Genomic DNA, 56,025 nt, shown 5'->3' with positions numbered 1-56,025 from the left:
TTATAAGATCCCTCAAAGATGATGAGGTTAATAGGTTCGAGGTGGAAGTACAGTAATGTATGGAGCTGACGAATACTAATCGATCGAAGACTTAATCAATTTTATGTTAAAAGCGTAAGCGAGCGTTATGGCTTGATTCATTTTTGATAAACTGACTGACAGCGCAGCTGGAATGGAAGTTTAGAAAATGATGAAAGACAGCGAAGCTGAAGCTGGATATAGATTTTTTATTCGGGATTGCCGGGTAATATCTAAATTTTCTTCTTACTTATCTAGTTTTGAAAGTATAATATTATTATCTTTCATTTGTCTGGTGACGATGGCAGAGAGGTCACACCTGTTCCCATACCGAACACAGAAGTTAAGCTCTCTAGCGCCGATGGTAGTTGGTCTTACGATCCGCGAGAGTAGGACGTTGCCGGGCAATTCATAAGAGATCCTTCGGGGTCTCTTTTTTGTTTATATATTTAATCACATGTTTATATGAGTGGGCTGTATTAGCTTTTTACGGCCCACTCAAAGTAGAAAAATGTGTATTTCTAAGACTGAGTGGGCTGTAACACAACAATGCAGCCCACTCATCAAACAAAAGAAGTGTTATTATCCATCAATCAATTACATTAATACAAACATTTCATGATACAATAATATATATTTGAAAATAGGTGAAGAAAAATGGAATTACTAATTAATTCAATAGAAGAAACGCAAAAACTTGCTACAACAATTGCCCAATTTTCAAAGCCACAAACAGTTATTTTGTTAAAAGGTGATCTTGGAGTGGGTAAAACAACATTTAGTCAATATTTTGGACAGGCGTTAGGTGTAGCATCTGTTATCAGTTCTCCTACGTTTAATATCATTAAATCATATGAAGCGCGCATTCCATTTCATCATATGGATTGTTACCGTTTAGAAGGTGCAGAAGATGATTTAGGATTTGATGATTATTTTTATGGAGAAGGAGTTACATTAGTAGAATGGCCACAAATGATTGCTGACTTTCTGCCTGATGATTATCTGCAAATTGAAATAGAGCGTATTGATGATACGAGACGTTTATTTAAACTTTCGTCACATGGTAATCGTTCAACAAATTTAAAGGAGCAAATTGAGTATGAGACTACTACATATCGATACGAGTAATCAACCGTTATCTGTTGCTATTACTGAAGGTAATGAAGTGTTAGCAGAATTTAATAGTGGCATGAGAATCAACCATTCAATTACAATGATGTCTCAGATTGAATCTCTTTTAGAATATACAAAACTTGAAATGAAAGATATTGAAGGTATTGTAGTTGCCAAAGGACCAGGTTCATATACAGGGTTACGTATAGGTGTTACAGCTGCAAAGACACTTGCTTATACTTTAAGTATTCCCTTATATGCTGTATCTAGTTTAGCTGCCATTGCTGCAACTGTGAGAATGCATGAATTTTTATTGATACCTGTTATTGATGCCCGACGTAACCACGTATATGCGGGCATTTATCGATACAAGGGTGTTAAATTAGAACTTGTTGAAGATGATGCGTATATATCAATTGATGAATTAAATCAAAAATTAAAAGAACAACATTTACCGTATCTATTTATTGGAATGGATGCTGAGAAACTGGCAGAACAGTTAAAAGGTCCATCTTACTATTGTATTCCTCGCAGTGCTGAAATGAGAAGACTCATTAACAAATCTTATTTAGTCAATGCACATACGTTTGAACCTACGTATTTGAGAATATCTGAGGCTGAGCGTAATTGGCAGAACAATCAGGCTTAACAATTAGAAAGATGTTGCTTGAAGATGTTCCGGCAATATATGAGATAGAACAAAAAGCGTTTCCATCAGGTTCATGGAATTTAGATGCTTTTTATCATGAACTCGAAAAAAATGAGTTTGCACATTATTTTACGATGTTGCAGGATAATAAAGTAATAGGATATCTCGGTATGTGGATAGTTATTGATCAGGCACAAATTACTACGGTTGCAATTGATGAAGCGATGCGTGGCAAAGGATATGGTAAGTTATTATTAGAGTATGTTATGAATTATGCACGTCTTACTTGTGAAATGATGAGTCTGGAAGTGAGAGAAGAGAACTTAACGGCTCGTCGTTTGTATGAATCATTCGGTTTTACATATGGTGGAGTTAGACGTGACTATTATGGTCCGAATCAGGATGCGAAAGTTATGTGGGTGAAATTAAAATGAGCGATGTAACAATATTAGCAATTGAAACAAGTTGTGATGAAACTGCAGTGAGTATTGTAAGAAATGGATATGAGGTGCTGAGCAACGTCGTTAACAGTCAAATAGAATCTCATAAACGATTTGGTGGCGTTGTACCAGAAGTAGCAAGCAGACATCATGTAGAAAATATTACAATCGTTATTGAAGAAGCAATTAATGAAGCGAATCTTACTTGGAAAGAGATAGATGCAGTTGCAGTAACAGAAGGACCAGGTCTAATCGGTGCATTGCTTGTAGGCATTAACGCAGCAAAAGCATTAGCGCTAGCGCATAACAAACCGTTAATACCTGTACATCATATTGCAGGACATGTTTATGCGAATCATATTGAAGAGCGATTAACTTTTCCATTATTAGCTTTAGTGGTTTCAGGAGGTCATACTGAACTGGTTGTTATGAAAGACCATATGGATTTTGAAATTATCGGACAGACACGTGATGATGCTGTCGGTGAAGCGTACGATAAAGTAGCTAGAACTATTAATCTACCTTATCCGGGAGGACCTCATGTTGATAGATTAGCCGCCATTGGTGAGGATAATTTAAAATTACCACGCCCAATTTTAGAAGGCTATGATTTTAGTTTCAGCGGTTTAAAAAGTGCCGTAATTAATACATTGCATAATAAGAATCAAAAAGGTGAAAGCTATAAAGCAGAAGATGTGGCAGCAAGCTTTCAGGCGAGTGTCATTGATGTGTTATCAGAGAAAACATTTGATGCATTAGCTGAATATAATATTAAACAATTACTGATTTGTGGTGGTGTAGCGGCAAATAAAGGATTACGTGAACGTATGACGCAGCTATGTGCAGAAAAGAATATTAAATTGATGATACCTCGCTTTGAATTATGTACAGATAACGCAGCGATGATTGGTGCAGCAGCATATTATCAGTATATTAAATCTGAGTTTGCTGGAATGAATTTAAATGGAAGATCAAATATTGAATTAAAATAAAGGACAAAGTGAAAACTTTGTCCTCTTTTTAATGCATTATAGCGACGCAACCATTTAATAGTACAGTTAAAATGATTGAAAGAATAACCGATAGAATAATACTTCCTAAACAACTACGTGGAAAACGATACATATATATACCCCTTAAAATATGATGGTGTCTGATTGAATAAAATTTTTAAAATATATATACCACTTACATATAAAATTAAGCATTTATTTTTATCAATTTGTCTGTATTTTATCCACGCGAACACATGTACTTGTACACAAAGTATGCAACTTTATGGGTAAACCATAGTAGTATCAAGATGTCTTAGCTTTAAATTGAATTACTTCCGACACTTCTTCCGACACTTCGTTTTTCATTATATCTGAGAATGCATTTGCAACTTTTCTTTTACCTGGATTAACATGGTGACCATAAGTTTCTTCAATCATTCTAGGGGTATTGCCTAAACGTTCAGCAATATAATGATATGTTTCTCCAGCATTTAATAATAGAGTAGCATGTGTGTGTCTAAAAGCATGAGGATGTATCTTGATTTTTAACTCTTTACCAACAGTATTCAACATATTAGTGATTACAGTTTTACTGATTGGTTGTAATGTATTGATCCCCAAAAAGACATAACCATTAATACCTATCTTTATATCTTTTTCAAAGGCTTTGTCATATACGTAAAGATAATATTCTTTTAATAATTCGGTAATCATAGGATCTACATATATAGTACGGATTGAATTTTTAGTTTTGGTTTTCTTTTCAGTATCTATATTTTTTCTTGTTCGCAATATTGAAATTGTATGTTCATTAAAGTTTATATCAGTCCATTTTAATCCTAACAACTCACTTATACGCATTCCAGAGTATGCTAATGTCTTGATAATAAGTTCGTAAGTAATATTTAACTCTTCAGATTTATCTAATATTCTTTTTAATGTTTTCTGATCATAAAAGATAACTTGTTTATCATCTGAAGGTATGAATATATTATGTGACAATCTATTTTTATTTAATAAATCATTTCTTACTGCATAATTTAAAATTGCAGATAAGGTTTCATACACATTCTGTACAGTCTTAGGTGATAACTCTTTCAATTTAACATTTATCACGCTATTTTGAACTAATGTTGCAGTAATATCATTTAATTTTATATGTCCGAGTATAGGCAGTAAATGATTGTCTAACGTTCCTCTATTTCTCTTCCTGGTGTTTTCAGACCAGTAAGACAACTTGTTTTGATAATATAATTCAGCTGCTTTTGAAAATGATATTTTATCAGAATCTAATTTAGAAAAATCAGATGATTCTAATTCAAATTTTCGTAACAACATTTCTTTATATGCTGATTTTTCACTATTAAATCCACTACGTTGTAATTCTTTACGTTTTCCGTTACGATAATACTTGAAGCGGAAACAATATAATAATTGACCTGATGACGTTGTATAACTGTACACGTCATCATATTTTTTTGATTTTATATATTTTACTGACATATTAACCTCCTTAATAAGCGGGAGACTTGGAAGTCGGTCAGTTTTTGATATCACCACCTTTCATGGAACGTATGTTCCTATATGAGATAAAATAAAAAGGCATATAGCCTTTTTAATGCACACACACTTAATTTCCGTATTGTCTTTCTTTCTCTAATATTTTGTTATATATTTCTTGTGCATCGGGTTCAGTGTATTGTCCGTTCTCAATTAAGTTTTTCATTTGGATTTCTCCTGATGATAATCCACCAGGAACATTTTCACGCCATGCATCAACATCTTCTGTATTTTCAGTTTCAGGTGACCAATTAGGGTCTATGTCATCTGTAGCATTACTTGAATTATATAAGTGATCATATTTTGATGTTGCAGGATTGTTAGGATTAGGATTGCTAGTATAAACTGATTTTTCTTGACCACTTTCTACTCTTAATGAACTTTCATATGCAGCTGATGCAGGACCTTCCATTACATTCCCTTGTGGAATAACACCGTTATCAACTGCGCTTTTATATGCTGTAACTTTATCCATTTCAGAATAATTACCATAAACTACCGATTCTAATGTACTACGATCAGTAATGTTGTTAATGTTTATCGCTTGTTTCTGTTCGGTTGTTGCAGGTTCATTTGATTGTTCTATTTTTTCTTCTGTAGTAGTTTCTTCGGTTGTAGGATTTTCAGTTGTACTTTTTTCTTTTTGTTTTTTTATTTTTTCCTTTGCTTCTTTTGCTTTATCATCTTTTTTTACAACTTTATTTTCTGTTTTCTTTTCTTGCTTGACCTCCTCATTACCACACGCCGATAATAATAATGCTGATGCAACTAATGTGCTACTAATAATTTTAAAATTCATTTTAACTACTCCATTTCATATTTATTTTGTTTTTTAATTGGTCTATTCTTTTAAGTGCAAATTCTTTTGAAACATTAAAGTTTTCTTGTATGTATTTATAATCAATGCATGGATCAGTAATCATAAATTCAGGTACTGCTAATTCATACATTAAATTATTCGCTTGTCCTTCACAGTATTTCCTATAAGATTCATTAATATGAGTATGACCGTGTCTTAATACATGAGCAAATTCATGAAAAAAAGTCTCATTCATTGTATATAAATCGTTGGCACGTAACATAATAATATCTATATCTTCCGACTTAACATGTACATCAACATCCCAATTTTTGAATAAAGAAATATTAAATGCAGCAGCAACATTGTCTATGTCAAGATCGCTAGGAGATATTATCCCACGTTCAAAGTATATGTCTTTTATCTCCATATTAACTCTCCTTACTTACCTTGATTACGTTTAAATAATTCGAATTGAACTGCTTCTTCAATTCTTTTTTGAAAATCTATTTTTTCTTCATCGCTCAATTTATCAAAACCTTCAAAGTCTGAGAAATTGATGATGATACCTTGCGATTCTAAATTTTTAACGATATCTAAAGAGTTGTTTTTGTTTGTAACGGTATTCCAAGGCTCAGTTATTTTACTTTTTGGCACACCAAAATAATCTGCAATCTCTTGTATTCTTTTGATACGTGGATACTTAGTTTCATTTATCCAATTAGAAACAGTAGGTTGAGATACATTGATAGCTTCAGCTAACTCTTGTTGATCTATATTCTTTTGATTCATTAATTTTTGTAAGTTAGCAGATAAAATCTTTCTAGCGCTTTCTGATTCCATTACAATTCTCCTTTAATTACTATTTGTAACTTAAAATTACCATAAGTTATATTAAAATTCAATACTTTGTATAACTTTAATTCACTTTTTATAACTTAATGTGTTGACATAGATTTGAAAGTTATGTAAAGTTATAAATGAAAGTGAGGTGTGTAGATTGGGGAACGAACTACAGCAATTACCTATAAAAAATTGGAGACAGATTAAAGGAATGACTCAAAAGGATGTTGCTGACAAGCTAGGTATAGCGGCTAAGACGGTTATTCATTGGGAAAAAGAAACCACTGAATTAAGTAATGTAACTGTTTATGCACTAGCTAAGCTATATGATATTGAGGTAGATGATATAAAAGTCTAATTTTTTTTACTCTCAATATAACTTAATATAACTTTTGGAGGTATATATGCCTAGAGGAGATTAGACTATTGATGCTAAAGAAATCCAGAATCGTCTTTGTGTAAGTAAAGATTTCTTTTATGAACACATCGCGAATGATCCTCGAATGATTGCCATCGAGATTTCTAAAAGCAAAAGAAAATCTTGGTGGCTATCTAAAGAGGCTGAAAAAGTTTGTATAGAAATAATGAAAGAATACGGTTTATAAGCGGGAGACATGGAAGTCGTATATTTTAGGAGGTTTTAAGATTGTTGTATATAAAAACAGAATTATTAATAGTTATCACATTTTTTGTTGCTAGTTTTTTTGAAGCTTCAATGTTTGCAGCTTTTGGATATGGATTAGTAGTTGGATTACCTTACTTTCTTTATAAAGGTATGAAAAATGATTATTACAAGGAGGTGAAACAATGATCATAGAAAAAGTGTTGAAGATTATTAAACCTGAAAAGCAGATTCAAAGAGATGTGTTTGATTGGTATGAAGAAGGTATTTGGAAAGCTTCAATAATCAAATGTAAAGACAATAAGAATTTAATCTATGTAGATTCATACTTCGATGATGAGACAGAAAAATTTTATATCGAATATTACATTAAATAAAAAAACACACTATCTGCAAATAGTGTGAGGTACGGAGAATATTAATAAATCCATTACAGTTATTATAACATCTCCGTACCATATTTAAAACAAAAATATGGAGGGTTTATATATGAATAACTTAATAAAAATTGACGAGAACAAAGAATTAGGATTAGTAGTTTCAAGTAGAACAGTTGCAGAGGAATTAGGAAAACAACATAAGCATGTTTTAGAAAGCATCTATAAATTAATTTCGGATAGTACAGCCGACATTTCGACCCTATTCATTTTGTCAGAATATCAAGCAGTGAATGGAAAAATGAACAAAGAATACCTGCTTACCAAAGATGGTTTCACTTTATACATGTTTAACATTCAAGGACACAATGATTTCAAAATGGCTTACATTAACAGATTCAACGAAATGGAACAAGTTATTAAAGAAAACAAAATTCAATTACCATCGGATCCAATGGAAATATTAGAGCTAATGTTTAAAGCAAATAAAAAGACTGATGAAAAAGTAGAGAAGATTGAAGCGGAAGTTATTGATTTAAAAGAAAATCAAAAATTAGATGCTGGTGAATATAATCTTGTAGGAAAACGAGTAACGCAGAAAGTAAATGAAACAATAAAGAATTACAACCTTGTAAATAATCGAAAAGTAAAAAAGGAACTATATAAAGAATTAAATACATCTATCAATCGCATCACAAATATAAGTACAAGAACGCAATTGAAACAAAAGCACTTTGACGATGTTATGGACTTCATTAATAGTTGGACACCATCAAATGCAACACTTTATTTAGTAAGGCAAATTGACATTGAAGAAATGGATGGTGATCTATATGCCAATCGTTAAAAATACAGACTTACAACTAATTGAAAAGCATGGTTTTAAGGAAAATCATGCTTATAACATTCAATGGTACAAGGTTAAAGGTCCATATTTTACGTTTATTTGGATGAATAAAGTTGATTGGGAAGTATGTATATCAGACTTTGTAAATGCTCGTACAGGACTTGTAACGAACATATACGATAACAGATATAAAACATTACAAGAATTATTTGATGATATAAGCAATGAAAATAGAAAACATATGTGGAGTGAAGAATGATGGCAAATTTCAGAATGATTCAAACTAGTACCTGGGAAGACGAAAAGTTTCAAGAGGATTTTTCTCCAGAAGATAGATTGATGTGGTTATGTTTATTAACTAATCCAAAAACAACACAAACAGGCATCTACAAAATAACAATGAAACAACTTGAATACTATTCAGGATTCAGCAAAGAAACATCAAAGATCATATTAGACCGATTCATTAATAAACACAATCTAGTTAAGTACAACGATGAAACAAGAGAACTATGTATCTTGAATTGGGGAAAATTCAACCTTAATAGAGGCGGAAAACCAATGGAAGATTGCATACGTAAAGAATTATCTGAAGTACAAGATAAATCATTTATTACTGACATCAAAGAACATATAAGAAATGCAGCAATTAAAAGCATTTACGATACGTTTGACGATACGTCAGACGATACGTTAAACGTTACGCAAGACGACACGACAACGATAAGTGGACAAGAAAAAGAAAAAGAAGAAGAAGAAGAAAAATATAAAGAAGAAGAAGAAGACGTAAGAAGATCTGCGGCGGCGACCGCTTCAAATAATAATCAAATTAATCCTTATGATTTTTACCAAGAAAACTCATTTGGTGTTTTAGCACCTTATGTATCTCAAGAGATGACACACTTTATTAATGACTTTGAACAAGGACATGGGGATGAAGCAGTAATTGCATCAATGAAAATAGCTTTAGATAGAAACAGAAAGAGTTGGGGATTTGTAAAATCAATTCTAAATGAATGGTTAGACAATAACTTAAAAGATATGGACAAAATAAGAGCGTATGAAAAGAAAAAGTTACAGGACATGCAAAACAGATCATATAAATCTAACAACAATCAACCTAAAGAAATGACACCTGAATGGTTAAAAAACGAAAAACAAACACATGATAAAAAAGAAGATGATATGACACCTGAAGAACTTGAAGCATATAGAAAACAAGTAAAAGAAGAGTTGTCATCTATGTGGGAGGATGACAAACAACATGCGTGAGAAATTTTATGACGGATTTATATTAACCGAGGAAGAAATAGATGCACTTAATGCAGGAAAAGAAATAAAGCATAAATCTAAAAATGGCAAGATATATCTTTTTAGCAAGGAAATCAAAGCTGAATGCAATTACTATGATATCTCATTCAATTTATACAGTGATAGAGATGTAATGATTACGGAAGACGGAGTGTTTACGATATACGCAAAAGGTATAGATGAAGCGGTTAAAAAGCTATGCAATAAATATCCAAAGAATATTGTTGAAATAATAAATTACAGAACAGTGAGGAGAAAATTGAATGTCTAATGAAATATCAACATATAACTTAATGGACAAGATAAAAGAAAGACATGAAGAGATATATGAAAAATACGTTGATCAAGCATTTAAGCAAGTAGAGGAAGTTGTGTTTGAAGCGGTTGATAAAGGTTTTGCTGAAGTGGCTATACCTTTTAAAGGACCAATATCAAACAGTAACAGTGAATTAACATCTTCAATCAATTGTATTCAGAAAGTAATAAGAGTAAATCCTAATAGCTTTATAGATGTTGTTAGGGATAACTTCCAACTAGATAAATCGACTGTATATTTTAAAGATTTAGGTTCTTTTGATACTCATTTCCACTTAGTGATTGATTGGAGTGATTTAAATGCTGAATAGAGTTGTATTAGTCGGAAGATTAACAAAGGATCCTGAATATAGAGTAACGCCATCTGGTGTATCAGTAACAACATTCACATTAGCAATCAACAGAACATTCACTAATGCACAAGGAGAAAGACAAGCTGATTTTATTAATTGTGTGACATTCAAGAAACAAGCTGAAAACGTAAATAACTTTTTAAGCAAAGGTTCTCTTGCTGGTGTTGATGGCAGATTACAGTCACGTAGCTATGACAATCAAGAAGGTAGAAGAATATTCGTTACTGAAGTGATTTGCGAATCAGTGCAATTCCTAGAACCAAAAGGAACAAGAAATGATGGTAGTCAGTATGACGATTATCAACAAACGCAAAAGTCATCACCAAACGATTATCAACAACAAAATAAAAAGGCACAACAATCTACACCACCAACAAATCCATTTGCGAACGCTACTGGTCCTATAGATATTAGCGATGACGATTTACCATTCTGATTTGGAGGTTAAACCATGTACTTGAAACCAGGCGCTTTATATGACAAAGAAGAAATAAAACGATGTGAGTTAGTAAAGATAAAAGAAAACATGTATCAGATCATCAAGATATCAAATAATAAAAATATTTGGGCTTGTGGTGTAACTGAACATGAAGCAAAACGATTTAAACGAATGAACAAGTTATTTTATAAAGATGAATTGCAAAGGATGAATGCATATGGCCAGTGAATTAAAAATGACACGTAAAACAGGTTTTTTATTTGATAGAGAAGGAGTACAACAATGCAATGTACTACCACTGAAAGAGTCAATGTATCAAATCGTTAAGGTAAATGACAACCCAGCAATTAAAACGTGTGGAATGGATGCTAAAGCATTTGAACAATTTAAGAAAGCAAACAAATTATATTTTGCAGATGAATTAAAACAAAAAACAATATTCGATTACTTATAGAGGTGGATCATGGAACGTTATGCGAGAACGATTATAAGTCAATTTAAACAATATTCTAAATGTGAGATAGATAAGTCAGAAGGCAGAGTAGAAAATACTTTGAGTGCATATTTCAAAGATGGAAAGAAGAAAACTTTTAGAGGCAGTACATGGAATGCGATTGCATTTGATATGGCTGGATTTATGAGACAGGAATATTTTAAGAAGAAATACATTGACCCGATGTTTTCAAGAGAAAGGTGGATTATAGATGACTCACTCAGATAACAATGTAAAGAAAGTATTATCACATGTTGATTGGAATGTATTAGACCCGCAAAGACAGATACACATTTCATTTAACTGTGAAGCGGATGCACAATTTTGGTTAGATCATCACGAAACACATTATAAAGAGTTCTGGAAAGTCGAACCTCACGAAGTATATATGCTGGAGGTTAAATAATGTCGAAAAACATTAAACGTGTTGCATTGATTTGTTTATTAGCAATTACAGGATTTATAACATTGCTTTTTTCAGTAGCGTATCAAGTAATCAAGGAGGAAATGAACGATGAAAACCATTAACATCAAATTATTATCTGATAATGCTAAAAAACCATATAGAAAACCTTATTCACTTGATAGTGGATTAGATTTATATGTTTCTGAGGGCACACTCATACCAGCAAGACAAACAGTCATTGTGCCAACAGATATAGCCATTGAATTAAAAGAAGGTTATGAGGCGCAAATAAGACCACGTTCAAGTACATCTTTAAAAGGTGAGTTAGAAGTAAGACTTGGAACAATAGATTTTGGATATCACAAAGCAATCGGAATTATTACTAAGAATGATACTGATAAGGATATATTCATAAAACAACATGACAGAATAGCACAGTTAGTTGTAGCACCAGTTGTTTATCCTGAAGTAAATGTTGTACAAGCCTTTGATTATGAATCAGATAGAGGTGGATTCGGAAGTACAGGAAGATGACAACGATTAAATCAAAGACATACTTGGAAACATTCCGTAAAACAGTAAGACAGTCGCTTATAACAATCAAAATTAATAATTTAGGAGGAAATAATAATGGCAATAATTAATGTTGGAGATGACATAAGAGTATATATAGATGGTGAGTTCATCGAAGGAGAAGTTACTGATAGTAGTCAATCGAATGGTGAAAAGTACTATCAAATGCAAAGTAAATGGTATATGGAAAGCGAAATCACTAAGATTCCTAAAAGATTAACGGAGTATGAAAGAAAAACATTTGATGATCCAATGAACAGTAATGAAAACGCACCAGATGACGACAGTCAATTTGTGATGATGGAACAACAAGAAACACCCAGTAATACAGAAACAAGCGAATATGGACATGCTGATTCAAATGAACCGCTTCATGTAGAAGATGATGAACAAGAAGTGATTGAAGCGGATGTAGATATTCAAACAGAGGATTTCATTCCTGAAAAATGTGATAACAGACAAGTACTATATGCACAATTAGAAATGCATATTGAAATGGCAAATAGATGTGTTAAACAAATTGCTGCATTGACCGCATTGATTGGAGACGGTGATAATCATGAAGATTAAAGTTGTCGAATTGCAAGGAGACTTTGAAAAACAGATTAATAACATTATTCATGAGTTGGAACAAAAGAAAAGAGCGCAAGTGGTTGATATCAGATACTTATATCACGGAAAACAAATGAAAGCGATTATCCATTATGTCAGTCACTAATATTGAAATCAGGTATGAAGATGTCAAAGGTTTAGATAAACCGATGGCATCTCCAAGACCTAGATTTAAAAGAATAGGTAGATCTATTCAGACATACATGCCTAGCAGTTACACAATGCATAAAAACTTTATTCAAAAGCAAATGCCAAAGCTAATGACAGATAAACCATTAAAGGTAACTTTACTGTTTGAAATACCAATGGCAAAATCCTGGTCAAAGAAAAAGAAAGCAGAATATATTAATCAACCTCATACTGCTAAACCAGACATAGATAACTTAGTTAAAACAGTATTAGATGCTGCAAACAATCATATATGGATTGATGATGGCCAAGTTTATGAAATACATACAAACAAGATTTATTCAGACGCACCATCATTAAGTATAACCTTAGAAGAAGTTATATAGGAGATGAATTTATTGGATGAAAAAATAATGAATATATTAGGTCTAGATAAAGCAATGGAAATTATCAAACAAAATGTGTCCAATTTCAACTTAGAAGAAAATACATATCTACTCAAAACAAAAGATGCTTATCTTACATTAAGTTTGGATGAAGATAACGAGCATCCAGAAGATAAAAAACTAAGTGTAAAAGTAACTGGTGGAAACATAGTTGTTATCGAAACAGATGAAAGACCGTTCTCTGACATGTTTTCAAATTCGGAGGTTAATTAAATGGAACTATTGAATTGTGATATTGCATATAGCGTATATAAATCGAAAAATTATAATCTATTTAAATTTATTAAAAGCAACAGGGACATCAGTAAAACACATGTTGAAAAATTAGTAACACAAATAGAAGCTGACTATGAGTTTCCTCCTATAATCGTAAAACCGAATGGTGAGATATTAGACGGTCAACATAGATTTACAGCATTAAAACAATGTGGAAAACCGATTGAGTTTATTATCCGTAATGAGATTAAACAAGACACATTACAGAAATCTAATCAGTTTGTTTCAAAATGGAATTTAAAAGATCATATAAACTTCTTTTCATTAGAAGGAAATGAAGATTATCAGGAACTTGATAAGGATATTCAATATACAAATATGACACCTGCAACTGCTGCAAGGATTATCGGTACAACTGGTAAAGTTTCTACATCAACAGGTATACCAAAAGGCATCTTTAAAATAACGTCAAAAGATGATGCATATAACTTTTATGATGATGTCTACATAAGAATAAAATTAGAAAAAGTACCAGACAAAATTATCTTAAGTTTAAAACGACTATATGATTTAGGCATAGATAATAAGTTGTTAGTTAATTCAACTAATGTATTACTTGATGAATTATTACTAATGAGTAAACATCAGAAAATCATTGAACATATAGCAAAACTATATAACAAAAATTGCGACAAAGAAGACAAGATAATAATGGAATACAGTAAAAACGGAAGCTTATTATTGAAGTGATTACGGAGTGATTATATGAAATATGGAAGATGGTCATATAGTAAATACAAACCGCTTCAACGACATTGCAAAAGATGCAAGAGTTCAAATGTAGAAGATACTAAATATTTTGCTGAAGGAATACAAGTAGGTAAAACAACCGTTTGCAATGAATGTGGATATATGGAGGGAATAATCAGTGAGAACAAGACGACATAGAGCAATTAAGTGGGCTGAACAAGGAAAGAAGAGAAAGAAATATAAATCAAATGAACGTAAATGTAATAACTTTATTGAACGTTTTTGTATTACAGCAGGTAGAGGAATGGCAAAATCTATAAAAAATATTGCTATAGCAATGAACAAGATTAGATTATTTGGTAATCATCAAGCATTCACTAAGCATAAAACATTCTATAAACATATTCGTGAATCAAGTATGGATCATAGTCAGTATTTATTCAGAAAAGATGATGCTGGTTATTCAGTTGTTAGGAATATTGGATCATACGGATATAAAGAAGGACTTTGGGAAATGTGCAAGATTGCTTATTTTAAAGATGAACACTTTGAGCTGATAGATGAACCTATTGGATTTGTGTCTGTTGACGATGTGTTGAAGCGGTTGGAGAAATTGTAATGGCAGATAATATTAATCGTATAGGTTATTGGAGGTAGAGGGATGATTAAGGTAGGGGATAGATTCAGTTTGAATAATGAAAATTGGGAAGTTATTTTTATTAATAATGACTCTGTGGCAGTTGCTAGAAGTGAAAATGGAGAAGGAAGAGTAGTTTCGCAACGCACTATATATAAAAATTGGTATGAACAACAAAAACAACGTGCTGATCGAGCAGAAAAGCGATGGAGTGAGTTGAAGAATTTCTTATTGCGATATGAAAATGTTCCAGAAAGCGTTCAATCGTTCGAAAATGTATTTGAATACATGAAAGAAGTGGAACGAATAGAGGAGGATGGCGAGTGATTGATAAAGATGATTTAAGACAAAATAAAATTATGACTGTGAAGCATGTTAAGACAGGTAATATTTATCGAGTCGCAATGTCTAACGCAAAAATAATAAACGCTACTAATGAAAATGACGGTCAAGAAATGGTTTTTTACGGCAACGAAGATTTAAGCATGGAATTTGTAAGAGAAATTAATGAATTTTGCGATGGGCGATTTGTTGTACATGAATATTATAACTAACGGCTAATCTGGAGTACAATTCCACATTAGCCGAAATTACTCGAAAGCTCGAAAGCGTACTAGATAATTGAAAAGACTTACTTGCAATATTGATTTCAGACTGCAAGTAACAAGCAAGTGAAATTCTAAAGTAGTCGAATTCGACGGGTTTAGAAAGCGAACTATTCGGAAATATCGAAAGGTTCGATTACAGTCGAAATTAGGAGGAAATGAGAAATGGAAACGATCGAACTCATAATTGATAAAAATCAAATTGAAGCAATTCTTAATGGTGAACGTATTGAAAAAGAAATTGACGGTATTAAATATGTTATTCGACAAAGTTATTTACAACCTATGGCAATGCCAATAGTAAACAGACCTATCAAAGCAGTAAACACTGAAATTAATACAGTTGTAAACAAGCGTTATTTTAATCATATAGTGAGCGACTCGTTTAATAGATAACTCACGAAAGGAGCGAGGATTGTGGCTAATATATACAAAGTAACTTTCGAGATTATAAAAGGGGTGTTCTTCTTTCATCCGTTTTGTATCGTTGAAGCACGAGACATAGATCATGCAAAAGAAAGAGCTATGCAGGTAATGAACAGTCACCCTGACAACGTAGAAATCAATAAAGAAATAGTAGATGTTCAAGAAGTGGATAAAGACGAACATCCAAACTATATAACAATCGATGAAGTGATGCCTTATCAACCTGTAAATGAAATAAAGGAGAATGACGAATGATACCGAAATTTAGAGCGTGGGATAAAGAAAAGAAAATAATAGACATTGTTGACGGTATTAAATTTGATGAAGATGAAGTGTGGGAAATATCTTTTCCTGGAGATTGTTGGAGAGATGCAAGTAATTATGTACTCATGCAATCAACAGGACTTACTGATAAGAATGGCATTGAAATTTTCGAGGGGGATATCATCAACTGTAGAGATTTATGGTTAGATGGAGACCGCAGAAAAACAAATAAACAAATTGTTAAGTACGATTCCGGAATGTTTTCGGCAGGTTACGTTAGTTTGAGAACAAATAACAGTACATCTGAGATAATTGGAAACATATACGAAAATCCAGAACTATTATAGTAACCTAACGCATAACCTAGAGTAACCTAAATATTCGGCTAATCTGGAGTACAATTCCACATTAGCCGAATGTTACTCGAAAGCTACTAGAAACGTGTACTAAACACTTTGGTACCGACATCAATGTCGGTCGCAAACTTAGGAGGAAATGAGAATGACACCAGAACAACATCTAGCAATGCACCAAATGTTGAATAATGTTAAAACACAAAAATACGTTACACATGATGACTACATAGAGTTAATTGTAGTTGATAAAGACGGAAATAAGATGGAGATTAAGTTTTATCCAAAAGAAGATTAACACTAAAGGAGATAGGGATTGTGGAAGTAACAGAAGTAAATATTAAGCTAACTTATGCACGAGATAACGAAGGATTTGTTAAAGATATAAATATTATCAGCAGCAAAGAATTAACTAAGTTAGAAAGAATAATCCTGCAACAGTCATTCAAAGAACCTAAGAATAGGATGGAAATAGAAATAGAATGCAATAAGCAATAGTGATTGAAGCGGCTAACCATTAACCGCTTCATATTAATTTATACATAAGTGAGGTATCTATATTAATGTTAAACACTACAGATATTAAGAAGTTAGAGGAGTACTTTGTAAACTATGAAGACCTTAAGATGAAAAAAGAATTAAGAAAGCTGACGTTACTAAAGAAAGAAACTGATGACAATATCGGTACTAAGTCTACCGCTTCACCACAATCACCAGTAGAGAATGAAGTTGTAAAGCTGAGTATGGATAGACATTACAATAATATAGATACGATCATCAAAGCAATAGATGAAGTATATAAACGCAGTAGTGATATTGAGAAGACTATCATTGAGTGCAGGTATTGGAAGAGAGACTACACTGCATATGAATGGGAAGATATAGCAGAACACTTAACACGTAAGCGAGATGATAGTCGTATCATATCAAGGAACGCAACACTGAATGCGCGTAATAAAATGTTAGAAGAGTTTGCCGAACTGATTGGTTGGGTTGTCTGAACTTTCGATGTTATAGAAGTTCATAATAAAAAATAATATATTGGTAGTATCAGATAAGTAGGACATCATCTTAATAGGTGGTGTCCTTTTTGATTAGGAGTGAATGATGTACGAGACAACTAAAGAAAGAATAAAGTTCTATAAGAGTAGAACCTGGAAACGTAAGCGAGATGAAATACTAAAGAGAGATTGCTATGAATGCCAAGAGTGCAAGAAAGAAGGTAAGGTATCAATTGATCTAAATAGATTTGGACAAGGAACAAAACATAAATATTTAGATGTTGACCATATCGAAGAACTGCAGAAAAGACCAGAACTTGCATTAGTTGATAGCAATTTAGTTACATTATGCATAAAATGCCACAACAAAAAACATGACAGATATCAAAAGAAAAATAAAAAATGGAACGACGAAAAATGGTAGAAGATTGAAACGGAATAATATCCCCCCCATCAAAAAGTTTTGAGGTCCTGAAGAGTCCGTGGGAACGGTGTGGGGCTCGATTCCGAGGAAATTTCCGAGTTTTCGCACGTTAGGGGGGGTGTCCATAATTGAACAAGGCAAAAATTACCAAGTTTTTAAAAGAAAATGTCAAGGCAACTCCAGTTAATCAAGAAAAAATCGAACGTTATATCAACTTGTTAGATATTTATTATCAGTTAGATAAAGCTATCAAAAAAGATGGTGTAACAGTTACTACTGAAAATGGTGCTCAAAAATTTACTAAAGTTCATCCAGCTATTTCAGAAAAGAATAAAATCAATGCATCATTATTAAATATAGAAAAATCTTTTGGATTTGACGAAAGTCCAACTGTCATTCTTGAAAGACGTGAATTGTTATGATTCATAACAAGCATGTTGATTTTTATATTGATCAATATAAAAAAGGTAAAATACTTTTTAATGATGAAAGAATAAAACTTGTTGAGTTTCTAGAAAATCATATCTTACAAATGGATGAATTATTCTTTGATGAAGATAAGATAGAAAAATGCATCACATATATAAATAAATACTATTTTGAGTTGCAACCTTTTCAGAAATTCTTAATAGCATTCATATTCCTTTATGAAGAGGAAAAATTGGATGATGGTTCAAAGTTAGTAAGTCCATACTTTAATGAGTTTTATATCACACTCGGTAGGGGTGGTGGTAAGAATGGTTTGATTTCAGGTATAAGTAATTTTATGCAAACGTCATATCATGGCATTGATAGATACGATATATCAATCGTGGCCAACTCTGAAGACCAGGCAAAGACTTCTTTCAATGAAGTGTATGACATGCTAGTTGATAATAAATTATTTGTTACTGCTGAAACACCATTTGAGCCATTCAAAGTAAGTAAAACTGAAATATTAAATTTAGATACCAGGTCTAAATTGAGATTTAACACATCAAATGCGAAAACCAAAGATGGTGGCCGTGAGGGATGTGTTATTTTTGATGAAATTCATATTTATGAAGATTCAAAGATTGTTGATGTAAAACGTGGTGGTTTAGGTAAAGTGCCTCATCCAAGAACATTCTATTTAGGAACTAAAGGACATATAAGAGAAGGGTTTATGGATGCTTTAGATAATAGAGCGACTGCTATCCTGTTAGGAAAGGAATTAGAAGATAGGCTTTTCCCTTTTATATGTAAGTTAGATAAAGCAGATGAAGTTAATGATTCTGTTAATTATCAAAAAGCAAATCCAATGTTCCATCCACCTCTTTGTAAGTATGCACATGTCCTTTATAAAGAAGTACATGGTGAGTATAAGAAGTTACGATACAACCCTAGTGGGCGCTCTGAATTTATGACAAAGCGAATGAATTTTCCTGAAGTTGATGAATCAAAAGTGTTAGCCACGTGGGAAGAAATCATGAAGACACAAAGAGATATGCCTGATTTAACAAATCGTATGTGTATTGGTGGTGTCGATTATGCAACAGTAAAAGACTTTGCAGCTGTTGGCTTACTATTCAGAGTGGGTGAGGAATACGTGTGGAAAAGTCACTCTTTCGTAAGAGAGGCATTCTTAAAGAAATCAGCAATCAAAGCACCAATTAGAGAATGGCATGAACAAGGTTATCTAACTATTGTTGATGAGCCATCAATACACCCACAAATCATTGTTAATTGGTTTATTAAACAAAGAGAAGAATATGGACTGGAGAAAGTAATCATGGATAACTATCGTGCAGATCTATTAAGGCCATATTTTCAAGATGCAGGGATTGAAATTGAAATTATCAGAAATCCAAGAGCAATACACGACTTACTGCATCCTAGAATTGAAACGATATTTGCGAATGAATTATTAATACTAGGTGATAACCCTCTTATGAGATGGTACATAAATAACGTTGCAGTAAAAGTTAATGCTGCAACAGGTAAGCGTGAATACATCAAGAAAGATGAATTTACGAGAAAGACTGATGGATTCCATGCAATGTTACATGCTATTTATAGGGCTGATGAAATACAAGATATTGATTATTCTGAAGCGTTTGATTTACTTGAAACATTCTTTTAGATAGGAGGTGAGAAAAATAAGTATATTCTCAGATGTATTCAAAAGAAACTTGGAAATTAGAGATATGTTAGACCTTGATTTATTAGGTGATCCTGCAAGTCGTTCATATTTAAAAAGAATAGCGATTGATACAAATATCAACTTTTTAGCTAGAACTTTTAGTCAATCAGAATTTTGGGTTAAAGATGGCAACAAGAATGTAAAGAATACCCTGTTTTACAAATTGAACGTTAGACCGAACACAGATTCAAGTGCAACTGATTTTTGGCAGAAAGTCATTTATAGATTAGTTTACGACAATGAAGTTTTAATTATAAAGACTGATAATGATGATCTAGTGATTGCTGATGACTTCCAACGTGAAGAATATGCATTATATCCAGATGCATTCTCAAATGTAATCGTAAAAGATTATGAATTTAAGAGAACATTCAAAATGGACGAAGTAATTTATCTTAATTACAACAATGATAAACTTCAAAGATTCGTAAATAGTCTTTTTGGTGATTATGGAGAGCTGTTTGGCCGAATGATGGATTCTGAATTACGTTCTAATCAAATCAGGGGTGTTTTAAGAGTTAAACAGGGCGGCGGTAAATTAGATAGAGAAAGCATGAGTAGGTTACAAAAGTATGCTGATAAAATCTATCAGTCATTTACCAAAAGTGGTGTAGCTATCGTGCCAGAAGTACCTGGATTTGAGTATGAAGAGATTAACAAGGGTGGAACTTCATCTGATTCATCTGATAGTACGAAAATAAATAACATCAAAAAAGCTTTTGTTGATGATGTAGCTAAAATGATTGGTATACCACCAGCATTAATACATGGTGATATGGCAGATTTAGAAAATGCAATGGATGCATATCTTAAGTTCTGTATTAATCCATTAGTTAAAAAGATTGAAAACGAACTCAACAATAAGTTGTTTTCAGAAAAAGATTTTCTAAGTGGTAAAAAAATTAAAGTGGTTGGTATCAATAAACAAGATCCAGTTCAAAATGCAGAAAAGATTGATAAATTGATATCTTCTAACTTTGCTCAAATTAATGAAGTACGTGATTTATTTGGATTTGAACATATTGATGGCTTAGATGTGTTCTTACGTACCAAGAACTATGAACAAGATGAACAGTCATCCTCGAAAGGAGGTGATAACGAATGACGAACAGAATTTTAAACGTTTCAAAGACTGATAATGTCGGTCAAATTGATATTTATGGTGAAATCGTACCTGAGACGTGGCGATGGGCAGGTGAAGAGAGCGCGTACCACTTTAAAGATACTTTAGAGAAACTTGGAGATGTCGAAGAAATCACAGTGAACATTAACTCACCTGGTGGAGATGTCTATGAGGGTATCGCAATTCATAATATGTTAAAACGACATAAAGCGAAAGTAATCGTAAATATTGATGGTTTAGCAGCAAGCATTGCATCAGTAATTGCAATGGCTGGCGACGTAGTAAGAATGCCTAATAACGCTATGATTATGATTCATAATGCTATGAGTGGTGTTGTAGGCAATGCAAATGATTTAAGAGAAGTTGCTGATTTACTCGATAAAGTAACAAGCACATTAATGAATACTTATTTAGAGAAAACTGACAAATTAAATACTGATACATTGAAAGCCTTACTTGATGCAGAAACATGGTTGACTGCTGAAGAGGCTTTTTCTTATGGATTTATTGATGAAGTTATCACCTCTAAAAAGTTGGTTGCATGTGCAAGTAAAGAGCAATTAGACAAATTCAGAAAAACACCATCAAGCATTTCAAATAATGCAGGTGATCCAATTGTATTAAGTGGTTCATCAACTAAAGGTAAAAGTGAAAAGTCTGTTGTTATGGTTGAAACACCTAAAGAAACCAATAAAGAAAAAGTTAATGTAATTAAGGTTGAAATTGATAGTGAAGAATTTAAAGCGACAGTACAAAAAATTATCAAGGAAACTTTAGAAGAAACGAAACCAATTGAAAATAAAACAATCAAAAAAAGATTGTACTTATAGGAGGAAATTTGAATGACGATTAAATTTAAAGATGAAACAAATAGCAATATTAAGAACTTAAAAGAAGAATATTTCAAAGCAGCACGTGATGGTGAAGCGGCTGAAGTTGTAGAAGAAAAATATAATGAGTATATGAGTGCTTTCACTGCTAATTTAACTAACGACATTATGACTAAAGCACGTACTGAAGCAATGAACGCTACATTAGATGGTGAAATCGCTTTAAAGCGTGGAAATAACGTTTTAACTGCTAAAGAACGTCAATTCTTTACTAACTTAGTAGAAGATGAAGCAAATTTAGACACTTTCAAAGAGGAAAAATTATTACCAGAAACAACAGTTTTACGCATCTTTGAAGATATGCAACGTGAGCGACCGTTATTAGCAAAAATTAACTTCCAAGTTGCTGGTTTACGTACTCGAATTATTGTCGGTAAGCCTGAAGGTGCAGCTGTATGGGGTGAAATTTTTGGTAAAATTCAAGGTCAAATCAATGCTAACTTCACTGAGTATGCTTTCTCTCAAAATAAATTAACTGCATTTGCAGTAGTGCCGAAAGATTTATTAGAGTTTGGTCCTGAATGGGTTGAACGTTTTGTGCGTGGTCAATTAGCTGAAGCAATGGCGATTAAAATTGAAGAAGGTGTTGTATTAGGTAAAGGTTCAGGTGCTAATCAACCTTACGGATTAAACCAACAAATCACACGTGATGAAGATGGAAATATCACTGGTACTGCTGATAAAACACCAGTTGGCGAATTAACATTTGCTGACGAAAAAACTACTGTTACTGAATTAGCAAATTTAGCAACGAAATTATCATTTGATGAAAAAGGCAAACCATTAAATGTATTAGGATCAATCTCAATTGCTGTTCACCCTGCATTACAATTCTTTGTACAAGCTCAATACACTATGCTTACACCAAATGGTCAATGGGTAACTGCATTACCATACCAAATCGAAGTAGTACCATCTGAATTTGTACCTTATGGCCAAGCAATTGCTTTCGTTGGTAAACGTTACTATGCAGTTCAAACTGGCGGAGTATCAATCAAATCTTATGATCAAACATTAGCTTTAGAAGATTGCGATGTATTTATTGCTAAGCAATTTGCACATGGTTTACCTGAAGACAACAATGTATCAAATGTATACACATTAAATATTGCAGGTATGCCACCAGCACCAGAAGAAGTAACAACTGAAACACTTCCAGGAGCGTAATATAACGCTCCTTTTTTAATTCATTTAAAAGGTGGTGAATAGTATGGCGTTATTTGAAGTTGGTTTTGACTTTGAAGATTACGAAGAAAATGTAGTACTTAAAAAAGGCGAAGAAGTTGAGCGTACTGTAAAACGTGCAAATGAAATTAATGAAACGTTAAAAGAACATGGTACTGCTTTGATTCGTAAAGATGATAAGAAGTAGGTGATTAAATGATAACGAATGATCATGTAAATATTGCAAAACAAAGATTGAAGATATTTCATACTTTTGAAGATGAACATATCGAACAATTATTAAATGAATCATATGAAGATATTAAAAGTAGATGTCAGGAGTTTGATATGGATAATAATTATCAAGGTGCAACATTAGTTTATGAACGTACAAGATACGCTTATAATGACGCACTTGAATATTTTCATGAAAACTTCTTAGGTCCTATCACCTCTTTTGCATTAGACAATATGCAGGAGGTAGATTATGAGAGTGATGTATAAAGGATACACGCCACCAAAAGTAACTAATGGTGATTTGCGTGTACCTGTTACTTTTTATAAATCTATATCAGACGATGGACCATATCCAACGGTATCTACTAAAGCGGTATTCACTACCTTATGCGAACTATATGATTCAAGTTTAAAAGATATTGAAAAAATCGACACAACAAATTCTAAACACATTGTCAGCCTTAACTTTAGACATCCACATGAAGATTATAATATTGAACACTCAGATAAATTCAAAATACTTGAAGGACTGTATTCTGGTATAGAGTTTGATGTTGAACATTTTTCTACAAAAAGTGATGACAAAGAGATGTTGAAGGTTGTAGGTGTTTCATATGCCAATTAAAGTCGAAGGTTTAAGAGATCTTGAAAAACAATTAAATGTGAGATTTGGACCAGTGCATTCAAAAAGATGGATTGACAAAGCTTTATTAGAAGGTGCAAAGCACATTAAAAAAGCTATTTACGATAACTTTGATGAATTTAAAGACACTGGTAAATCTCAAAGAGAAATTACAATCAGTGATCCAATGTGGCTTAATGGCAAACGTACAATAAAGATACATTGGCGAGGTCCAAATGACAGGTACAGAATTATTCATCTTAATGAATTTGGGACAATCAAAAATCCTAATCCGAAAGGTAAAGGGGCAATTGATAGAGCAATTAGGCAATCAAGGGAAATCTATTTTAAAACTTTAAAGTCAGAAGTTGAGAGGTATATGCGATGAGAGATATTCCAATGGAAATATATGAAATCTTAATTGATGACAGAGAAGTAACTTCCTATACAGGAAAACACATTAAAATAGATAATTATCCAGAGCCAGCTTCACAATCACAACCTTATATCGTTATATCTGAAGTAGATGACACGTTACCTTACGAATACGCTGACAATGACAATTTAGCTTTGAGTTACTTAGTACAGGTCGACATATTCTGTCCTTTATCAAGTAACTATAACGCAAGAAATACATGTAAAGAATTAAGTTATTACGTATCGAGAGTTTTAAAAGAAAAATTAGGATTAGAAAATACTTCTAATGCTAAACCAGAATACGATAAAGATCTCAAAATATACCGTCGTGCGAAAAGGTACGAGGGTATTTTTTATCGACAAAATAAAGTTAATTAATAGGAGGATTATAAATGGCTAAAAATTATCATGCTACTACTGGTGTAGATGAATTTTACTATGGTGTATTAAATACCGAAAACGAAGAAACAATTGTAGGTACTGCACCTGAAAGAATTAAATTCTTACAGGAAATTTCAGTATCACAAAAACAATCTATTGAGAAAGCTTACGGGGATAACCGTGTATCTGAAATTGCAACATCAAATGGTACTGTTGAAGTTGAATCACAATTTCATAAGTTACCTGTTGAAGATCGTGTTGTACTTTTCGGCTTAGAAAAATTAGAAAACGGGTTATATGCATACGGTAATACTGATAATCCACCTTATGTAGGTGTAGTATTTGCTAAAACGCATGAAGACGGTTCTAAGGAATGGGTTGGATTACCTAAAGGTAAATTCACTAAACCAGAACAATCTAACCAAACGAAAGAAGATTCAGTTGAGTTCTCTAGTGATTCAATGACTGCTGAATTTATGGACAGAAAAGTTCAAGGATTCACTGAAGAAAAATCAGTTATCTTTGGTCGTGATGAAAAAGGTTCAACTGCCGCACGAGATGCTATCTTTATGGCAGTATTTGGTGTTGGTTATCCAACAGAAGCTTTACCAGGAGCATAACATACTAGGTACTCATTAATTTGAGTACCTTCAATCTTTTGATTGATAATTTTGCAAAATTAAGGAGATACGATGATATGAATGTAGATAAGGCGAAAGCAAAAGTATTAGAAGGTATATATGTCTATGCTGAAATACTAGTAAAGCATAAAGGCGCTACCTTAGAACGAGATAATTTAGACAGTTTAGTAAAAGCATATGCAGTTTTAAACAATCAACAAGATGAAATTGACTTCAAAAAAACATTAAAAGAAACATTTAATTTATAAAAAATAAAAAGGTAGGTATATAAACATGAAAAGAAACTTTATTAAATTAGTAAAAGACGTAAAAGACGATAAACCTGTATTTGACACTTATTTAACACCAACATTTATTCCATTTAGAAAAATGTATGATGCAGCAGATGTACAAGACGAGATTGAAAATAATAAAAGTTTAACTGAAAAACAACAGATGGATATTATGTTAGATATGGTTGTAGATATTTATAACAAACAATTCACACGTGATCAATTGTTAGATGGATTACATTCTCCTGATGCAGGTCAAGAATTAATGAGTCAAATTGAGTGGGTTGCACAAGGGAAGATGGATGAAGAAAGAAAAAAGGAACTAGCGAAGATGGTATAGAAGGTATTACTTATGCAGAACATAAAGTAAATATGAAAAAACTTATTTACAATATGATGCATGAATCAGGAAAAGATATAAACGAAATACTGGATATGCCATTTTCTTTCTTTATGGAAGTTGTAGAAGAAAAGAATAAACCTAAAAAGACAAAGTCATTAATCTCCGCATTCGGGGGTTAATGACTTTTTTATTTGTCAAATTGAAGGTAGGTGAGTAAATGGCAGAACGTATTAGAGGTTTAAGTATTGATTTAGATTTAGACGACACTGGAATAACGAGGTCTCTTGGAACAATCAAACGTTCTTTTAGGGATTTGAACAGTTCATTAAAAACAAATATGAACAATTTTAAATACACTGAAAAAAGTGTAGATAGTTATGAAAATGCGATTGAGGATTTAGGAACAACGATTAAAGGGCAACAGAAAAATGTCAGTGGTCTAAAAGCTAAAATGGATGAACTAACACAAGCAGGTAAATCACACACTGCTGAAGCATCTAAAATAAGACAAGAATACAACCGACAAGTTGATCATTTAAACATGTTAGAACGACAACTTGAAAACACATCACAAGAGTTTAAAGAATTTACACGAGAACAACAGATTGCATCAAGTAAATGGACTATCATGGGAAATCAATTAGATGCAATGGGTGATAAATTAACATCTGTTGGAGATAGAATGCGTGGGGTCGGCCAGAACTTAACAATGGGTTTAACAGTTCCATTAGCTGGTGTAGGTATTGGGGCATTAAAAGCAGCAGGTGAATATGAAGCGGCAGGCTCACAGTTCAGCCAGGTATTCGGAAAATTAGAAGGACAGGCACAATCATCACTCGATGAAATCGCTGATAAAACAGGATTATTACCAAATGCATTAAGAGGATCGTTTACTCAAATGGCGGCTTTTGCTAAAACTACTGGTGCTGACACAAAAGAAGCAATGGATTTAACATCTAGAGCAACAATGGCAGCAGCAGATAGTGCAGCATTCTATGATAAATCAATCGAGGAAACAACAGAAGCTTTACAGTCTTATTTAAAAGGAAATTATGAGAACGATGCAGCGCTTGGTATTTCATCAACAGAAACAACACGTAATGCAGCTGCCAATAAGTTATATGGTAAATCATTCGCTGAATTAAGCGAACAACAGAAACAATTAACTCTATTACAAATGGTTGAAGATGGTAATAAGTTATCTGGTGCTTTAGGACAAGCTTCAAGAGAATCAGATACTTTAGCAACTCAAACAAGTAATGTTAAAACTGCATTTCAAGATTTTTTAGCAGAATTAGGTAAGCCGATTCTTCCAAAAGCAGTAGACATACTTAAATCAATGTCTGGTGCAGTTAAAGGTGTGTCAACTTGGTTTTCTGGATTAAGTGAAGGCGCAAAAATAGCTACATTAGGTTTTGGTGGCTTTTTAGCAGCATTAGGTCCAGTTATAACTGGTGCAGGAATATTAGCAGGTTCATTAGGTTCTATTATGAAATTTGTAGCGCCATTAGGAACAGCTTTTGCTGAAGCAGGTGGACCGTTGAAATTTTTTGTAGGAAAACTAAGTGCATTAAAATCATTATTCCTTTTAATGACTGGACCTGTAGGTTTAACTGTAGCTGCGATAGTAGGTTTAGGCATAGCATTTACTGTAGCTTACAAAAAGTCTGAAACATTTAGAAATGTAGTAAATAAAGCATTATCAGGAGTTAAGAATTTAGCTATGCAAGCAGTAGGCGCAATAATGGATTTTGCTAAAGGTATAGGCGATCAGTTGCGTATTTTCTGGCAGCAAAACGGTACTGTCATAATGCAAGCAATTCGAAATATAGGTAATGTTATTAAAGTTGTTATGAATGCAATTTGGGCAGTTATGAAATTTGTATGGCCAGCAATTAAATTTTTAATAGTTTCTACTTGGGAAAATATAAAAGGCATAATTAAAGGAGCTCTTGATATTATTCTTGGAGTAATTAAAGTTTTTGCTGGACTTTTCACAGGTAATTGGAAAAAAATGTGGGAAGGCATAAAGCAAATTTTTAGAGGTGCATTAACTTTTGTATGGAACTTAGTGCAGCTTTGGTTGATTGGAAAAGTTTTAAAAGTAGCGAAACTATTTATCGGTTCGTTTAAGAATACTTTTAAACTTGGACTTGATTTTATAAAAAATAAATTTTCGACTATTTTAAATGCTATTTATAATTTTACACGCAATATATTTTTAAGATTAAGAAACTTCTTAAAAAATACTATGTATAACCTGAAAAAAATGTTTGCAACAGTGTGGCTAAACATAAAAAAACATACAACAGGAACAGTATCGAATTTATGGAAATCTGTAAAACAAATTTTCACTAATTTGTGGAATGGAACTAAAGCAATAATGTCAAAAGTAAGAAATAGTATGAGTTCCATTTGGAAATCCATAAAAAATAACACTGTTAATATGGCCTCTGGATTGTGGAAGTCAGTCAAGAAAACTTTTAACAATATGAAAAATGGACTTAAATTGATTATCGATAAAATAAAAGAACATATTTCTGGTATGACAAGTGCAGTTAAAAAAGGTGTCAATAAGTTACTTGGTGCAGTAAATAAAGTAGGCAAAAACTTAGGATTACCTAAAATTCCTGAATTACACACAGGTACTACTCATACGCATAAGAATATTGTTAAAAATGGCAAGATTGCACAAGGAACAATGGCAGTTGTAGGAGATAAAGGTAGAGGTAATGGTAAAGGTGGATTCAGAAATGAAATCATCGAATATCCTAATGGAAAAAGAGTTTTAACTCCAAATAGAGATACTACTACATTCTTACCAAAAGGCTCTAAAGTATACAGTGGAAAACAGACCCAACAAATGCTCCCTAAATTTGATTTAGGTACAGGGATAAAAAGTGGTTTAAGTTCAGCTGGATCATGGTTAAAGAATACAGCATTAGACACAGGTGTCAAAATAGCAAAAACAACAAAAGATATTATGAAAGGTTTAGGGGATGTCATGGATTATGCAAGTAATCCTGGTAAACTATTCTCTAAAATAATGTCTTTAATTGGTTTTGATGGATTCAAAAATATGAAAGGTGGATTCATTGGAGATTTTGCTAGAGGTATATTTGGCAAAATGAAAAAAGCTATCATTGACATGTTCCAAAATGGTTTTGATAGTATGATGTCAGCTGGTGGAGATGGTGGATTCTTAGACATGTCTAAGTTAAGTTATCGATATGGTAATGATCCTGCTTACTTCGCTGAAACAGGAGTTAGATGGCATAGTGGTTTAGACTTCAACTACATCAATGAACCATTACATTCAACTGTTGGTGGTCGTGTTCAAGTACCACCATTTATGGCAGGCGGATATGGTAAGTGGGTCAAAATTATCTCTGGTGCTTTAGAAGTAATTTATGCACATATGAGTAGCATTAGTGTAAAAGATGGTCAAATGATTAAACCTGGTCATAAACTAGGGATTTCTGGTAATACAGGTTTCAGTACTGGTCCTCACTTACATTACGAGATGAGAAAAAACGGAAAAGCGTTTGATCCTCTACCTTGGTTAAAGAGCAATAATGGTGCTACAAATGGGAATATTTCTAAAAATGTAGGTGCTAATGCAAAATCTTGGATTCCTATGATTAGAAAAGCAGCTGCACAAATGAAAGTAAGTCTTACAGGAAATGATGTAAGTGCAATTGTTGCTCAGATTCATCGTGAATCTGGTGGTAATCAAAATATTGTTCAATCATCAGCAGTTTGGGATATAAACACGGCATCAGGAAATCCAGCTCAAGGACTATTACAATATATCCCGCAAACATTTAGAGCATATGCAGTGAAAGGTCATGGAAACATCAGAAGTGGTTATGATCAATTGCTTGCATTCTTCAATAACTCTAACTGGAGACGTGATAATCCTGGTGGTCGTTCTGGTTGGGGTCCAACAGGTAGAAGAAGATTTGCAACAGGTGGCTTAATCAATAACGCTGGTTGGTACAACATTGCTGAGGGTGGTTATCCTGAATGGGTAATTCCAACAGATCCTAAAAGACGTAGTGAAGCAATGAGTATGATTGCTATGGCTGCAAATCAGATTCAAGGTAATAAAACGATTGGAAACAAACGACCTAGTCAATTAGGTGCTATTGGTGGAAATGATGAAGCGATGATACAGATGTTACAAGCACAACAACAACAGATTGCATTACTAACTCAATTAGTTACTAGTAACCAAGAGATAGCAGAAAAAGATTATCAACCATCTATTAAAAAACAAGATTTTATTTATCAAGTGGAAGAGGCAGTAAATATAATAAACAGAAAAACAGGAAGACATAAACAATTTAAACCAGCTACGTTATAGGAGGTTTTTAAAATAGATAATACTACAGTAATTATTAATAATAAAAAACTTCCGTGGCTGATAGTACAAAGAGGGTTTAAAATACCCTCTTTTAATTTTGCTACAGAAGTTGAAAAAATACCTGGTAGAGACGGTGGAGTTTTAAAGAACAGAGAGTTAAATCATTATGAATTTGATTTACCTTTATATGCATTAAATGACTCTATTCATGGAGAGAAAAATCATGATGAGATATTAAATGAATTAGTAAGGTTATTTGATTATGACAAACCGGTAAAGCTTAAGTTATCAAGTAAGAACTGGTATTGGTATGCAATGTTCGATGGTCCATTTGAAATAGATATGACTAAAGATGGATTTATCGAATTTTCAGTAAAGGTCATATTATTAGATCCTTATAAGTATTCAGATACAGAATATACATCGCCAGCTTATCAAGATCAAATAGCAGTTAAGAATGATGGTACTGCAAAGACATATCCGATTATTGAAGCAACTGCAATTAAAGATTCAACAATGTTTATGATTACGAGAGCAGACGAGGATTATTTTCAAGTAGGCGAACCAGAAAGTGCTAATAATGAAACAAAAGATTTAAACCCAATTTTAGTTAAATCAACAGGTAATACATTGAGTGGTTGGCAATATGAAACACAAGGGAAAATTATCTCAAACAATGAGGGCTCAGCATTGGCAAACGGTGTAGCAGAATCGAATGGTTATTCTATAGGTGCAAAAAGCTTTGGAACAAGAGATAACAAGGGGTGGTACGGACCTGCATTAAGACGTTCTTTACCTCATACAGTCAATGACTTTACAGTAACTGCTGATATGAAAGTTTTTGATCAAGAAAAAGGAAAATCAAGTGTCGGCAAAGTGATGACACATTTGTATGATGAAATGAACAACGTTGTTTGTACTTTTGGATTATATGATGCAACAGGTAGTAAAAATAATATCAGGGCTTGGTTTGGTATCTATAATGAATTTGGAGAACGTTATGAAATATATGATAGTGCAGGTAATTATGCATTCGATGATCATTATATATATTTAAGTGTTTCAAGGAAAAATAACATGTGGACATTTAAAACTTGGCATTACTATACAGACAGTAGAGGTAAAAGGAAAATCACATCAAGAATGAATAAAGTTTATAGTGATCGTGGTGCAATTTATTCTAAACCTATTGCACAAGTTGGATTTCAAATATCCAGACATACACATTTTGAAGTACAACAAGCAAGGATAAACGAAATTAAATTCCAAGAACATTTAGCAGGCAACGAAATACCTTACATTGTTAAAGCAGGCGAAGTTGTTTACATAGATATGAATCAGGAATTTGTAACTATTGACAATGAACCAGCATTACAACATAAAGCTTTTGGTAGTGATTACTTTTATGTTGATAAAGGGATAACTGAATTATTCGTATTGCCTCAAGGTTATTTTGATACAACGGTTACTTGGGTTAATAGATTCTTATAGGGAGGTGATGAATATTTGATACATGTAATTGATTTTGAAGGAAATGTTATTGATTTCTTTGGAAAGGGAAATGATGCAATTTTAAGTGCGAATTATGAAAGAAAAAATGATGAGGGTACTGAATCAGAAATACTTACATTAGTTATATCTACTAAAGCTTCAGAACACATGCAAGAGTATAGAAGATTATTAATTCAAGATGAAACTGAAGCATATAGAGAATTTGTTATTGAACGATGCGAAAAAGAGAACAACGGATATTCAGTAATTGAAGCTACTGCATCGTATTTTATAGATATTGCAAAAGCTAGAAGTATTGCAAAGGGTACTCTTGAAAAGATGACCTTAAAGGAAATGGTATACAACGTTTTACGTGGCACAGGCTGGGAATTAGGAAATGTTGATTGGTCTGGTGTAAAAACAATATCATGGGATGCTGAAAGAACACCATATGAATTACTCAAACAAATCTGTACTGCATTTGATGTGGAAATTGATTTCACCTATGAAATGAATGATAAAGGTATAAACAGAAGATTAGTGCATCTATATAAGAAAAAAGCACTTTTTAAAGGTAAAGAAATCAAAAAGGGCAAGGATTTATTAAGTCTTAAAAGAATATCAGATGCTACAGAAGTTGTAACAGCAGTAATCGCATTAGGACCAGAAAAAGAAGATGGTAGTAGGTTAAGAATTGAAGTTACAGATGATAATGCACAGTCACAATTTGGCATTGATAAACGTTATATCTGGGGTATATATGAGCCAGAATCAGAAGATGCAACAATGACAAGTGCAAGACTTACATCATTAGCTAAAACACATCTAAGTAAGATAAGTAAGGTAAATGTATCATATGAAGTTGATGCACTTGATATTAGAAAACATTCTCCTCATGAAGTGACACGATTTGGTGATATTGCACGTATAAAAGACAGAGATTTCACACCACCATTATATGCAGAAGCGGAAGTAACAGGTATTGCACATGATTTAATTTCAGATGAACGTAAATACACTTTTGGTACACCTAAAGAGTATTTAGAAAGCGATTTAAGAAGATACTTTACTGAAAGATTAGCGATGTTACAACAAATGATGAAAGACGATATTCTAAACATTGATCAGATTATGGAGAAAGTCGTTGTTACAGTTGATACAAAAATTGAAGAAACAATTACCACAGGTGCAACACCACCAGATACACCAGTAACAGGACAACTTTGGTATGACACATCAAATCCTAACAATGCAGTATTAAGAGAATATCAAGATGGAGAATGGGTTAATAGCACGACTGAAAACCCTGAAGACATCGGCACATTATCAAGAGCGCAAATATTATATAGAGAATTACAACTTAGATACAATGTAACGTTAGAACAAAATAACTTATTAAATGAACAATACAACAAAGTATTAAATGACCAATATTTAACTGACCAATCAATAAAAGATGCACTTACTCAAGCTTATTTAGATGCACAAGCAAAGTATAATGCTGCAACTAGTGAATTTGGTTTAATCACTGAAGATGCTGCAACAAACTTAAATATATTGCCTATTCAAACCGCAGTAATTAATTACTATACATCTGTTAATGAATTAGCTAAACAATTACAATTAGCGCAGAAATCAATTCAAGATAGATTGGCATTGCTTCAATCACAATATACAGATGAGAAAGTAAAACAGATATTTAGTGAAATAGCTTCATCTACTGGATTAACATATGATGAAGCAACAAACACCTTAACAGGTGCAGTTGGTATTACTGATCAGCAAGTAACTGATATTAGTAATAAGGTACAAGAAAATTTGGCTGGTCAATATGTAACAACAACCAAATATAGTGCTGACCAGCAAGGAATAGTAACGGACTTACAAAATCAACGTTCATCATTGGAACAAATGAGTAGTCAAATTGATTTAGAAGTTTCTGATAGTAAGTTGAATACGACTATGAAAACACTAACTGAAGCGGTATCAGCATTACAATTATTAGCTGACGGTATCACTATGACAAGTGGAGAAGATGGTATTATATCAAGTGTTTCCTTAATTCCTGGAAGTTATCTAGTAAAATCAGATAAAATTCAACTTGTTGGAGATGTATACATGCAAGATGGTCTGGTACGTGTATCGGATTTGAAAATTGGTGGAGAAGATAAAACAGGTAGAATTGAAATTAAAAATGCTGCTAATGAAGTATTCTTTGGGCTTGATACTGAACAAGCTGCAGCATCTGAACTTTCAATTGGTACTTTAAGAGTAGAAAAGATAGTAAATAATGATATTGTTACTCAATCATCTGAAAACATGACTTTCTATGTTTCTAACATTGGAGATAATGAAAATGATGGTTTAACTTTAGATACTGCATTCGCAACGGTTGAACGAGCATTACAAGAAATCCCTATTGTATATAACGGTGAATGTACAATATATTTAAGAACGTTAGACAGCGCAGAAGTAGTAGAAGTTAAGGGTTTCATGGGTAAAGGTAAAATAACTTTTGCAGGAGTAGCTTCAACAGGCTCACCATCTGTAGGACAGATTAGGAACTCTGTCGCTTTTAGGTTTGCTGGTAACACTATAGATAACTATATACAAAACATATTTATAGAAACCGAAAGTGGCACGAGTGGTATAAATGTAAATGGCGCAAGTGTTAATGCTGTAAACGTAAATGTAAATGGTACTGGCGGTGGTGAACAAGCAGTAGTTGTATCACGAAATAGTTATTTTGAATGGCGTGGTGGAGAAGCAACAAACGTTTCTCGCGGAATGACTTGTCAAAGTGGATCTAATGCCTATTTAAGAGATGTAGATATATATTCAAATGATTTTGGAATCGTTGCTGCCTATGCTTCGCAAGTAGAAGCAAGTAATGTGAAAATTAAATCGACTACTGCAACTAATGCATTTGCTGGTTCATTTATTAGTGGTTCGATAACGAATATGACAACTACATCCACAACACCAGTTGCACCACCACCTACAATTAAGACAGTAACACTTACCAGTAATTCAGCAGGACATTATTATAAGAATTATAATAATTTGGGATGGAATGGTACGTTTATGAAAGGTTATCCTATTCAGGGTACATGGAATCCTTATGGCGAACGAATGGGGTTTTGGTTCTTTGGTAATCAATTTGACCGATTCGTTGGAAAAACTATCAAAAAAGTTAGAGTTTATATTGGTCGATCATCAACTAATATGCAAGGGGATATCGGTAGTAGGAAAGCTACTCTGCGAATGCATACTTATGCTTCAAAACCAAGTACGACTCCTGCAACAAGTAATGCTACTGACTCTAAAGCGATTATGTTAGAGATGGGTGAAAGTAAGTGGGTTGATGTTACATCTATTTTTGGCTCAATGATAAATAAATCATCATGGAAAGGATTCGCAGTAAATACTGATAGTTCAAGTGTTTATGAGTATATGGCAATGAAACCGACATTAAAAGTGGAGGTGACTTATGTTGTATAAAGCAGTTCTGTATAATGAAGAAAATAAAGCTATGAGTTAAATCATTTCACAAAAAAAGATAATGGTGATGGTAGTTTTGACTACAAATTCACACCTTATAATGGAGATCCATATATTATTGGTGGTTGTTTTTTAAAACTTGCTATTTTTGATGATGAAGTACAAGTTGAAGAAAATGATGTTGTGACAGATCATTTAACTAAAAAATATGACGAAACACCTTTTATTTTTGTAGATGATCCAAAACAAATTATTGAAGCACAACAGAAATACATTATTGCATTAGAAGAAAAATCATTATTATTACAAAATGAATTAAATAAACTTAGGGGATTAGCATAAGCTGGTCCTTTTTTTCTGGAGGAAATTATATGAGTATTGATAAGATTCAAGACTTAACCGTTGATATTATTAAAGATAATAATATAGTCGATACTGCTACTAAACGTACATTCTATTCGCAAGATAAAGAAACAGCAATTATACGTTTTCAAGTGCGAGAAAATGGTGAAGAATTTGATTTTTCAGCTATGCAAGGTATTAGTACTACAGTAGCAATTAGAACTGCTGATAGATCACTTTTCACTTTATCTTCAAACATAGTAGATCCTGAAAAAGGTATAGTTGAAGTTGTAATACCTCAAGATGTACTTTTACATGCTGGTCAAGCTGAAGGTGAATTGTATATTGATAGTGGTACAAAGAGAAATGCTACAGTACAATTCTCATTCAGAATAAAATTATCTTTAATTGATAAAGAAGTCCTCACTACACCTCAAGAAATAGCATCAATCGAAAATATTGCTAGGACAGTAATTGAAGACATGCAAGTAAATAATGTTGATCTTACAAACTATTACACTAAATCTGAATCAGATATAAAATACGCTTTAAAAGACGAAGTAGTAAATGGAACAACTGATTTAACTGGTTATGATAAGACTTCCACTTTAGATACTAAATACGCACCAATCACACATACTCATGATGAATACTTAACACAAAATGATGGTGATGGATTATATTCTAAAGTTACTCATACGCACAGTGCGACAGATATAGGCACTTACACTAAGTCTGAAATAGACGATAAGATTGCTACAGCACAATCAGGTGGAACAGTTGATTTATCGTCTTATCTAAAGTCATCAGATGCTAGTACAACTTATGCATCTAAGGTACACACGCATACTATTGGTGATATTTCTAATTTACAAGTTACCCTTGACGGCAAAGCGTTATCAACTCATAATCACGACTCGACATATATTAAAATCGCAACGGGTCAAAACTACAAGTTATATGCTGATGATGGAACTGTACCAATTACATCTACAGTTGATTTAAATAATATTGATGCTAAAATCACGAAATCTGGAACATATTACATCACTACAGCAATGAACGTACCAGCAGGCGCTCCAACTTTAGCATTATGGTTAAAATACGATGTAAGACAAGATAAGACGTACAGAAAAATGACAATCCTATCTTATTCTACAAATGAAGCATGGACACGTACCATGAATAATAACGTTTGGACATCCTGGACTAAAATTGCGATAGATGAATCAAAGTTTGCATTATCTACACATTCACACGCTATTTCAAATATAACGAACTTACAATCAATATTAGACGGTAAACTTACAAAAGCACAGGCAGATACGTACTACGCAAAGATTGGCAGTGCTGGAAGTGATGGAACGACTGTTGTAGATGACAAAAATAAAGTTAATGTGAATGCTAAATTCGGATTTGTTGGTGACGGTGTAACTGATAATTATCAAGCTTTCAAAGATATGATTGCATTCAACAAATTAAATCCTGAAGTAAAACTTGAATTTGACGGACAGTATAATGGACAACGTGCAAAATATCGTGTTGATAGATACGTGACTATCGCAAACATTGAGGGTAGTTATGCATCAGGTTCACCTACACATATGGTGTGGGAAGGTCGCATGGTCCACCTAATCACAAATGGTGCATTATTTATTAATATGCCTATGAATGGATTTACTAAAACTAAAGCATTCACTAGTGGTGGGTGGCATTATGCAAAAGAAGAGCCGATTACATTATTTAATTTTGAAAAGGTTCAATCAGTTATAGGGGATAATCTTTATATTGATGGCGAAAATTACAAACTTAAATTTCAGACTGGATTCACTTCTAAAGAGGGCGAGAACGCTAAATGGTCAGCGGATAATCTTCCTTTAGCAGAAGGACGTGGCCACGGTATTGTATTAGGTGGTTCAACAAATATAGCTTTCAGAAATGTTTCATCTATTAACCAGGTTGTAGATGGCATTGCAGTAGCTTTTTATGCTGATTATGCAAAAATGGAAGCGACACAATCATCTAACGTTAGCATTACAAACGTTACGACGAATGGTAATGGACGTCTTGGTATTTCTGGGTTAGGTGCGTGTAATGGTCATATCACTAACTTTATTTCTGAATATAACGGAATGAACAAGAATGCAGATGGAATGTATATCAGTTCAAGCCCTGCGGCCGGTTTCGACTTTGAACCGCATCATAGTCCAATTTCGACTGATAACAATACGCCACCAACTTATAAGGTTGAAGATTGGAATGGTAACTTTGTTATCGAGAATGCACGCATCAGATATAATTCGGGCACACAAATCGCATGTACTTCAACATTATTGACACGTAACGTTATTATTCAAAGAGCAACAGTCAGACCACCAAAAGGTCGTACAGGAGACCACCTATTAATTCAAGCATCCTTACAAAACTGTAAATTTATCGACTGTGATATTGACGGTAAATTAGCAGATGGTAAATTGTCGCGAGTAGTATTTTATGGTGCTGGATATGTTTCTGAATCAACTGGAGTTATAACAGGTCAACCGGCTAATGTATGGAGTGAAGTTGTAGGTGGACGCTGGGCTAACGTTGAACCGTGGGTAAATACTAACGGTAATACGACTTACAATGAAATTCCAACGGGACAATATGGACTTCATAACATTTCATTTACTGGATTAGTTATGGATAACGTATTATTCACTTTGAGAACGATTAGACGTTTCAACTTCTTAAATGTTGTAATGAACTATCCATCAGACAGTGTTGTCAATAAATTGATTATCTGGAACGCTAACATGAAGGACGTTGTTATGATCAACAGAAAATCAACGAACATTACACTCGATTTAGGAAACGGAGATACACAGTCGAATTTTGAAAATTTAAGATTGACATCAAATAAATTCGATTTTGCATCTGGTACTAAGAAGTATAAAACAGCAGTCATCTCGAATGAAGCGATGGACGTCTATGACTATACAAGAGCTATGGAATATATGTTAGGCAACGGAACTACACCGATACCGCCTGATGACACTACAGCACCTAATCCACCGACAGTTAATACTGTTTACACAGATTCTACGACTATCACAGGTACGGCAGAAGCTAACAGTACGATCACAGTATTATTCAATGGTGGTAACGCAACTACTGCTACAACAAATAGTAGTGGTAACTGGACAGTTACGAAACCAGGTGCAGTAACATTAACTGCCGGAATGAGTATCAACGTAACTACTAAAGATGCTGCTAATAATATTTCTAATGCAACGACAGTAACTGTCCAAGCAGTCCAAACAGGTACGGGTGGAAACTTATGGCCGACAACATCATTTGATTATACCAACAAGACAATTCCTCAATTAGGTGGAAGTGGCAGTAAGTTAGTTGTCAACCCAGTGTTCACTGTATCAAACAATGAGGCTCAAGCTTTAGACATGTCAGGAAGCGGTGATACTATTACTTTTGCTGCTAAAGCAGGCACAAGCAAATACGGAATATTCACTTTAGAACCGAATAAACAGTATACTATTCGAGTTAAGGCTACAGATACAATTGCAAATGCTTCAGATTTAGTAACTATGATTTCGACAACAGATGCAAATTACATCTGGCCAAATCCTCGAGTAGTGGATATAACATTTACAACTGGAAGTGACGGTAAATTTGGTTATGACTTCAATGGTGTCACTTATGGCGAAGCAACTTCATCATTTGTGTTCCATAGAGCAAATGGTGGTAAAGACTCAGCTACGACATATAAAATCTGGTTAAATCCAGGTGCTACAAGTACGGCGACATGGAGTAGTTAAAAAAATACCCAACCTCTAACTTTAATTAGTTAGGGGTTTTTATTATAAATAGAAATAAATAAAGAGGTGATGTGCGTGTGATAAAAAGGTTTATTGATCGAGTTGATAATCTCGGCACTGAAGCGTGGATAGCGATACTCAATTACATTGATACAAGTATCGACAATTTGCAAGAGCGAAGTAAGAGTAATGAAGATAGAATCAATAAAGTCGAAGAAGAATTCAGAGAATTAAAAGAAGAGCTTGGAGATGCAAAAGCTGTCATAGACAGTAATAAAGAGTTAAGTAAAACTATAAAAAAAACTGCACTCACTACAGGTGTCGGCGCAGTTGTGATGTACATTCTGAATAAATTGGGGGTGGTTTAATGCGAAGTCCGAAATATAACGAAATATTTGTAATGATGTTCAGTTTGTATGTTTGGTTTACGTTATCTGTTGAGCCAGAACTTTTTACTTCGACGAACGGAAAATCAGGTGACATTTATGATACTTACATCGGTATGGTAGGTACACAGAATAATTTAGCATGGATAAGTTTAGGTGTGTCGCTACTATATTTAGCTAATCTATTCACTAGGAAATATGGACTGATAACAATCGTTCATGTTATTGGTATGATTTATTACTTATTCATCAATGCATCTTTCTTAATTAACTATCCAAATATCGCATTTGGTGTACTAAGTTTAGTATCAATATGGCTATTCACGGATTTATTGAAATTAATAGACATTACTGAAGAAGAAAAAGCACGAAAAATAAAAGAAAAGAATGGACTAGACGACTGTGATTCATTACGTCGCTAGTCTTTTTATGGAGGGTTTTATATGAAAAAAATAGATGGATATACATTAGCAAGATTAGTTAATTTAACACTGGCATTAATCAACGCTGCATTAGTAATGTTTGATAAATCTCCATTACCTTTTGTGGAGGAAGATGTAGAAGAATTTGTGATGTTACTGTGGTTAGTGTTTTCGAGTTGTTTAGCTTACTGGTACAACAATAATCACACTGAAAATGCTCAGAAAGCTCAAGAGTTTAAAAAACAGTTAGATCAAGGTGAAGTAGACTTCAAGGGACCTAAAGTTGTTCAAGAAGAATCTGAAATCAATGTCGATAACTCAGATAACCCAAATGAAGGTTTAGGTGGTGGACGTGTTGACTAAAAAGAAAATTGGTGTGTGGAACGGTGTACCAGTGTACACCGATTTTTTACCTATTGGAACAAGACGTACAGGGCAAAGGCTAGATAGTGGTGTTCCTAAATTTGCAGTGATTCATGATACAGGAAACAAAGATACTTCTGCACAAGCTAACGTGAATTATTTTAAGAACACTTATAATATTTCATGGAACCAAGTAGCTTCGGCACACATTTTTGTGGATGATGTTGAATGTATCATTTGTATTCCTGTAACAGAAAAAGCGTGGCATGTTCTTTATAATACCACTCAAGATAATTTTCATTATGGTGATGATGCAAACGATATAGCGTTCGGAATTGAATTTTCATATTTTTCTTCTCAATCCCGTAGCTTAAAATCCCTTGATAACGGATGTCGAATAATGGCTGCACTTTGTAATTCGTGGACGTTAAACCCTAAAACACATTTACCAGGACACCAAAACATACAATCAGATAAACAAGATCCAGGTAATTTATTAGAAGCTTGTGGCTATAAGAGAAGTGATATGAAGATTATTGATGATTTAATCATTAAATACATGAAAGGTGATGCACCTGTTAAAAAGGTAGCACCAAAACCTGAAAAAGTTATAACTGCTAATCCTAAAAAAGCAAAATCAATATTAAGTATGTCATCTAAAGCTTATTACAAAGGTACAATTAAATATGATGCTTCATTAAGAAAGAGAAAAGGATCTACATTAAATGATTTTTCTTTTGGCGAAGAAATAGGCATTGTTAAAAAAGGGATAGAAGTTTATATATTCCAAGAAATTAAAGATGCACAAGGAAATACATGGTGCAGAACGTACAGCAATAAAAATAATGGATGGGTGCATAAAGATACTATAAAGAAAACAAAAACCTTTATATCCATGAAAAAGAAAGCAACAACTAAAAAAAAATCTACTAATAAAAATAATGATATCTACACAGTTAAGCCTGGTGACTATTTATTTAAAATTGCAGAACAACACAAAGTAAGCGTTTCAGATTTAAAGAAATGGAACAATCTTAAGTCTGACACAATATTCCCTAAACAATTATTAAAAGTTGCAAAACCATCAGAAACTAAACCAAAAGTAACTGCAAAAAAGAAAGCGCCTGTTAAAGTTAACACAAATAAAAAGATTGCACGATTAACTCAAGAAGAAGCGGTCAATTATTTATGGAGTATGAAAGATAAGTATATAGACTGGGACAATCGCTTTAAACTACAATGTTATGACGCTGCAAATGCGTATTGGCATTCATTATTCAACCATTCATTGAGTGGGATGTATGCTAAAAATATTCACATTGATAACAGAGCGGTACTTCAAAATGAATCTGAAATAATCATTTATGACGGTAAGCGTAAACCTCAAAAAGGGGATATGCTTATTTTTTATTATCAAATTTACGGAAGTATTGCAGGTCATGTAGCAATGTGCCTTGAAGCTGGTGAAAATGGCATGACAATAATCGAACAAAACTATGATGGTTCTGGAACTATGCCATGTACAATTAGAACGTGTAATTTCTTTGGATTGATTGCTATAGTTAGACCGAACTTTAAATAAATAAGTATTTAGACCACAAAAAATAACCCTACTTATCATTTGATAGGTAGGGTTATTTTTTATGGCTATTTATTTATATAGTACTCATAAAGCGTTTCAGCAGTTTTTAATGTTATATCATCTAAATTACGTTGTTTATTACGTAACTTACTAATTACTGCTTTACTAACTTTAGTGTCGCGTTCGATTTGATTAGCTGAGATATTACTATCTAATAGTGACTGTATTTCTTTTCTCATTATTCTTCATCTTCTTCAAATTCAAACACGCTATAATAGTATTCAGATTTGCTATCAGAAATTAAATTATAGTAGTCATCATCTTCCTTAACTTCGATCAATTCAAAGGCAGCCATTACATCTTCATCAAATACATCATAACCATATTTATCTACGATATTTTCATAAACCTCTTTATAAGTTTCTCCTTCAGCATTATAAACCTTTTTCATATCAGTAGTTTTACCAGTCCATAAAATAGTCATCTCAATCAATCTCCTTTTTGTTTTTAATTTGTTATTATCTTATGTCTATATATTACTCGATATGTTTAAGTACGTCAACACCTATCCATAAGATATTTATAAAGTTTCATTTTATGGCTAAAAAACCGAATTATTAATATTTCGGTGATTAAGACGAATGTCGGAACTATATTATTATGCACTTCCAAGTCTCCCTAGACTTCCGACAGTTTATCCACATAGTATGGTATGTTTATTTGATTTTAATAGCACGTTCCGACAATCTTCCGACAGTTTAGTCGATTATTACCGACAATAACCGATAAAACGGATGATATTGATAATTTCATGTAATTGATACATCCCCCCAAAAACATTGACATATCAATGTTTTGAAAATACAATAAAAAATAATCATCGAACACATGTACTTGTACACAAGTTGTGCACAAAATGTGTATAACTTATTGTCAATAGGGAGTATTACACGAAATTAATCATAATATCATACACATTTTCTGTGGATAACTAGGATAACTCTGTGGATTAGTGTAATAAAAGGATTTTTATTGTGTATAACTTTGTGTACAAAAAAACCGGCTTTGCCGGTTAATTTTCTAATGCTAATTCTAATTCTGTCCACTGTTCGACTTTTTGTTCGAGTGTTTGATTTAATGTAATGAGTTCTTCATTTAAAGCATGAGATTTTTCATGGTTGTTAAATACTTCTGGTTGCGTAAGTTGTTCCTCTATACTACTAATTTGACTTTCCAGGTGCTGAATATCTTTTTCCGTACTTTCTAATTGTCGCTCTAGTTTACGTCTTTCCTTTTGGTTCGCTTTAAAGTCATCGTTGGTCGTTTCTTTAGTAATTTGCTTTGACTCCTGTTCGATTAAGCTTTCGTGGGCTAATCGTTCTTCTTCTTTTTCGATGAAATATGAATAGTCGCCGAGGAACAGCTTTCCACCCTTATCTGTCATCTGGAATATCTTTGTTGCTATTTTATTGATGAAATAACGATCATGGCTAACAAATAACAAGGTGCCGGGATAATGGATAAGTGCGTCTTCAAGTACTTCTTTTGCATCAATATCCAGGTGGTTAGTCGGCTCATCAAGAATTAATACATTGTTTTCTTCAAGACTAAGCTTTGCAAGTTGTAATCTCGCTTTTTCTCCTCCTGATAAATCATTGATAATCTTTTTCACATCATCCTGGACGAAGAGGAAACGGCCAAGTACTGTACGAATATCTTTTTCAGGCATCGTTGGATAGTACTGCCATAATTCTTCTAGTACAGTATTATTTGAAGAAAATTCAGCTTGCTTTTGATCGTAATAGCCGATAGAAAGATTAGCACCATATTTAATATCACCGTGTAGTGCAGTTAACTGTTTGGCGATGGTTTTAATAAGTGTTGTCTTACCGATTCCGTTTGGTCCGATAAATGCAACAGCATCCTGTTTTTTTATATCTAAATTTAAATGTTCAGCAAGTGGTGTATCATAGCCGATAGCAAGGTCATCGATACGTAACACATCATTTCCTGTTTCCTTCTGAATATTAAATCTTAAATTCATAGAATGATCGTCTTGTTTCGGAATATCAATCTTTGTCATCTTTTCAAGTACTTTACGACGTGATTTCGCCATACCACTCGTTGATGCACGTGTAATATTTTTTTGGACAAAGGTTTCCAAACGTTTAATCTCAGCCTGTTGTCGTTCATACTGTGCCTGCATCTTTTCGTAAAATTGATCACGTTGTTCAATGAATTTTGAATAGTTACCGACATATTTCTGAACTTGACCTAATGCAACATCGTATACTGTGTTTACCACTTTATCTAAAAAGTAACGGTCGTGTGAGATAATTACGATGGCACCATCATACGTCGTTAAATAATTTTCGAGCCAGGCAGTTGTATCCATGTCGAGATGGTTAGTAGGCTCATCGAGAAGTAGTAAGTCAGGATTATGAAGTAGCATTTCAGCTAGAGCAAGACGTGTCTTTTGTCCACCTGAAAAAGTATCGATTTTCTGGTCAAAGTCTTCGGGTTTGAAGTTGAGACCCGTGAGCACTGTTTTAATCTTAGTTTCGTAAAGATATCCATCCTGAGCTTCAAATTGTTGCTGTAATTTCTCATAACTCGTTAATTTTTCCTGATATGCATCCGTGTGCGCATTATGACTTTCTTCGCTTAAATACAAAGCAATTTTGTCTAATTCCTGCTGCATTTTTTCCAGATGAAGGAACGGTTTTTTCATCGCTTCGTAGACGGTTCCTTCTGCATTCAAAGTCATTTGCTGAGTAAGATAGCCGAGTCTGATATTTTTAGCCATTGAAAGATTACCAGTATCGTAATCTTCAGTGCCAGCTAGAATCTTCATTAAAGTGGTTTTACCAGCACCATTTCTTCCGACAATAGCGATACGGTCGTTAGATTTAACTTCGAATTTCACATTCGAAAATATATTTTCACCTGAGTACGATTTAGTTAAATTGCTTGCTTGTAATAATATCAAGTTATTTCACCTCACTTTCATTGTACATGAAGGACGATGAGGTGGGAATATTTTAATCAGTTTTGTGAAATTTCACATAGTCAATTAATATGTTAAGTGTTATAATCAAAAGTGATGTGAAATCTATCACAAATTTACTTGAAACAGGTGAGTAGGGTGTCAAAGGACGAAATAAAGATTCCTAAAGCCACACTAAAGAGACTTCCTTTATATTATCGTTTTGTGAATACGTTATATAATTCAAATGTGGAAAGAGTCAGTAGTAAGGAGCTAAGTGAAGGCTTACAAATTGATTCGGCAACAATACGAAGAGATTTTTCTTATTTTGGTGAGCTAGGAAAAAAAGGATATGGCTACAACGTTAACTTTTTATTAAACTTTTTTAAGACAACTTTGCAGCAGGACATGATTACAAAAGTTGCGATTATCGGAGTAGGGAATCTGGGAACTGCACTGGTTAATTATAACTTCTCAATCAATGATCGCATGAAGATTACAGCAGCCTTTGATACAAGCTCATCTTCTATCGGAAAGACGATTGGTAAGATTACTGTCGAAGATATGAAGGATTTCGAAAAAATTGTTGAAGAAACAGGCATTCAAGTTGTAATATTAACAGTACCAGGTGCGGTTGCACAAGACGTGGCAAATAGAGTGACAAAAGCAGAAATAAAAGGTATATTAAACTTTACACCAGAACGTTTAACAGTGCCTAATGGGGTGCACGTGCATCACATCGATTTAGGTGTTGAATTACAGTCGCTAATATTCTTTATGAAAAATCATTAGGGGGTAAAATAGATGTTATTTGTTAATACAGTTGGTATGATATCACCTGCAATTGCTATTTTCTTAGGAGTCATTGCGTTAATTATTTTCGGACCTAAGAAATTACCAGAATTCGGTCGTGCAATGGGTACATCTTTAAAAGAATTTAAAGATGCTACAGATGGTATTATGAAAGACCATGATAAAAATGATAAAGACGTAAAATAATTTAGAAATTCAAAACGGCGACAGTGTTTGCCGTTTTTTTATGAGGAGGTTCATTCCTTAGATGAATAAAGATGATTTAACCGTTGTTGAGCATTTGGACGAGTTACGTAAGCGCATTATGGTCGTGCTCTATTGTTTAGTAGCTGGGACGGCAGTAGGATTTTACTTTGGTAAACCTGTTACGAAATTCTTAACAAAAGATGATGTACCTAAAGGTATTGAACTGCATTATTTCAAAGTGAGTGACCCGTTAACGATTTATATTACAGTGATTATGATTATTGCACTGATCATTATATCGCCAGTCATTTTATATCAGTTATGGGCATTTATCTCTCCGGGATTACATCCAAAAGAACGTCGTGCAACATTATCATACATTCCAATCAGTTTAATTTTATTTCTAGCAGGACTCAGTTTTAGTTATTTTTATGTATTTCCTTATTTGATTCAGTTCACGATTGGACTTGCGAGTGAGATGGGGGTTAATCAGATGATTGGTGTCAGGGAGTATTTCAACGAAATGCTGAGATTTACGATTCCATTTGGATTCTTATTCCAGTTACCGATACTGTTGTTATTCCTAACACGACTAGGTATTGTTACACCGATGTTCCTAAAGAAAAATCGAAAATACGCGTATTTTGCTTTATTTGTGATTACTGCATTGATCTCACCGCCGGATTTAATTTCATATTTGATGTTCTCATTCCCAATGTTGTTGTTATACGAAGTGAGCATACAAATTAGTAAGATTGGGTATCGTCAATTTTTAAAAGGTGAACAACGTTTAATTGAAGAAGAACTAATGGACTAACCACTCTAGAGAGTGGTTAGTTTTTTTTGATATTTAGTGGAAAAATTACAAACAAATGCCCACATGAAACTAGAAGTGTGCACGAACAGGAAAAAACTTCAAACAAATGCCCACATGAAACTAGAAGTGTGCACGAACAGGAAAAAACTTCAAACAAATGCCCACATGGAATCAGAAGTGTGCACGAACAGGAAAAAACTTCAAACAAGTGCCCACAATGAACTAGAAGTGTGCATCTATATCCATTAATATCCAACTCAAATTTGATATATACCCTCTTTATCTGTACGTTTTAAATTTTTCCTGATAAACCGCTCAATTTTGTAGTTCCGCACCGAACTTCCCGTAACAAATTTCGTAAATTTACCAACTTTCACACTGCCCACTTTATGAATTGCACAATATTCTTTCAGTGCATAGTGCATCACATCATTAAAACTATAAATTTCATGACAGCATGGCATCTTTATCAGATTAGAAAATTCTACGTCTTGCACAACAGCACATTTCGGACATTTCAGACCTTTAAAAAACACAGCTTCTGTAATATCCAGTTCAACACTATGGATTGATTCTGATCGATGTGCTTTCACAAGCAATTCTGCAATATCATAGTCAACTTCCATAACAGGATGCATCTTTAATTCATGAAATGATGACTGTAATTCGTTTGCGTGTAACAAACGTGGATGTTTGCCGTCATTTTTAAACGTCACATTATTATTTACAAATACAAAAAAACCCACTACTGTAAAGTTAACGCCGAATTGCTTCCATATATAATTCCTTAAAAAAGTTTCAGATCTGCTGATCTGTAAATCAGGCTTTTCAATCTCTTTATATCCGTGATAGAATTTGCCATCTTGATAACGAGAATTCCTCGTATAGTATTTCGCGTCTAATATATATGCACTTTGATTCACGATAACGATTGTATCGAACTGTCGTTCAGTCTTACCATCTAACAATCTTAAATCCTGAATGACTAATGCATTTCCGAAATCTACACGACTAATAATACGATCAAGCAGTTGCTCGCCGTAATAGCCTTTTAATTCTAATTCATAATATGATAAATCGAGATTACTGCGTCCTTTGAGGTGGTGTAACTGAAGCAATGAAGAGGAAGGTTGTCTTGTTTTGATAATCATATAGTCTCCTGTTAGATATTCAATGATCAATACACTCTCTTTATATCACGAATTTCTAAAACATGCTAAAATAAAGTCAATATGTAAGGGGTGGCAGCATGAATAATATATTAGATATTGCAAATCTCGCTGGCGTTTCAAAAAGCACCGTCTCAAGATATTTAAACGGTGGTTCAGTGAGCGATAAGACAAGACAGAAAATTGATAAAATCGTGAAGGAAACGGGTTTCAAGCCTAACCAGTTTGCGCAAAGTTTAAAAGCGAAGCGCACGAACATGATAGGTGTTATCGTACCTCGTTTAAACTCATATGCTTCTAATGAAACTTTACTTGGTATAGAAACGACGCTACGTAGTCAAAACTATCAAACTTTAATTGCTAATACAGATTTATCTATTGATTTAGAGTTAAATGCAATCAAGACTTTTCATACGAGTAAAGTTGATGGCATCATTCTGCTGGCTACGACTTTAACAGAGGAACATATTGAACACATCGAATCTTTAGATAAACCTTTTCTGCTTATCGGTCAGCAAGATGCACATATTCATTCAATTATTCAAAATGATTACGCAGCAGGCATAAAGATCGGTAAGTATTTTAAAAATCTCAAATATCAAAATATCGCCTATCTAGGCGTACCTGAAACGGATATCGCAGTTGGCCAAAAAAGAAAACAAGGTGTAATCAAAGGGTTTGGGCAAACCATCCCATTATATGAAACGACCTTTAAACTTCAAGACGCAACAGAAGCTGCAAAGCAGTTAGTAGAAAAATATGATGCACTTATTTGTGCGACAGATAATATTGCACTCGGCGTATTGAAAGCAGCGCAACAACAAAAAGTAAGAGTACCTGAGCAACTATCGATCACTGGATTTGGCGGTTATGAAACGACATCTATTGTGACACCGATGATCACGACGATTAAATTTCCATATTTTGAAACAGGCGAGTTAGCCGCTAAATCCATACTGGATTTAATTGACGAAAAAGAGGTGCCGTTACTTCAGGAAATGTCGTTTGAATTAAATGAAAAAGAAAGCGTTGACAAAAAAGCAGTACAAGCATAAAATGACACTAAATAGAATGGAACCGGTACCAAAAAGGAGTATAAATATGATTGAATGGACACGAGAAGAACGATATCAAAGATTAGAATCATTACCAGAAGACGAATATTTAAAATTAATAGAACAGACGAAACAATCATCTCATAGACAGTTATTCCATATTCAGCCACCAACGGGATTACTGAACGACCCGAATGGATTTGCTTATTTTAACGGTCAGTATCATTTATTCTATCAATGGTTTCCGTTAGGACCGGTACATGGTTTGAAGTACTGGTATCATACCGTAAGTGATGATCTTGCAACTTTTAAAAATGCAGGAATTGCACTACGTCCGGATACTCAGTTTGATAGTCATGGTGCTTATTCGGGCTCTGGACTAGTTGTAGATGATACGCTGAAACTAATCTATACGGGCAATCATCGTACAGATGCATGGGAGCGCATTCCTTATCAGATGATTGCAACGATGCATAAAGACGGCACGATTACAAAAGATGAAACACCGATTATCAGTGGTCCACAAACTGGCTATACAGACCATTTCCGTGATCCGAAAGTATGGTTTGAAAATGGATACTACTATGCCGTGATTGGCGCACAAAGAACAGATGAGACTGGTACAGTCGTTGTTTATCAATCTATTGATTTAAAGCACTGGACATTTATCTCTGAGTTAAAAACGGACTATACAGACTTCGGATATATGTGGGAGTGTCCGGATTATTTTGAATTGAATAATACGGATGTATTATTATTCTGTCCGCAAGGCATTGATAAATATGAAGATCAGTTCTGGAACATTTATCAGTCTGGCTATGTGCTCGGTCAACTTGATAAAGAGACATTCGAGATGACACACGGTGAATTTACAGAACTGGACCACGGATTTGATTTCTATGCACCTCAAACAACACTCGACAAAGATGGCAACAGAGTATTAATTGGATGGATGGGATTACCTGATACTGGCTATCCAACCGATAAAGAAGGATGGGCACACTGTTTAACGATTCCACGCGAGTTAACGATAGAGAATAACAAGTTACGTCAACGTCCGGTGAAGTCACTTAGAACATTACGTGGCAATGTAGAAACAGCAGAAGGTTATGCTACGAAAAAGAATGTAAAACTTCATCCTTATGAAGGGACGCACTATGAATTGATCGTCGATGTGCTTGACAATGATTCGACAGAATTTTATATAGAGTTACGTGTATCTAAAAAAGAAAGCACGATGATTACATATAATAAAGCAGAAAAACGCATCACGCTAGATAGATTTGATAGTGGGCAATTACCAGAAGGTGTTGATGGATATAGCCGTTCAGTTGTATTAGATGAAGATTTAAAGCAATTACAAATATTCGTTGATACTTCGTCTATAGAAATCTTTATCAATGACGGAGAGAAAGTGATGACGACACGTATCTTTACATCTCAAGATGCTAAAGGTATTCGCACATCGACTGAATCAGGTCAGGTGTACTTTAAATTTACAAAATATGACCTTAAGGAGGCAAACGAATGAGTGCATTATTTGCAATCGGTGAAGCATTGATTGACTTTATTCCTCAGACAAAAGGCGTGAAATTAAAAGAGGTTAAATCTTTTGAAACGAAAGTAGGAGGAGCTCCTGCAAACGTTGCAGCAAGTGTCGCTAAGTTAGGTGGAAAGTCTTATTTAATTTCACAACTGGGTGTTGATGCATTCGGAGATTTAATCATCGATACATTGGAAGATACAGGGGTTAACACATCTTATATTACACGCTCTAACGAAGCAAATACTGCACTTGCATTTGTAAGCTTAACGCTCGAAGGTGAACGTGATTTTTCATTTTACCGAAATCCTTCAGCTGATATGTTAAGAACAGCAGAAAATTTGCCGGAACAAATACAACCGGAAGACATTATGCATTTCTCTTCAGTTGATTTGATTCCTTCACCGATGAAAGACACACATATCGCTTTGATAGATAAGTTCCATGAAGCAGGTGGCTTAGTCATCTTTGATCCGAATTTAAGATTTCCACTGTGGCCGGATAAAGCATTGTTAAAAGAAACGGTTCAGACTTTCATGCCGAAAGCACATATTTTGAAAATTTCAGATGAAGAGCTGGAATTTATTACAGGTATCAAAGATGTTAACGAAGCGATTCAAAGTCTGTTTATTGGTCATACAGAAGCGGTCATCTATACAGAAGGTCCAAAAGGCGCAACGGTATATTTTAAAGATCATACTGTTCACGCACCAGGAGAAGTTGTTACTGTTGAAGATACGACTGGCGCAGGAGATGCTTTTATTGGTGCTGTAATCTATCAATTGTTAAATAAAACACAACAAATTAGCTATCTAAAAGAAAATGCTTACGATATTTTAGCATTTGCCAATCAAGTAGGGGCATACACAACAACAGGCAAAGGTGCCATCGAAAGTTTACCAAATATAAATGACTTAAAACTACGATTTTCCTAAAATTGTAGTTTTTTTTAATAAAAAGCATTATTTTTCATCAAAAATTAAAATATTTATTTAAATTATTCCGAACATATAGTATATAATATATATAAGTATTAATTTCAAATTAATATTTTGTAATATTGTCTTATTTTTAATGAAAAGTTTGGAGGTTATTAGCTATGTATTCCGTTTTAGGCCAGATTACACAAATGTACGACACATTCACACCGGTTGAGAAACGAATTGCAGATTTGATGATAGATCAACCTGTAAAAGTTGTGAATTTACCAATTAAAGAGATAGCAAAATTGGCAGGAACGAGTGAAGCTGCCATCGTACGATTCAGCAAGCGCCTAGGACTCTCTGGAATCAAAGTTGTAAAAGTAGAACTTGCAAGAGAATTACATACAATTGATACTGAAAAAAAACCTTCTAAGATAGAATTTACAGATTCAGTTGAAGTGTTAAAGGAAAAAGTATTCAATAATTCAATTCAAGCTTTATACAATACAGAAAAGATATTATCACCAAAATTAATCGATGATGCAGCACAAGCAATCATTAAAGCGAAGCGTATGATGATATTTGGAGTAGGAATAGCACAAGTCGTAGGAGAAGATTTCAGACTTAAACTTGCGCAAATTGATAAACTTGCACATCTTGCAAATGATTCTTTTACTGCGGTCTCAATGCTTGGAAACTTTGAACCGGGTGATGTATTATTTGCAATAACTTCATCAGGTAGAAGTAAAGAAATTATTGAAGTAATTAAGTATGCAAAGAAACAGAGGATTACGATTATCCTACTTACTCAAAAAGTACCGTCACCTGCTTTACGCATGGCTGATATTGCCCTTGCTATGGCAAAAGAAGAAAATGAAATTAAAGTTGGAACGATGACGGTTCGAATTGTGCAACTGGCTATTATTGATGCGGTATACTTAAGAATTGGTTCAATCCAAAGTGAAGCAGTAATTAAAAGTTTAACAAACGTTAACAATGCACGTGAAGATATTCAGGACGCACAGTAATTTTAAGTATAAAAAAGGTCATTGAAATAATATTTCAATGACCTTTTTTAATGCTTATTATTTTTTTACGATAAAGCGGTTTTCTACAGGTTGGAAGTCTTTTGGACCAGCTTCTGAACCAACTGAACCGAACGGCATTTGCGCAACAAGTTCCCAAGTTGCAGGAATATCGAATTCACTTGCTACTTTTTCATCGATTACGCCATCATAATGTTGTAATGATGCACCTAATCCTTTATTGGCAAACGCTGTCCAGATTGCAAATTGGTGCATTGCATTTGATTGTTGTGCCCATACAGGGAATTTCGGAGCATAAGCTGCGAATTTTTCTTGTAATCCTTCAGTTACTTTTGTATCGATGTAATATAATACAGTACCGTAACCAGCTTTAAAGCTATTGATTTTTTGTTCAGTTTCACTGAAATCACGGTCTGGACCCATTAATTCTTTTAAGCTGTCTTTAGTGATATCCCATAATTTTTTATGTTGATCATTTAATAAAAGAACAACACGTGTACTTTGTGAGTTGAACGCTGATGGTACATGTTTTACTGTGTCAGAAATAATTTTTTCGATTTCTTCGTCAGAAATTGGTGATTTTGGTTCGATGTGATAAATTGAACGTCTGTTTTCGATTGCCTCTTCAAAACTTTTTGCTAAATCTTTTTTAAATAAACTCATTGTCATTTCTCCTTTTATTTTAAATTAATTACGACGTATCATTAATCTGATTCCTATACCATTTGGATCTTTTATAACTTCAGAATTCCCGTCTTTATGCATTGTTAATCCTTTTTCGTTCAATAACTTTTTGAAATAGGCAACATCTTCATCATTTGGCATCTGAATATCAAAACGGCGTATACCCGGTGCATCTTGTTCAGGTTGTTCAGTCGCTTTATCCCACGTATTTAAGCCGAGATGATGATGATATCCAGCTGCTGATAGAAATGCAGCACTATTCCCGTATTTAGTCATAACATCCATACCGAAGAAATCCTCATAGAAAGCAATACTATTATCGAGATCGATGACAGATAGATGCATATGTCCCATAATTGTATCAGGATGTAAACCTTTAAAAGGCTGGTTGTTGTTCGCAGCAAGTACACCGCTAAAATCCATTTCAGTTGTACCCATCACGATATTGCCGTTTTCTTCAAATTCCCATTTTGAAGATGGCACATCACGATAAATTTCAATTCCATTACCTTCTGGATCTTGTAGATAGATCGCTTCAGATACATCATGATTACTTGCTCCAGAAAGCGGATAACCCGTTTTGATGAGATGGAAAAAGATATTACCTAATGCTTCACGAGATGGTACTAGTAATGCAAAGTGAAATAATCCTGCTGATTTTACTCTTTTTTTATTCGTCTGGTACAGATAAATTAAAGGACGGTTTCTAGTGCCGAGTACTGCATGTTGATCTGTTGACTCTAAAACATTCAATCCTAAAATTTCGTTGTAGAATACTAAACTGTTCTCCATAAAATTTACATTTAAATGGATTGCACCGATATGCGTGTCGTTCGAAAAATATTTTGCTTCCATAGTTTAAAGACTCCTAAGTATATTTTGTATATACGATATAATTAATATATCACATCATATTATAAATTAAAAATGTTTTAATGTTATTATATCAACTTTTATAAATTTATTGCAGTTATATATACTATGTTAAATATATGTAACAATACGCTCACTTAATAGAAAATAATAAATATGTGCTTTATAATGAACGTAATTGGAAATTTGGAGGAATGTATAATGCGTAAACTAAAGCTACATTCGTTTGCTATAACGACAGCTGCTCTAACGTTAAGTCTAAATGCATTAGACATTAACTCAGCAGAAGCTAATGAAATCACACATAAACCAGCAAGTACTGTTGAAATCGTATCAACTGAAATGAATCAATCTACTAATGATACACCAACTATAGAGCGTCCTACTACAGAAGCAAGAACGACTGAAACACCGACAACTGAGAAAAAGTCTACTGAAAAGACGATTGTTACATCTCAAACGAATGAAACGAATCATAAAGTAACTGAAAAGCCGGCAAAAGAACCAGTTAATGCAACGAGCACTTCAACAAAGCCTGCTACGAATAATCAGACTGTCAAACCAAGTGTAAAGCCACCAGTTACGACTGAAAGGCCGACTACTGAGCAACCTGTACCAGCTCCAGCTCCTGTTACAAAACCAACAGAGCCGGTGACAACTGAAAGACCGAATATTCCAACGGATGATAATATTGGAACTCAGCCCCCAACACCAGTGACACCATCAAATCCAGGGATACCGAGTACAGGAGGCGGGTATGATACACCAGTACCACCAGCACCAAAGCCACCTGTCGATGGAAATAAAGATGAAGACAAGCAAGAGCACACAGATAAACCCGGTAAATTCATGCCTGCTAAAGGAGAAGCATACTATATAGCACTAGACAAACATGTTGGAGAACTTGTGACGACAAAGATTGAAAAGTCTAAAGATATAGATGATGCAACACAGACAGAAGCTGCAGATGCAACAGATAAGAAAGAGAAGAAGGCTTCAACTAAAGCGAATACTTCAAAACAGACAAAATCGACTAAAGATAAACAAAAAGATTCAGACAAAGAGAGACAGACTTCAACAGATAAAGAACAATTAAAAGCCCTACCTGAAACAGGTGAAGTAACTTCATTATTTGGATATATCGCAGCACTTCTACTAGCAGGTTCAGTTTTAGTGAGAAAGAAATAATTACAAAAAATACGCTTAAGCTTATAGCCTAAGCGTATTTTTACGGTTCTATGTCAAATAGGACTGATGCTCTAATTAGAGATTAAGCGACAACTTTATGTTGCTTAACTCTTTTTTTGATTCAGGTAAATATAATCTTGAACATAATAAAACTCTATTTTTTAAATTATTATAATTTCTGTAACCAAAAGAAACTCTTTTTATTAG

74 protein-coding genes, 2 rRNA genes and 1 pseudogene are annotated in these 56,025 nt (G+C 33.6%); 67 read left to right on the top strand and 10 right to left on the bottom strand.

Annotation, left to right across the window (positions count from 1 at the left end; all coding sequences use genetic code 11):
• The 6 genes from BFS35_RS12355 to tsaD all read left to right on the top strand — a co-directional run.
• Positions 1–99, top strand: a 23S ribosomal RNA gene (locus tag BFS35_RS12355); the annotation flags it as partial.
• A 210-nt stretch (positions 100–309) separates the two neighbouring features.
• Positions 310–424 (top strand): 5S ribosomal RNA (gene rrf / locus BFS35_RS12350).
• Between the two features lie 251 nt (positions 425–675).
• Positions 676–1,146, top strand: coding sequence for a tRNA (adenosine(37)-N6)-threonylcarbamoyltransferase complex ATPase subunit type 1 TsaE (gene tsaE, locus BFS35_RS12345; protein WP_099576787.1), 471 nt, complete (start codon positions 676–678; stop codon positions 1,144–1,146).
• Entirely contained in the window at positions 1,118–1,780 is a 663-nt protein-coding gene (gene tsaB / locus BFS35_RS12340; protein ID WP_099576789.1) for a tRNA (adenosine(37)-N6)-threonylcarbamoyltransferase complex dimerization subunit type 1 TsaB, read from the top strand. The genes tsaE and tsaB overlap by 29 nt, the downstream gene beginning before the upstream one ends.
• 11 nt (positions 1,781–1,791) lie before the next feature.
• On the top strand, positions 1,792–2,214 hold the full coding sequence (rimI, locus tag BFS35_RS12335; protein WP_170122502.1) for a ribosomal protein S18-alanine N-acetyltransferase: 423 nt from the start codon (positions 1,792–1,794) through the stop codon (positions 2,212–2,214).
• Positions 2,211–3,212 carry a tRNA (adenosine(37)-N6)-threonylcarbamoyltransferase complex transferase subunit TsaD gene (gene tsaD / locus BFS35_RS12330; protein ID WP_099576793.1) on the top strand — a complete coding sequence of 334 codons (1,002 nt, stop codon included), beginning with the start codon at positions 2,211–2,213 and terminating at the stop codon, positions 3,210–3,212. The genes rimI and tsaD overlap by 4 nt, the downstream gene beginning before the upstream one ends.
• A gap of 306 nt (positions 3,213–3,518) precedes the next feature.
• On the opposite strand, the gene BFS35_RS12325 is transcribed toward tsaD, so the two are convergent.
• The 4 genes from BFS35_RS12325 to BFS35_RS12310 all read right to left on the bottom strand — a co-directional run bounded on the left by BFS35_RS12325 (position 3,519) and on the right by BFS35_RS12310 (position 6,417).
• Positions 3,519–4,718: a tyrosine-type recombinase/integrase gene (locus BFS35_RS12325; protein ID WP_099576795.1), complete on the bottom strand. Its 1,200-nt coding sequence runs from the start codon at positions 4,716–4,718 to the stop codon at positions 3,519–3,521.
• Positions 4,719–4,845: 127 nt separating this feature from the next.
• On the bottom strand, positions 4,846–5,574 hold the full coding sequence (locus BFS35_RS13845; RefSeq protein ID WP_158554322.1) for a hypothetical protein: 729 nt from the start codon (positions 5,572–5,574) through the stop codon (positions 4,846–4,848).
• A 1-nt stretch (position 5,575) separates the two neighbouring features.
• The gene (locus tag BFS35_RS12315) at positions 5,576–6,004 is read right to left on the bottom strand and encodes an ImmA/IrrE family metallo-endopeptidase (protein WP_099576799.1); all 429 of its coding nucleotides are present in this window, start codon (positions 6,002–6,004) and stop codon (positions 5,576–5,578) included.
• An 11-nt stretch (positions 6,005–6,015) separates the two neighbouring features.
• Positions 6,016–6,417, bottom strand: coding sequence for a helix-turn-helix domain-containing protein (locus BFS35_RS12310; RefSeq protein ID WP_099576801.1), 402 nt, complete (start codon positions 6,415–6,417; stop codon positions 6,016–6,018).
• A gap of 184 nt (positions 6,418–6,601) precedes the next feature.
• Between BFS35_RS12310 and BFS35_RS12305 the strand changes: the two genes are divergently transcribed.
• From BFS35_RS12305 to BFS35_RS14070, 53 genes and pseudogenes are all read left to right on the top strand, one after another.
• Positions 6,602–6,775 carry a helix-turn-helix transcriptional regulator gene (locus tag BFS35_RS12305; protein ID WP_407943230.1) on the top strand — a complete coding sequence of 58 codons (174 nt, stop codon included), beginning with the start codon at positions 6,602–6,604 and terminating at the stop codon, positions 6,773–6,775.
• Between the two features lie 288 nt (positions 6,776–7,063).
• Complete coding sequence (locus tag BFS35_RS13840; protein ID WP_158554321.1) at positions 7,064–7,228, top strand: hypothetical protein; 165 nt, start codon at positions 7,064–7,066, stop codon at positions 7,226–7,228.
• Positions 7,225–7,416, top strand: coding sequence for a hypothetical protein (locus BFS35_RS12300; RefSeq protein ID WP_099576805.1), 192 nt, complete (start codon positions 7,225–7,227; stop codon positions 7,414–7,416). Before BFS35_RS13840 ends, BFS35_RS12300 begins: the two co-directional genes overlap by 4 nt.
• Positions 7,417–7,528: 112 nt before the next feature.
• Positions 7,529–8,263, top strand: a complete 735-nt coding sequence (locus BFS35_RS12295) for a Rha family transcriptional regulator (RefSeq protein ID WP_158554320.1) — start codon at positions 7,529–7,531, stop codon at positions 8,261–8,263.
• Complete coding sequence (locus BFS35_RS12290; protein ID WP_099576809.1) at positions 8,250–8,522, top strand: hypothetical protein; 273 nt, start codon at positions 8,250–8,252, stop codon at positions 8,520–8,522. The genes BFS35_RS12295 and BFS35_RS12290 overlap by 14 nt, the downstream gene beginning before the upstream one ends.
• The gene (locus BFS35_RS12285) at positions 8,519–9,535 is read left to right on the top strand and encodes a DnaD domain-containing protein (RefSeq protein ID WP_099576811.1); all 1,017 of its coding nucleotides are present in this window, start codon (positions 8,519–8,521) and stop codon (positions 9,533–9,535) included. The genes BFS35_RS12290 and BFS35_RS12285 overlap by 4 nt, the downstream gene beginning before the upstream one ends.
• Complete coding sequence (locus tag BFS35_RS12280; protein WP_099576813.1) at positions 9,528–9,845, top strand: hypothetical protein; 318 nt, start codon at positions 9,528–9,530, stop codon at positions 9,843–9,845. Before BFS35_RS12285 ends, BFS35_RS12280 begins: the two co-directional genes overlap by 8 nt.
• Complete coding sequence (locus BFS35_RS12275) at positions 9,838–10,200, top strand: hypothetical protein (protein ID WP_099576815.1); 363 nt, start codon at positions 9,838–9,840, stop codon at positions 10,198–10,200. Before BFS35_RS12280 ends, BFS35_RS12275 begins: the two co-directional genes overlap by 8 nt.
• A complete protein-coding gene (gene ssb, locus BFS35_RS12270) occupies positions 10,190–10,678 on the top strand; it encodes a single-stranded DNA-binding protein (protein WP_099576817.1) in 489 nt (162 codons plus the stop codon). Before BFS35_RS12275 ends, ssb begins: the two co-directional genes overlap by 11 nt.
• Before the next feature lie 15 nt (positions 10,679–10,693).
• Entirely contained in the window at positions 10,694–10,909 is a 216-nt protein-coding gene (locus BFS35_RS12265) for a hypothetical protein (protein WP_099576819.1), read from the top strand.
• A complete protein-coding gene (locus tag BFS35_RS12260; RefSeq protein ID WP_099576821.1) occupies positions 10,899–11,135 on the top strand; it encodes a hypothetical protein in 237 nt (78 codons plus the stop codon). Before BFS35_RS12265 ends, BFS35_RS12260 begins: the two co-directional genes overlap by 11 nt.
• Positions 11,136–11,144: 9 nt before the next feature.
• Positions 11,145–11,402 carry a hypothetical protein gene (locus BFS35_RS12255; RefSeq protein ID WP_099576823.1) on the top strand — a complete coding sequence of 86 codons (258 nt, stop codon included), beginning with the start codon at positions 11,145–11,147 and terminating at the stop codon, positions 11,400–11,402.
• A complete protein-coding gene (locus BFS35_RS12250) occupies positions 11,386–11,580 on the top strand; it encodes a hypothetical protein (RefSeq protein ID WP_099576825.1) in 195 nt (64 codons plus the stop codon). Before BFS35_RS12255 ends, BFS35_RS12250 begins: the two co-directional genes overlap by 17 nt.
• Positions 11,580–11,702 carry a hypothetical protein gene (locus tag BFS35_RS14180; protein WP_275068232.1) on the top strand — a complete coding sequence of 41 codons (123 nt, stop codon included), beginning with the start codon at positions 11,580–11,582 and terminating at the stop codon, positions 11,700–11,702. Before BFS35_RS12250 ends, BFS35_RS14180 begins: the two co-directional genes overlap by 1 nt.
• On the top strand, positions 11,689–12,114 hold the full coding sequence (locus BFS35_RS12245; protein WP_099576827.1) for a dUTP diphosphatase: 426 nt from the start codon (positions 11,689–11,691) through the stop codon (positions 12,112–12,114). The genes BFS35_RS14180 and BFS35_RS12245 overlap by 14 nt, the downstream gene beginning before the upstream one ends.
• A gap of 96 nt (positions 12,115–12,210) precedes the next feature.
• On the top strand, positions 12,211–12,723 hold the full coding sequence (locus tag BFS35_RS12240) for a hypothetical protein (protein ID WP_099576829.1): 513 nt from the start codon (positions 12,211–12,213) through the stop codon (positions 12,721–12,723).
• Positions 12,713–12,871, top strand: coding sequence for a hypothetical protein (locus BFS35_RS13835; RefSeq protein WP_158554318.1), 159 nt, complete (start codon positions 12,713–12,715; stop codon positions 12,869–12,871). The genes BFS35_RS12240 and BFS35_RS13835 overlap by 11 nt, the downstream gene beginning before the upstream one ends.
• Positions 12,858–13,280, top strand: coding sequence for a RusA family crossover junction endodeoxyribonuclease (locus tag BFS35_RS12235; RefSeq protein WP_099576831.1), 423 nt, complete (start codon positions 12,858–12,860; stop codon positions 13,278–13,280). The genes BFS35_RS13835 and BFS35_RS12235 overlap by 14 nt, the downstream gene beginning before the upstream one ends.
• Before the next feature lie 27 nt (positions 13,281–13,307).
• Positions 13,308–13,553 (top strand): hypothetical protein, encoded by a 246-nt coding sequence (locus tag BFS35_RS12230; protein WP_147329924.1) that lies wholly within the window; start codon positions 13,308–13,310, stop codon positions 13,551–13,553.
• Positions 13,554–14,306, top strand: coding sequence for a ParB/RepB/Spo0J family partition protein (locus BFS35_RS12225; RefSeq protein ID WP_099576835.1), 753 nt, complete (start codon positions 13,554–13,556; stop codon positions 14,304–14,306).
• A 178-nt stretch (positions 14,307–14,484) separates the two neighbouring features.
• Positions 14,485–14,925, top strand: a complete 441-nt coding sequence (locus BFS35_RS12215; RefSeq protein WP_099576838.1) for a hypothetical protein — start codon at positions 14,485–14,487, stop codon at positions 14,923–14,925.
• A 42-nt stretch (positions 14,926–14,967) separates the two neighbouring features.
• On the top strand, positions 14,968–15,270 hold the full coding sequence (locus BFS35_RS12210; RefSeq protein ID WP_099576840.1) for a hypothetical protein: 303 nt from the start codon (positions 14,968–14,970) through the stop codon (positions 15,268–15,270).
• On the top strand, positions 15,267–15,497 hold the full coding sequence (locus BFS35_RS12205) for a hypothetical protein (protein WP_205757165.1): 231 nt from the start codon (positions 15,267–15,269) through the stop codon (positions 15,495–15,497). Before BFS35_RS12210 ends, BFS35_RS12205 begins: the two co-directional genes overlap by 4 nt.
• 216 nt (positions 15,498–15,713) lie before the next feature.
• A complete protein-coding gene (locus tag BFS35_RS12200) occupies positions 15,714–15,944 on the top strand; it encodes a hypothetical protein (protein ID WP_099576842.1) in 231 nt (76 codons plus the stop codon).
• 21 nt (positions 15,945–15,965) lie between these two features.
• Positions 15,966–16,229, top strand: coding sequence for a hypothetical protein (locus tag BFS35_RS12195; protein ID WP_099576844.1), 264 nt, complete (start codon positions 15,966–15,968; stop codon positions 16,227–16,229).
• The gene (locus BFS35_RS12190; RefSeq protein ID WP_099576846.1) at positions 16,226–16,585 is read left to right on the top strand and encodes a YopX family protein; all 360 of its coding nucleotides are present in this window, start codon (positions 16,226–16,228) and stop codon (positions 16,583–16,585) included. Before BFS35_RS12195 ends, BFS35_RS12190 begins: the two co-directional genes overlap by 4 nt.
• Before the next feature lie 154 nt (positions 16,586–16,739).
• Positions 16,740–16,889 carry a hypothetical protein gene (locus BFS35_RS13920; RefSeq protein ID WP_170137315.1) on the top strand — a complete coding sequence of 50 codons (150 nt, stop codon included), beginning with the start codon at positions 16,740–16,742 and terminating at the stop codon, positions 16,887–16,889.
• 20 nt (positions 16,890–16,909) lie between these two features.
• Positions 16,910–17,089, top strand: a complete 180-nt coding sequence (locus tag BFS35_RS12185; protein WP_099576848.1) for a hypothetical protein — start codon at positions 16,910–16,912, stop codon at positions 17,087–17,089.
• Between the two features lie 65 nt (positions 17,090–17,154).
• Positions 17,155–17,592: a transcriptional regulator gene (locus BFS35_RS12180; protein ID WP_099576850.1), complete on the top strand. Its 438-nt coding sequence runs from the start codon at positions 17,155–17,157 to the stop codon at positions 17,590–17,592.
• Between the two features lie 106 nt (positions 17,593–17,698).
• Positions 17,699–18,016, top strand: a complete 318-nt coding sequence (locus BFS35_RS12175; RefSeq protein WP_407943229.1) for an HNH endonuclease — start codon at positions 17,699–17,701, stop codon at positions 18,014–18,016.
• Between the two features lie 128 nt (positions 18,017–18,144).
• Positions 18,145–18,438 carry a P27 family phage terminase small subunit gene (locus BFS35_RS12170; RefSeq protein WP_099576853.1) on the top strand — a complete coding sequence of 98 codons (294 nt, stop codon included), beginning with the start codon at positions 18,145–18,147 and terminating at the stop codon, positions 18,436–18,438.
• Entirely contained in the window at positions 18,435–20,117 is a 1,683-nt protein-coding gene (locus BFS35_RS12165) for a terminase TerL endonuclease subunit (protein ID WP_099576855.1), read from the top strand. Before BFS35_RS12170 ends, BFS35_RS12165 begins: the two co-directional genes overlap by 4 nt.
• Before the next feature lie 64 nt (positions 20,118–20,181).
• On the top strand, positions 20,182–21,282 hold the full coding sequence (locus BFS35_RS12160; protein WP_099576857.1) for a phage portal protein: 1,101 nt from the start codon (positions 20,182–20,184) through the stop codon (positions 21,280–21,282).
• The gene (locus tag BFS35_RS12155) at positions 21,279–22,130 is read left to right on the top strand and encodes a head maturation protease, ClpP-related (protein WP_099576858.1); all 852 of its coding nucleotides are present in this window, start codon (positions 21,279–21,281) and stop codon (positions 22,128–22,130) included. Before BFS35_RS12160 ends, BFS35_RS12155 begins: the two co-directional genes overlap by 4 nt.
• A gap of 12 nt (positions 22,131–22,142) precedes the next feature.
• Positions 22,143–23,357 carry a phage major capsid protein gene (locus BFS35_RS12150; protein WP_099576860.1) on the top strand — a complete coding sequence of 405 codons (1,215 nt, stop codon included), beginning with the start codon at positions 22,143–22,145 and terminating at the stop codon, positions 23,355–23,357.
• Positions 23,358–23,400: 43 nt separating this feature from the next.
• Positions 23,401–23,562, top strand: coding sequence for a hypothetical protein (locus BFS35_RS13915; RefSeq protein ID WP_099576862.1), 162 nt, complete (start codon positions 23,401–23,403; stop codon positions 23,560–23,562).
• Between the two features lie 8 nt (positions 23,563–23,570).
• Positions 23,571–23,858 (top strand): hypothetical protein, encoded by a 288-nt coding sequence (locus tag BFS35_RS12145; RefSeq protein ID WP_099576864.1) that lies wholly within the window; start codon positions 23,571–23,573, stop codon positions 23,856–23,858.
• Positions 23,842–24,216 carry a hypothetical protein gene (locus BFS35_RS12140; RefSeq protein ID WP_099576866.1) on the top strand — a complete coding sequence of 125 codons (375 nt, stop codon included), beginning with the start codon at positions 23,842–23,844 and terminating at the stop codon, positions 24,214–24,216. The genes BFS35_RS12145 and BFS35_RS12140 overlap by 17 nt, the downstream gene beginning before the upstream one ends.
• Positions 24,206–24,601 carry a hypothetical protein gene (locus BFS35_RS12135; protein WP_099576868.1) on the top strand — a complete coding sequence of 132 codons (396 nt, stop codon included), beginning with the start codon at positions 24,206–24,208 and terminating at the stop codon, positions 24,599–24,601. Before BFS35_RS12140 ends, BFS35_RS12135 begins: the two co-directional genes overlap by 11 nt.
• Positions 24,598–25,008, top strand: a complete 411-nt coding sequence (locus BFS35_RS12130; protein WP_099576870.1) for a hypothetical protein — start codon at positions 24,598–24,600, stop codon at positions 25,006–25,008. The genes BFS35_RS12135 and BFS35_RS12130 overlap by 4 nt, the downstream gene beginning before the upstream one ends.
• Positions 25,009–25,022: 14 nt before the next feature.
• A complete protein-coding gene (locus BFS35_RS12125; protein ID WP_099576872.1) occupies positions 25,023–25,631 on the top strand; it encodes a major tail protein in 609 nt (202 codons plus the stop codon).
• Between the two features lie 77 nt (positions 25,632–25,708).
• Positions 25,709–25,900 carry a hypothetical protein gene (locus BFS35_RS12120; protein ID WP_099576873.1) on the top strand — a complete coding sequence of 64 codons (192 nt, stop codon included), beginning with the start codon at positions 25,709–25,711 and terminating at the stop codon, positions 25,898–25,900.
• Positions 25,901–25,925: 25 nt separating this feature from the next.
• Positions 25,926–26,264, top strand: a complete 339-nt coding sequence (gene gpG / locus BFS35_RS12115) for a phage tail assembly chaperone G (protein WP_099576875.1) — start codon at positions 25,926–25,928, stop codon at positions 26,262–26,264.
• 32 nt (positions 26,265–26,296) lie between these two features.
• Positions 26,297–26,446, top strand: coding sequence for a phage tail assembly chaperone GT (gene gpGT / locus BFS35_RS13830; protein ID WP_158554317.1), 150 nt, complete (start codon positions 26,297–26,299; stop codon positions 26,444–26,446).
• A 38-nt stretch (positions 26,447–26,484) separates the two neighbouring features.
• Positions 26,485–30,633: a peptidoglycan DD-metalloendopeptidase family protein gene (locus tag BFS35_RS14175; protein WP_099576877.1), complete on the top strand. Its 4,149-nt coding sequence runs from the start codon at positions 26,485–26,487 to the stop codon at positions 30,631–30,633.
• Between the two features lie 12 nt (positions 30,634–30,645).
• A complete protein-coding gene (locus tag BFS35_RS12105; RefSeq protein WP_099576880.1) occupies positions 30,646–32,124 on the top strand; it encodes a phage distal tail protein in 1,479 nt (492 codons plus the stop codon).
• Between the two features lie 15 nt (positions 32,125–32,139).
• Positions 32,140–35,625, top strand: a complete 3,486-nt coding sequence (locus tag BFS35_RS12100) for a phage tail spike protein (RefSeq protein WP_099576882.1) — start codon at positions 32,140–32,142, stop codon at positions 35,623–35,625.
• A 183-nt stretch (positions 35,626–35,808) separates the two neighbouring features.
• Complete coding sequence (locus BFS35_RS13820) at positions 35,809–35,967, top strand: hypothetical protein (RefSeq protein ID WP_158554316.1); 159 nt, start codon at positions 35,809–35,811, stop codon at positions 35,965–35,967.
• 29 nt (positions 35,968–35,996) lie between these two features.
• Positions 35,997–39,782 (top strand): BppU family phage baseplate upper protein, encoded by a 3,786-nt coding sequence (locus tag BFS35_RS12095; protein WP_099576884.1) that lies wholly within the window; start codon positions 35,997–35,999, stop codon positions 39,780–39,782.
• 77 nt (positions 39,783–39,859) lie between these two features.
• Positions 39,860–40,150 (top strand): hypothetical protein, encoded by a 291-nt coding sequence (locus tag BFS35_RS12090; protein WP_099576886.1) that lies wholly within the window; start codon positions 39,860–39,862, stop codon positions 40,148–40,150.
• Complete coding sequence (locus BFS35_RS12085; protein ID WP_099576888.1) at positions 40,150–40,590, top strand: hypothetical protein; 441 nt, start codon at positions 40,150–40,152, stop codon at positions 40,588–40,590. The genes BFS35_RS12090 and BFS35_RS12085 overlap by 1 nt, the downstream gene beginning before the upstream one ends.
• Positions 40,591–40,611: 21 nt before the next feature.
• Positions 40,612–40,953: a phage holin gene (locus BFS35_RS12080; RefSeq protein ID WP_099576890.1), complete on the top strand. Its 342-nt coding sequence runs from the start codon at positions 40,612–40,614 to the stop codon at positions 40,951–40,953.
• Positions 40,946–41,827: pseudogene (locus BFS35_RS14070) on the top strand (peptidoglycan recognition protein family protein); the annotation flags it as partial. The gene BFS35_RS12080 and the pseudogene BFS35_RS14070, both read left to right, overlap by 8 nt.
• A gap of 773 nt (positions 41,828–42,600) precedes the next feature.
• On the opposite strand, the gene BFS35_RS12070 reads toward BFS35_RS14070, so the two are convergent.
• From BFS35_RS12070 to BFS35_RS12060, 3 genes are all read right to left on the bottom strand, one after another.
• The gene (locus tag BFS35_RS12070; RefSeq protein ID WP_099576894.1) at positions 42,601–42,774 is read right to left on the bottom strand and encodes a DNA-binding protein; all 174 of its coding nucleotides are present in this window, start codon (positions 42,772–42,774) and stop codon (positions 42,601–42,603) included.
• Entirely contained in the window at positions 42,774–43,019 is a 246-nt protein-coding gene (locus tag BFS35_RS12065; protein WP_099576896.1) for a hypothetical protein, read from the bottom strand. Before BFS35_RS12065 ends, BFS35_RS12070 begins: the two co-directional genes overlap by 1 nt.
• A 588-nt stretch (positions 43,020–43,607) precedes the next feature.
• On the bottom strand, positions 43,608–45,524 hold the full coding sequence (locus tag BFS35_RS12060; protein WP_099576897.1) for an ABC-F family ATP-binding cassette domain-containing protein: 1,917 nt from the start codon (positions 45,522–45,524) through the stop codon (positions 43,608–43,610).
• A gap of 156 nt (positions 45,525–45,680) precedes the next feature.
• Between BFS35_RS12060 and BFS35_RS12055 the strand changes: the two genes are divergently transcribed.
• From BFS35_RS12055 to tatC, 3 genes are all read left to right on the top strand, one after another.
• Complete coding sequence (locus BFS35_RS12055; RefSeq protein ID WP_099576899.1) at positions 45,681–46,313, top strand: redox-sensing transcriptional repressor Rex; 633 nt, start codon at positions 45,681–45,683, stop codon at positions 46,311–46,313.
• Between the two features lie 12 nt (positions 46,314–46,325).
• Positions 46,326–46,520 (top strand): twin-arginine translocase TatA/TatE family subunit, encoded by a 195-nt coding sequence (gene tatA / locus BFS35_RS12050; protein ID WP_099576901.1) that lies wholly within the window; start codon positions 46,326–46,328, stop codon positions 46,518–46,520.
• Positions 46,521–46,581: 61 nt separating this feature from the next.
• Positions 46,582–47,337 carry a twin-arginine translocase subunit TatC gene (tatC, locus tag BFS35_RS12045; protein ID WP_099576903.1) on the top strand — a complete coding sequence of 252 codons (756 nt, stop codon included), beginning with the start codon at positions 46,582–46,584 and terminating at the stop codon, positions 47,335–47,337.
• A gap of 257 nt (positions 47,338–47,594) precedes the next feature.
• Here tatC and BFS35_RS12040 read toward each other — a convergent pair whose 3' ends face one another.
• Positions 47,595–48,488, bottom strand: coding sequence for a nuclease-related domain-containing protein (locus tag BFS35_RS12040; RefSeq protein WP_099576905.1), 894 nt, complete (start codon positions 48,486–48,488; stop codon positions 47,595–47,597).
• Positions 48,489–48,586: 98 nt separating this feature from the next.
• Between BFS35_RS12040 and BFS35_RS12035 the strand changes: the two genes are divergently transcribed.
• From BFS35_RS12035 to BFS35_RS12020, 4 genes are all read left to right on the top strand, one after another.
• On the top strand, positions 48,587–49,561 hold the full coding sequence (locus BFS35_RS12035) for a LacI family DNA-binding transcriptional regulator (RefSeq protein ID WP_099576907.1): 975 nt from the start codon (positions 48,587–48,589) through the stop codon (positions 49,559–49,561).
• A 46-nt stretch (positions 49,562–49,607) separates the two neighbouring features.
• Complete coding sequence (locus tag BFS35_RS12030) at positions 49,608–51,092, top strand: glycoside hydrolase family 32 protein (protein WP_099576909.1); 1,485 nt, start codon at positions 49,608–49,610, stop codon at positions 51,090–51,092.
• A complete protein-coding gene (locus BFS35_RS12025; protein ID WP_099576911.1) occupies positions 51,089–52,039 on the top strand; it encodes a carbohydrate kinase family protein in 951 nt (316 codons plus the stop codon). The genes BFS35_RS12030 and BFS35_RS12025 overlap by 4 nt, the downstream gene beginning before the upstream one ends.
• A 164-nt stretch (positions 52,040–52,203) precedes the next feature.
• On the top strand, positions 52,204–53,055 hold the full coding sequence (locus BFS35_RS12020) for a MurR/RpiR family transcriptional regulator (protein WP_099576913.1): 852 nt from the start codon (positions 52,204–52,206) through the stop codon (positions 53,053–53,055).
• 57 nt (positions 53,056–53,112) lie between these two features.
• Here the strand turns inward: BFS35_RS12020 and BFS35_RS12015 are convergent, their stop codons facing one another.
• Together BFS35_RS12015 and BFS35_RS12010 are read right to left on the bottom strand one after the other, a co-directional pair.
• Complete coding sequence (locus BFS35_RS12015) at positions 53,113–53,736, bottom strand: nitroreductase family protein (protein ID WP_099576915.1); 624 nt, start codon at positions 53,734–53,736, stop codon at positions 53,113–53,115.
• Between the two features lie 24 nt (positions 53,737–53,760).
• Positions 53,761–54,612, bottom strand: coding sequence for a VOC family protein (locus BFS35_RS12010; protein WP_099576917.1), 852 nt, complete (start codon positions 54,610–54,612; stop codon positions 53,761–53,763).
• A 219-nt stretch (positions 54,613–54,831) separates the two neighbouring features.
• Here BFS35_RS12010 and BFS35_RS12005 point away from each other — a divergent pair, with 219 nt between their 5' ends.
• Complete coding sequence (locus BFS35_RS12005) at positions 54,832–55,818, top strand: LPXTG cell wall anchor domain-containing protein (RefSeq protein ID WP_099576919.1); 987 nt, start codon at positions 54,832–54,834, stop codon at positions 55,816–55,818.
• Positions 55,819–56,025 lie beyond the last annotated feature (207 nt).

This window comes from Macrococcoides goetzii (assembly GCF_002742385.2).
GTDB classification, from domain to species: domain Bacteria; phylum Bacillota; class Bacilli; order Staphylococcales; family Staphylococcaceae; genus Macrococcoides; species Macrococcoides goetzii.
Note: the sequence above shows the minus strand (reverse complement) of the source record. Positions and strands in the feature narration are given on the sequence as shown.

Bases quoted from the DNA above. Each gene is read 5' to 3' on its own strand.
- BFS35_RS12135 (WP_099576868.1), top strand. From the start codon at position 24,206: ATGCCAATTAAAGTCGAAGGTTTAAGAGATCTTGAAAAACAATTAAAT.
- BFS35_RS12035 (WP_099576907.1), top strand. From the start codon at position 48,587: ATGAATAATATATTAGATATTGCAAATCTCGCTGGCGTTTCAAAAAGC.
- gpGT (WP_158554317.1), top strand. From the start codon at position 26,297: ATGAAAAAACTTATTTACAATATGATGCATGAATCAGGAAAAGATATA.
- gpG (WP_099576875.1), top strand. From the start codon at position 25,926: ATGAAAAGAAACTTTATTAAATTAGTAAAAGACGTAAAAGACGATAAA.
- BFS35_RS12015 (WP_099576915.1), bottom strand. From the start codon at position 53,736: ATGAGTTTATTTAAAAAAGATTTAGCAAAAAGTTTTGAAGAGGCAATC.
- BFS35_RS12160 (WP_099576857.1), top strand. From the start codon at position 20,182: ATGTTAGACCTTGATTTATTAGGTGATCCTGCAAGTCGTTCATATTTA.
- BFS35_RS12030 (WP_099576909.1), top strand. From the start codon at position 49,608: ATGATTGAATGGACACGAGAAGAACGATATCAAAGATTAGAATCATTA.
- BFS35_RS12260 (WP_099576821.1), top strand. From the start codon at position 10,899: ATGGCCAGTGAATTAAAAATGACACGTAAAACAGGTTTTTTATTTGAT.
- BFS35_RS12290 (WP_099576809.1), top strand. From the start codon at position 8,250: ATGCCAATCGTTAAAAATACAGACTTACAACTAATTGAAAAGCATGGT.
- BFS35_RS12150 (WP_099576860.1), top strand. From the start codon at position 22,143: ATGACGATTAAATTTAAAGATGAAACAAATAGCAATATTAAGAACTTA.
- BFS35_RS12275 (WP_099576815.1), top strand. From the start codon at position 9,838: ATGTCTAATGAAATATCAACATATAACTTAATGGACAAGATAAAAGAA.
- BFS35_RS12230 (WP_147329924.1), top strand. From the start codon at position 13,308: ATGAATATATTAGGTCTAGATAAAGCAATGGAAATTATCAAACAAAAT.
- BFS35_RS12240 (WP_099576829.1), top strand. From the start codon at position 12,211: ATGGCAATAATTAATGTTGGAGATGACATAAGAGTATATATAGATGGT.
- BFS35_RS12130 (WP_099576870.1), top strand. From the start codon at position 24,598: ATGAGAGATATTCCAATGGAAATATATGAAATCTTAATTGATGACAGA.
- BFS35_RS12155 (WP_099576858.1), top strand. From the start codon at position 21,279: ATGACGAACAGAATTTTAAACGTTTCAAAGACTGATAATGTCGGTCAA.
- BFS35_RS12180 (WP_099576850.1), top strand. From the start codon at position 17,155: ATGTTAAACACTACAGATATTAAGAAGTTAGAGGAGTACTTTGTAAAC.
- tsaD (WP_099576793.1), top strand. From the start codon at position 2,211: ATGAGCGATGTAACAATATTAGCAATTGAAACAAGTTGTGATGAAACT.
- BFS35_RS12225 (WP_099576835.1), top strand. From the start codon at position 13,554: ATGGAACTATTGAATTGTGATATTGCATATAGCGTATATAAATCGAAA.
- BFS35_RS12145 (WP_099576864.1), top strand. From the start codon at position 23,571: ATGATAACGAATGATCATGTAAATATTGCAAAACAAAGATTGAAGATA.
- tsaE (WP_099576787.1), top strand. From the start codon at position 676: ATGGAATTACTAATTAATTCAATAGAAGAAACGCAAAAACTTGCTACA.
- BFS35_RS12250 (WP_099576825.1), top strand. From the start codon at position 11,386: ATGACTCACTCAGATAACAATGTAAAGAAAGTATTATCACATGTTGAT.
- BFS35_RS12125 (WP_099576872.1), top strand. From the start codon at position 25,023: ATGGCTAAAAATTATCATGCTACTACTGGTGTAGATGAATTTTACTAT.
- BFS35_RS12005 (WP_099576919.1), top strand. From the start codon at position 54,832: ATGCGTAAACTAAAGCTACATTCGTTTGCTATAACGACAGCTGCTCTA.
- BFS35_RS14180 (WP_275068232.1), top strand. From the start codon at position 11,580: ATGTCGAAAAACATTAAACGTGTTGCATTGATTTGTTTATTAGCAATT.
- BFS35_RS12255 (WP_099576823.1), top strand. From the start codon at position 11,145: ATGGAACGTTATGCGAGAACGATTATAAGTCAATTTAAACAATATTCT.
- BFS35_RS12295 (WP_158554320.1), top strand. From the start codon at position 7,529: ATGAATAACTTAATAAAAATTGACGAGAACAAAGAATTAGGATTAGTA.
- BFS35_RS13845 (WP_158554322.1), bottom strand. From the start codon at position 5,574: ATGAATTTTAAAATTATTAGTAGCACATTAGTTGCATCAGCATTATTA.
- BFS35_RS12245 (WP_099576827.1), top strand. From the start codon at position 11,689: ATGAAAACCATTAACATCAAATTATTATCTGATAATGCTAAAAAACCA.
- rimI (WP_170122502.1), top strand. From the start codon at position 1,792: ATGTTGCTTGAAGATGTTCCGGCAATATATGAGATAGAACAAAAAGCG.
- BFS35_RS12010 (WP_099576917.1), bottom strand. From the start codon at position 54,612: ATGGAAGCAAAATATTTTTCGAACGACACGCATATCGGTGCAATCCAT.
- BFS35_RS12020 (WP_099576913.1), top strand. From the start codon at position 52,204: ATGTATTCCGTTTTAGGCCAGATTACACAAATGTACGACACATTCACA.
- BFS35_RS12300 (WP_099576805.1), top strand. From the start codon at position 7,225: ATGATCATAGAAAAAGTGTTGAAGATTATTAAACCTGAAAAGCAGATT.
- BFS35_RS12040 (WP_099576905.1), bottom strand. From the start codon at position 48,488: ATGATTATCAAAACAAGACAACCTTCCTCTTCATTGCTTCAGTTACAC.
- BFS35_RS12120 (WP_099576873.1), top strand. From the start codon at position 25,709: ATGAATGTAGATAAGGCGAAAGCAAAAGTATTAGAAGGTATATATGTC.
- ssb (WP_099576817.1), top strand. From the start codon at position 10,190: ATGCTGAATAGAGTTGTATTAGTCGGAAGATTAACAAAGGATCCTGAA.
- tsaB (WP_099576789.1), top strand. From the start codon at position 1,118: ATGAGACTACTACATATCGATACGAGTAATCAACCGTTATCTGTTGCT.
- tatC (WP_099576903.1), top strand. From the start codon at position 46,582: ATGAATAAAGATGATTTAACCGTTGTTGAGCATTTGGACGAGTTACGT.
- BFS35_RS12280 (WP_099576813.1), top strand. From the start codon at position 9,528: ATGCGTGAGAAATTTTATGACGGATTTATATTAACCGAGGAAGAAATA.
- BFS35_RS12315 (WP_099576799.1), bottom strand. From the start codon at position 6,004: ATGGAGATAAAAGACATATACTTTGAACGTGGGATAATATCTCCTAGC.
- BFS35_RS13835 (WP_158554318.1), top strand. From the start codon at position 12,713: ATGAAGATTAAAGTTGTCGAATTGCAAGGAGACTTTGAAAAACAGATT.
- BFS35_RS12065 (WP_099576896.1), bottom strand. From the start codon at position 43,019: ATGACTATTTTATGGACTGGTAAAACTACTGATATGAAAAAGGTTTAT.
- tatA (WP_099576901.1), top strand. From the start codon at position 46,326: ATGTTATTTGTTAATACAGTTGGTATGATATCACCTGCAATTGCTATT.
- BFS35_RS12175 (WP_407943229.1), top strand. From the start codon at position 17,699: ATGTACGAGACAACTAAAGAAAGAATAAAGTTCTATAAGAGTAGAACC.
- BFS35_RS12080 (WP_099576890.1), top strand. From the start codon at position 40,612: ATGAAAAAAATAGATGGATATACATTAGCAAGATTAGTTAATTTAACA.
- BFS35_RS12085 (WP_099576888.1), top strand. From the start codon at position 40,150: ATGCGAAGTCCGAAATATAACGAAATATTTGTAATGATGTTCAGTTTG.
- BFS35_RS12070 (WP_099576894.1), bottom strand. From the start codon at position 42,774: ATGAGAAAAGAAATACAGTCACTATTAGATAGTAATATCTCAGCTAAT.
- BFS35_RS12190 (WP_099576846.1), top strand. From the start codon at position 16,226: ATGATACCGAAATTTAGAGCGTGGGATAAAGAAAAGAAAATAATAGAC.
- BFS35_RS12095 (WP_099576884.1), top strand. From the start codon at position 35,997: ATGAGTATTGATAAGATTCAAGACTTAACCGTTGATATTATTAAAGAT.
- BFS35_RS12325 (WP_099576795.1), bottom strand. From the start codon at position 4,718: ATGTCAGTAAAATATATAAAATCAAAAAAATATGATGACGTGTACAGT.
- BFS35_RS13920 (WP_170137315.1), top strand. From the start codon at position 16,740: ATGACACCAGAACAACATCTAGCAATGCACCAAATGTTGAATAATGTT.
- BFS35_RS12140 (WP_099576866.1), top strand. From the start codon at position 23,842: ATGAGAGTGATGTATAAAGGATACACGCCACCAAAAGTAACTAATGGT.
- BFS35_RS12210 (WP_099576840.1), top strand. From the start codon at position 14,968: ATGATTAAGGTAGGGGATAGATTCAGTTTGAATAATGAAAATTGGGAA.
- BFS35_RS12265 (WP_099576819.1), top strand. From the start codon at position 10,694: ATGTACTTGAAACCAGGCGCTTTATATGACAAAGAAGAAATAAAACGA.
- BFS35_RS12310 (WP_099576801.1), bottom strand. From the start codon at position 6,417: ATGGAATCAGAAAGCGCTAGAAAGATTTTATCTGCTAACTTACAAAAA.
- BFS35_RS12200 (WP_099576842.1), top strand. From the start codon at position 15,714: ATGGAAACGATCGAACTCATAATTGATAAAAATCAAATTGAAGCAATT.
- BFS35_RS12025 (WP_099576911.1), top strand. From the start codon at position 51,089: ATGAGTGCATTATTTGCAATCGGTGAAGCATTGATTGACTTTATTCCT.
- BFS35_RS13915 (WP_099576862.1), top strand. From the start codon at position 23,401: ATGGCGTTATTTGAAGTTGGTTTTGACTTTGAAGATTACGAAGAAAAT.
- BFS35_RS12235 (WP_099576831.1), top strand. From the start codon at position 12,858: ATGTCAGTCACTAATATTGAAATCAGGTATGAAGATGTCAAAGGTTTA.
- BFS35_RS12165 (WP_099576855.1), top strand. From the start codon at position 18,435: ATGATTCATAACAAGCATGTTGATTTTTATATTGATCAATATAAAAAA.
- BFS35_RS12285 (WP_099576811.1), top strand. From the start codon at position 8,519: ATGATGGCAAATTTCAGAATGATTCAAACTAGTACCTGGGAAGACGAA.
- BFS35_RS14175 (WP_099576877.1), top strand. From the start codon at position 26,485: ATGGCAGAACGTATTAGAGGTTTAAGTATTGATTTAGATTTAGACGAC.